The 57671-nt window shown below is 46.6% G+C and carries 52 protein-coding genes and 1 pseudogene (1 of these 53 cut by a window edge); 15 read left to right on the top strand and 38 right to left on the bottom strand.

Going from position 1 to position 57671, the window contains the following annotated elements; translation table 11 throughout:
* Window positions 1–640 carry the 5' portion of a DegT/DnrJ/EryC1/StrS family aminotransferase gene (locus tag NSQ39_RS04595; RefSeq protein WP_175076911.1) on the bottom strand. The gene continues 470 nt to the left of window position 1, outside the view, so the window shows 640 of its 1110 coding nt (coding positions 1–640); the start codon lies at window positions 638–640; the stop codon falls past the left edge of the window.
* A 152-nt stretch (window positions 641–792) separates the two neighbouring features.
* Here NSQ39_RS04595 and NSQ39_RS04590 point away from each other — a divergent pair, with 152 nt between their 5' ends.
* Window positions 793–1980: a glycosyltransferase family 2 protein gene (locus tag NSQ39_RS04590; protein WP_175076912.1), complete on the top strand. Its 1188-nt coding sequence runs from the start codon at window positions 793–795 to the stop codon at window positions 1978–1980.
* Between the two features lie 35 nt (window positions 1981–2015).
* On the opposite strand, the gene NSQ39_RS04585 is transcribed toward NSQ39_RS04590, so the two are convergent.
* Entirely contained in the window at window positions 2016–3737 is a 1722-nt protein-coding gene (locus tag NSQ39_RS04585; protein ID WP_175076913.1) for a glycosyltransferase, read from the bottom strand.
* Between the two features lie 113 nt (window positions 3738–3850).
* On the bottom strand, window positions 3851–4933 hold the full coding sequence (locus NSQ39_RS04580) for a glycosyltransferase (protein ID WP_175076917.1): 1083 nt from the start codon (window positions 4931–4933) through the stop codon (window positions 3851–3853).
* Between the two features lie 163 nt (window positions 4934–5096).
* Here NSQ39_RS04580 and NSQ39_RS04575 point away from each other — a divergent pair, with 163 nt between their 5' ends.
* Window positions 5097–7373, top strand: a complete 2277-nt coding sequence (locus tag NSQ39_RS04575; RefSeq protein WP_175076914.1) for a glycosyltransferase — start codon at window positions 5097–5099, stop codon at window positions 7371–7373.
* Between the two features lie 194 nt (window positions 7374–7567).
* On the opposite strand, the gene NSQ39_RS04570 is transcribed toward NSQ39_RS04575, so the two are convergent.
* From NSQ39_RS04570 to NSQ39_RS04545, 6 genes are all read right to left on the bottom strand, one after another.
* Window positions 7568–9820 carry an NTTRR-F1 domain gene (locus NSQ39_RS04570; RefSeq protein ID WP_341014309.1) on the bottom strand — a complete coding sequence of 751 codons (2253 nt, stop codon included), beginning with the start codon at window positions 9818–9820 and terminating at the stop codon, window positions 7568–7570.
* A 693-nt stretch (window positions 9821–10513) separates the two neighbouring features.
* Window positions 10514–11206 carry an N-acetyltransferase gene (locus tag NSQ39_RS04565; protein WP_046130362.1) on the bottom strand — a complete coding sequence of 231 codons (693 nt, stop codon included), beginning with the start codon at window positions 11204–11206 and terminating at the stop codon, window positions 10514–10516.
* 108 nt (window positions 11207–11314) lie between these two features.
* On the bottom strand, window positions 11315–12031 hold the full coding sequence (gene treR / locus NSQ39_RS04560; protein ID WP_046130363.1) for a trehalose operon repressor: 717 nt from the start codon (window positions 12029–12031) through the stop codon (window positions 11315–11317).
* 20 nt (window positions 12032–12051) lie between these two features.
* Window positions 12052–13740, bottom strand: a complete 1689-nt coding sequence (gene treC, locus NSQ39_RS04555) for an alpha,alpha-phosphotrehalase (protein WP_046130364.1) — start codon at window positions 13738–13740, stop codon at window positions 12052–12054.
* A 66-nt stretch (window positions 13741–13806) separates the two neighbouring features.
* Window positions 13807–15222 (bottom strand): PTS system trehalose-specific EIIBC component, encoded by a 1416-nt coding sequence (gene treP, locus NSQ39_RS04550; RefSeq protein ID WP_175075906.1) that lies wholly within the window; start codon window positions 15220–15222, stop codon window positions 13807–13809.
* Window positions 15223–15360: 138 nt separating this feature from the next.
* A complete protein-coding gene (locus NSQ39_RS04545; protein WP_046130366.1) occupies window positions 15361–15735 on the bottom strand; it encodes a DnaJ family domain-containing protein in 375 nt (124 codons plus the stop codon).
* A 256-nt stretch (window positions 15736–15991) separates the two neighbouring features.
* Here NSQ39_RS04545 and NSQ39_RS04540 point away from each other — a divergent pair, with 256 nt between their 5' ends.
* From NSQ39_RS04540 to NSQ39_RS04525, 4 genes are all read left to right on the top strand, one after another.
* Window positions 15992–17953, top strand: a complete 1962-nt coding sequence (locus NSQ39_RS04540; RefSeq protein WP_046130368.1) for an LTA synthase family protein — start codon at window positions 15992–15994, stop codon at window positions 17951–17953.
* A gap of 127 nt (window positions 17954–18080) precedes the next feature.
* Window positions 18081–18833, top strand: coding sequence for a type I methionyl aminopeptidase (gene map / locus NSQ39_RS04535; protein WP_341014306.1), 753 nt, complete (start codon window positions 18081–18083; stop codon window positions 18831–18833).
* Between the two features lie 89 nt (window positions 18834–18922).
* Window positions 18923–19078, top strand: coding sequence for a hypothetical protein (locus tag NSQ39_RS04530; RefSeq protein ID WP_099047022.1), 156 nt, complete (start codon window positions 18923–18925; stop codon window positions 19076–19078).
* 129 nt (window positions 19079–19207) lie between these two features.
* The gene (locus NSQ39_RS04525; protein ID WP_065894194.1) at window positions 19208–19339 is read left to right on the top strand and encodes a YflJ family protein; all 132 of its coding nucleotides are present in this window, start codon (window positions 19208–19210) and stop codon (window positions 19337–19339) included.
* A 36-nt stretch (window positions 19340–19375) separates the two neighbouring features.
* Here NSQ39_RS04525 and NSQ39_RS04520 read toward each other — a convergent pair whose 3' ends face one another.
* On the bottom strand, window positions 19376–20026 hold the full coding sequence (locus NSQ39_RS04520) for an MOSC domain-containing protein (RefSeq protein ID WP_175075905.1): 651 nt from the start codon (window positions 20024–20026) through the stop codon (window positions 19376–19378).
* A gap of 112 nt (window positions 20027–20138) precedes the next feature.
* Between NSQ39_RS04520 and NSQ39_RS04515 the strand changes: the two genes are divergently transcribed.
* From NSQ39_RS04515 to NSQ39_RS04505, 3 genes are read left to right on the top strand one after another with little or no spacing between them, the layout of a single operon-like run.
* A complete protein-coding gene (locus NSQ39_RS04515) occupies window positions 20139–20450 on the top strand; it encodes an acylphosphatase (protein WP_046130371.1) in 312 nt (103 codons plus the stop codon).
* 45 nt (window positions 20451–20495) lie between these two features.
* The gene (locus NSQ39_RS04510; protein WP_046130372.1) at window positions 20496–20780 is read left to right on the top strand and encodes an autorepressor SdpR family transcription factor; all 285 of its coding nucleotides are present in this window, start codon (window positions 20496–20498) and stop codon (window positions 20778–20780) included.
* Window positions 20777–21415, top strand: coding sequence for an SdpI family protein (locus NSQ39_RS04505; protein ID WP_046130373.1), 639 nt, complete (start codon window positions 20777–20779; stop codon window positions 21413–21415). Before NSQ39_RS04510 ends, NSQ39_RS04505 begins: the two co-directional genes overlap by 4 nt.
* Window positions 21416–21433: 18 nt before the next feature.
* Here the strand turns inward: NSQ39_RS04505 and NSQ39_RS04495 are convergent.
* The 5 genes and pseudogenes from NSQ39_RS04495 to NSQ39_RS04475 form a co-directional block, all read right to left on the bottom strand.
* A pseudogene (locus tag NSQ39_RS04495) lies at window positions 21434–21969 on the bottom strand (DUF3885 domain-containing protein).
* Between the two features lie 107 nt (window positions 21970–22076).
* Complete coding sequence (locus NSQ39_RS04490) at window positions 22077–23111, bottom strand: glycosyl hydrolase family 18 protein (protein ID WP_175075904.1); 1035 nt, start codon at window positions 23109–23111, stop codon at window positions 22077–22079.
* Window positions 23112–23126: 15 nt separating this feature from the next.
* Window positions 23127–24224 (bottom strand): nitric oxide synthase oxygenase, encoded by a 1098-nt coding sequence (locus tag NSQ39_RS04485; RefSeq protein WP_046130375.1) that lies wholly within the window; start codon window positions 24222–24224, stop codon window positions 23127–23129.
* A gap of 122 nt (window positions 24225–24346) precedes the next feature.
* On the bottom strand, window positions 24347–25990 hold the full coding sequence (locus tag NSQ39_RS04480) for a M14 family metallopeptidase (RefSeq protein WP_175075903.1): 1644 nt from the start codon (window positions 25988–25990) through the stop codon (window positions 24347–24349).
* Between the two features lie 123 nt (window positions 25991–26113).
* Window positions 26114–26899 carry an MBL fold metallo-hydrolase gene (locus NSQ39_RS04475; protein ID WP_175075902.1) on the bottom strand — a complete coding sequence of 262 codons (786 nt, stop codon included), beginning with the start codon at window positions 26897–26899 and terminating at the stop codon, window positions 26114–26116.
* A 149-nt stretch (window positions 26900–27048) separates the two neighbouring features.
* Here NSQ39_RS04475 and NSQ39_RS04470 point away from each other — a divergent pair, with 149 nt between their 5' ends.
* Window positions 27049–27828: an MBL fold metallo-hydrolase gene (locus tag NSQ39_RS04470; protein WP_202049272.1), complete on the top strand. Its 780-nt coding sequence runs from the start codon at window positions 27049–27051 to the stop codon at window positions 27826–27828.
* Between the two features lie 45 nt (window positions 27829–27873).
* Here NSQ39_RS04470 and NSQ39_RS04465 read toward each other — a convergent pair whose 3' ends face one another.
* From NSQ39_RS04465 to NSQ39_RS04435, 7 genes are all read right to left on the bottom strand, one after another.
* Entirely contained in the window at window positions 27874–28452 is a 579-nt protein-coding gene (locus NSQ39_RS04465; protein WP_046130378.1) for a VanZ family protein, read from the bottom strand.
* Between the two features lie 83 nt (window positions 28453–28535).
* Window positions 28536–29294, bottom strand: coding sequence for an FtsX-like permease family protein (locus tag NSQ39_RS04460; RefSeq protein ID WP_216899055.1), 759 nt, complete (start codon window positions 29292–29294; stop codon window positions 28536–28538).
* A gap of 11 nt (window positions 29295–29305) precedes the next feature.
* Window positions 29306–30997 carry an FtsX-like permease family protein gene (locus tag NSQ39_RS04455; RefSeq protein WP_175075899.1) on the bottom strand — a complete coding sequence of 564 codons (1692 nt, stop codon included), beginning with the start codon at window positions 30995–30997 and terminating at the stop codon, window positions 29306–29308.
* A gap of 110 nt (window positions 30998–31107) precedes the next feature.
* Window positions 31108–31821: an ABC transporter ATP-binding protein gene (locus NSQ39_RS04450; RefSeq protein ID WP_231947425.1), complete on the bottom strand. Its 714-nt coding sequence runs from the start codon at window positions 31819–31821 to the stop codon at window positions 31108–31110.
* Window positions 31799–32218 (bottom strand): hypothetical protein, encoded by a 420-nt coding sequence (locus tag NSQ39_RS04445; RefSeq protein WP_046130381.1) that lies wholly within the window; start codon window positions 32216–32218, stop codon window positions 31799–31801. Before NSQ39_RS04445 ends, NSQ39_RS04450 begins: the two co-directional genes overlap by 23 nt.
* Before the next feature lie 292 nt (window positions 32219–32510).
* A complete protein-coding gene (locus NSQ39_RS04440; protein ID WP_175075898.1) occupies window positions 32511–33947 on the bottom strand; it encodes an anion permease in 1437 nt (478 codons plus the stop codon).
* A 99-nt stretch (window positions 33948–34046) separates the two neighbouring features.
* Complete coding sequence (locus tag NSQ39_RS04435; RefSeq protein ID WP_046130383.1) at window positions 34047–34394, bottom strand: general stress protein; 348 nt, start codon at window positions 34392–34394, stop codon at window positions 34047–34049.
* 191 nt (window positions 34395–34585) lie between these two features.
* Here NSQ39_RS04435 and NSQ39_RS04430 point away from each other — a divergent pair, with 191 nt between their 5' ends.
* Window positions 34586–34951, top strand: coding sequence for a DUF3212 family protein (locus tag NSQ39_RS04430; protein WP_175075897.1), 366 nt, complete (start codon window positions 34586–34588; stop codon window positions 34949–34951).
* Window positions 34952–35007: 56 nt separating this feature from the next.
* Here the strand turns inward: NSQ39_RS04430 and NSQ39_RS04425 are convergent, their stop codons facing one another.
* Window positions 35008–36138, bottom strand: coding sequence for a DEAD/DEAH box helicase (locus tag NSQ39_RS04425; RefSeq protein WP_175075896.1), 1131 nt, complete (start codon window positions 36136–36138; stop codon window positions 35008–35010).
* A 142-nt stretch (window positions 36139–36280) separates the two neighbouring features.
* Between NSQ39_RS04425 and NSQ39_RS04420 the strand changes: the two genes are divergently transcribed.
* Window positions 36281–37837 (top strand): ABC-F family ATP-binding cassette domain-containing protein, encoded by a 1557-nt coding sequence (locus NSQ39_RS04420; RefSeq protein WP_046130386.1) that lies wholly within the window; start codon window positions 36281–36283, stop codon window positions 37835–37837.
* Window positions 37838–37881: 44 nt separating this feature from the next.
* On the opposite strand, the gene NSQ39_RS04415 is transcribed toward NSQ39_RS04420, so the two are convergent.
* From NSQ39_RS04415 to NSQ39_RS04375, 9 genes are all read right to left on the bottom strand, one after another.
* Window positions 37882–39060, bottom strand: coding sequence for an MFS transporter (locus tag NSQ39_RS04415; RefSeq protein ID WP_046130387.1), 1179 nt, complete (start codon window positions 39058–39060; stop codon window positions 37882–37884).
* Window positions 39061–39123: 63 nt separating this feature from the next.
* Complete coding sequence (locus tag NSQ39_RS04410) at window positions 39124–39546, bottom strand: MerR family transcriptional regulator (RefSeq protein ID WP_046130388.1); 423 nt, start codon at window positions 39544–39546, stop codon at window positions 39124–39126.
* Between the two features lie 103 nt (window positions 39547–39649).
* Complete coding sequence (locus tag NSQ39_RS04405; protein WP_046130389.1) at window positions 39650–40837, bottom strand: cytochrome P450; 1188 nt, start codon at window positions 40835–40837, stop codon at window positions 39650–39652.
* 1 nt (window position 40838) lies between these two features.
* On the bottom strand, window positions 40839–41858 hold the full coding sequence (bioB, locus tag NSQ39_RS04400; RefSeq protein WP_046130390.1) for a biotin synthase BioB: 1020 nt from the start codon (window positions 41856–41858) through the stop codon (window positions 40839–40841).
* On the bottom strand, window positions 41855–42562 hold the full coding sequence (gene bioD / locus NSQ39_RS04395; RefSeq protein WP_046130391.1) for a dethiobiotin synthase: 708 nt from the start codon (window positions 42560–42562) through the stop codon (window positions 41855–41857). Before bioD ends, bioB begins: the two co-directional genes overlap by 4 nt.
* Entirely contained in the window at window positions 42559–43695 is a 1137-nt protein-coding gene (gene bioF / locus NSQ39_RS04390; protein ID WP_099047021.1) for an 8-amino-7-oxononanoate synthase, read from the bottom strand. Before bioF ends, bioD begins: the two co-directional genes overlap by 4 nt.
* Window positions 43685–45031, bottom strand: a complete 1347-nt coding sequence (gene bioA, locus NSQ39_RS04385) for an adenosylmethionine--8-amino-7-oxononanoate transaminase (RefSeq protein WP_046130393.1) — start codon at window positions 45029–45031, stop codon at window positions 43685–43687. The genes bioF and bioA overlap by 11 nt, the downstream gene beginning before the upstream one ends.
* Window positions 45016–45798, bottom strand: coding sequence for a 6-carboxyhexanoate--CoA ligase (gene bioW / locus NSQ39_RS04380; protein ID WP_046130394.1), 783 nt, complete (start codon window positions 45796–45798; stop codon window positions 45016–45018). Before bioW ends, bioA begins: the two co-directional genes overlap by 16 nt.
* Before the next feature lie 148 nt (window positions 45799–45946).
* A complete protein-coding gene (locus NSQ39_RS04375) occupies window positions 45947–47146 on the bottom strand; it encodes a GTP-binding protein (protein ID WP_065894192.1) in 1200 nt (399 codons plus the stop codon).
* 125 nt (window positions 47147–47271) lie between these two features.
* On the opposite strand from NSQ39_RS04375, the gene folE2 reads away from it, so the two are divergent.
* Complete coding sequence (gene folE2, locus NSQ39_RS04370) at window positions 47272–48174, top strand: GTP cyclohydrolase FolE2 (protein WP_046130396.1); 903 nt, start codon at window positions 47272–47274, stop codon at window positions 48172–48174.
* A gap of 40 nt (window positions 48175–48214) precedes the next feature.
* Here the strand turns inward: folE2 and NSQ39_RS04365 are convergent, their stop codons facing one another.
* Window positions 48215–49372 (bottom strand): MFS transporter, encoded by a 1158-nt coding sequence (locus NSQ39_RS04365; RefSeq protein ID WP_046130397.1) that lies wholly within the window; start codon window positions 49370–49372, stop codon window positions 48215–48217.
* A gap of 114 nt (window positions 49373–49486) precedes the next feature.
* On the opposite strand from NSQ39_RS04365, the gene NSQ39_RS04360 reads away from it, so the two are divergent.
* Window positions 49487–49795: an ArsR/SmtB family transcription factor gene (locus NSQ39_RS04360; RefSeq protein WP_046130398.1), complete on the top strand. Its 309-nt coding sequence runs from the start codon at window positions 49487–49489 to the stop codon at window positions 49793–49795.
* A gap of 31 nt (window positions 49796–49826) precedes the next feature.
* On the opposite strand, the gene NSQ39_RS04355 is transcribed toward NSQ39_RS04360, so the two are convergent.
* The 3 genes from NSQ39_RS04355 to NSQ39_RS04345 form a co-directional block, all read right to left on the bottom strand.
* Window positions 49827–51716, bottom strand: a complete 1890-nt coding sequence (locus NSQ39_RS04355) for an ABC-F family ATP-binding cassette domain-containing protein (RefSeq protein WP_046130399.1) — start codon at window positions 51714–51716, stop codon at window positions 49827–49829.
* 83 nt (window positions 51717–51799) lie between these two features.
* On the bottom strand, window positions 51800–53224 hold the full coding sequence (locus NSQ39_RS04350; protein ID WP_175075895.1) for an SLC13 family permease: 1425 nt from the start codon (window positions 53222–53224) through the stop codon (window positions 51800–51802).
* 171 nt (window positions 53225–53395) lie between these two features.
* Window positions 53396–54034, bottom strand: a complete 639-nt coding sequence (locus NSQ39_RS04345) for a TetR/AcrR family transcriptional regulator (RefSeq protein WP_046130401.1) — start codon at window positions 54032–54034, stop codon at window positions 53396–53398.
* A gap of 148 nt (window positions 54035–54182) precedes the next feature.
* On the opposite strand from NSQ39_RS04345, the gene cyoE reads away from it, so the two are divergent.
* Window positions 54183–55100 (top strand): heme o synthase, encoded by a 918-nt coding sequence (cyoE, locus tag NSQ39_RS04340; protein ID WP_175075894.1) that lies wholly within the window; start codon window positions 54183–54185, stop codon window positions 55098–55100.
* Between the two features lie 201 nt (window positions 55101–55301).
* On the opposite strand, the gene NSQ39_RS23040 is transcribed toward cyoE, so the two are convergent.
* Together NSQ39_RS23040 and NSQ39_RS04330 are read right to left on the bottom strand one after the other, a co-directional pair.
* Window positions 55302–55703, bottom strand: a complete 402-nt coding sequence (locus tag NSQ39_RS23040) for a methyl-accepting chemotaxis protein (RefSeq protein WP_373688018.1) — start codon at window positions 55701–55703, stop codon at window positions 55302–55304.
* 465 nt (window positions 55704–56168) lie between these two features.
* On the bottom strand, window positions 56169–57626 hold the full coding sequence (locus NSQ39_RS04330) for an aldehyde dehydrogenase family protein (protein ID WP_046130404.1): 1458 nt from the start codon (window positions 57624–57626) through the stop codon (window positions 56169–56171).
* Window positions 57627–57671 lie beyond the last annotated feature (45 nt).

Below are 57671 nucleotides of genomic sequence, written 5' to 3'. Positions count from 1 at the left end.
CATGCGTTCTGAGCGTCCTTACACGTTCGGCCGCTTCAGGATCAGACATCGTTACCATTCCCCCGTCGCCCAGCGTGCCTAAATTTTTCGTCGGAAAAAATGAGAAGCAGGCCGCATCCCCGAGGCTGCCTGCGGGACGGCCTTTGTATTCCGCGCCGAATGCCTGGCAGGCGTCTTCAATCACAATCAGCCTGTGCTTTTTGGCGATCGCATTGATCTCGTCCATATCAGCCGGCTGGCCGAAAATATGAACGGGAATGATCGCTTTTGTAGCCGGTGTGATGTTTTCTTCTATTTTTGCCGGATCAAGATTGTATGTGCCGCGGTCGACGTCTGCAAACACGGGGGTCGCCCCGACCCTTGAGACGGCTTCTGCGGTAGCGAAAAAGGTGAACGGCGTTGTGATCACTTCATCCCCTTTTCCGATGCCAAACGCTTTCAGCGTCAGCACTAAAGCATCCGTTCCGTTGGCCACCGCCACGGCATCCCGCACGCTGAGCTTTTCGGCCGTTTTATTCTCCAGCTCTTTGACTTTCGGCCCCAATATATACTGCCCGCTGTCCAATACCTGCTCAAACTCTTTTAACATATCTTGTTTTACCGTTTGAAACTGCCGTTTCAAATTGATTAACGGGATCATCCCGATTCCTCCTTCAAGAGAAAGTTCCCAATAATTTATGTGTGACGTTCCGAACTTGTCACGGCTGTAGCGGCGAAAAACCTATATCAGCAACATGAAGAAAAACATAATCTATCAAGAAGGTGAAAATTTGAAGTTAAAGAGGGATGCAAATGAGGGATGTCGGAATTGTCATGCCCGTGTATAAACAGAATCATGACTATTTGAAACTTGCGCTGAAATCGGTGCTTGAGCAAAGCTTTACAAACTATTATTTTGCCGTCGTATCTGACGGAGCACCGAGTGATCATATCGAGATCATCAAACGCGAAACCGAAGGAGACGAGAGGGTTCATCTGATTGAAAAAGAGAAAAATGAAGGGATCGCAAAAGCTTTAAATACGGGTTTCAACTATTTGCAGAAGTTTGAATCGATTCGTTACTTAACATGGGTGTCCAGCGATAATGTGTATGATCCCGAATTTATCGAAAAGCATCGGAACGCGCCGGAAAACGTCGGCTTATCCTACAGCAATTTTCACCATATCGACCACAAAGGCACCGTCCTAAGAGAGCAATTTTCCAATTATCAGGGGCAGCCGAAGGAAACGCTTCTCGATATTTGCTTTATCGGCGCCTCTTTTATGTATAAGTCAAAAGCGGCGGCAAAGACGGGCGGATATCAGCTGTGGCCTGTCGAAGATTATGAGTATTGGCTGCGGCTGACCGAACATTGCGATATTGTGTACATTCCGGAGGTGTTAGCGGCGTACCGGGTCGATTCCCCATTGAGCGTATCGGCGCAGCTGAGGCACTCAAAGGAGCAGCATCGCAGATTTCGCCATGCGCTAAACCTCGCAAAGCTTGAAGCCAGAAAGCGGCGGAACATTCCGTGTGAGCTGACGGTCATCTATCCGGTTTCTGACGGATCTCTGCAAACGGTCGATCAACTGGAGCGGCTCCTTGAACAGACGTTCAGCAATTATCAGATTACGGCGCTTGACACAACGCCTGATCAATCGGCGTCCGAAGCGCTCAAAGCAATTGAAGATCCGCGGCTGACCTTTCTCCATCTGCCGGGTGCCTCTGAAGACACCGCTATTTTAACCGGAATCCAAAATGCCGATGCACCCCTCTCCATGCTTTACGGAAAAGGCGCTTTTCCTTCGAATCACGTGATGCTGAATCGTTTGTTTCATTATTATCTCCAATACAAAGCAAAGGGCGCCGAAGCAAAGCATATCGTCTTTTTTGTCAATGACAACGGGCACATCAGCCATCGCGCCGTCATCCCGGAAAACGAACCGGCATTCGGCCAGATATACCATACGGAAACGCTTGCCGACATTTTAAAGAAATGACAAATATCCCTCTGGATTCAGAGGGATATTGACTTTCACCCTTTTTTGAGTTTTTTTATCATGCGTAAGAATTCTTCTGCGTACTTGTCCGGAGAAAAATTCGTTTCAATGTGTTTGACGGCATTTTGTCTGATTACTTCTCTTAAAGCTAGATTATCCATCAATTCTTTCCCTTCTTTGACTGCTTCTTCAATGCTGCCTGACCGATAGAATTTCCCCGTCACGTTGTGGTCGATGAAATTGCGCACGCCGTCCGAGTCCGAAGAAAGGACGGGGCACCTGCAAACCATAGCTTCAAGAACCGCATACCGGAACCCTTCCACTTTTGATGTAGAGCACAAAAAGCCGCCGGAATCGCCGATGATGGAGAGGTATTCCGCCATTTTACGATGGGGCTGATTGGCGAAAATCTCCACATTCCGGCTGATTTTCAGTTCTTTGAGTTTTTGTTCAAAGGCGTTTCTCTCCGTTGCTCTCGACAAGGTACTGTCTTCGAACATCCATAGCTTGACTTCAGGATTTTCCTTGATAAATTCCGCTCCGATCAACAAAAACTCCCGCCAGTTTTTATTATCTTCAAGCCTCCCAACCCAGCCGATCACCGGATTTTTTTCTAAAGGATGGACTTGATAGTGAAATTCTTTCGTATGAAAACAATTTTGCAAACAGAACTTTTTCTTAGCAGGAAAATACGTGTTGACCGCTTTGACGAGGTGCGGCGTCGGCGGGTGCAGCATGGCGTCACAATCCTTCTGAACCACAGAATAAGCGAAATGTTTAATATATTGGTCAATGTATTCCTTGTTGATTCCCGCCCCTTGAATTTCATAAATCAGAATCCCTTGATATCCGAGATTGCGCAGCCTTTTCGCCAGCCGAACATCCGAGCTGACGACGATCGCGTCATATTTACCCTCATAAATGATCTGTTTGATTTCTTCGTCACTGTCCGTGACAAAGATTGACGTATCGAGCTCATTTTGCAGACCGATCCCGTCTGCTGTGTATAAAAAATGGCAGTTAACCTTATGCTTAGCCAGTCCGTAGCAGCGCTGCCTGTTTAGCGTTTCAATCCCTCCGCTCGGTACGATGTACGCAAATAAGATGTTGATCGGCGTCTCTGACATCTGCCATTTCGCTTTCGCAATCGTTCCGTGAAGATGATTGACCGAATCTCTGACCGTGTCCCCAGCTCCTTCGTCTAATTTCCAATACCTGAAAAGGCCTGATTCATCTCCGCGAAGTTCCTGATTGATGTGCCGTTTAAGCTCCGCTTGTGTTTTTGCTGCCTTCCACACTCTTATTTCTTTCAGGCCTCCCTCATAAAAGCCGCCCGTCTTCATTCCCCCGAACACGCCGGACGGAACCGCCGCATCGCTTCTGCTGACCGTACCCTTTGCGGCAAACGCCCCATTGATGTAAATGGACGGGACTTTATTATCATATACAACGGCGATGTGCGTCCAATCATAGAGCGACGCGGCACAATGCAAAACAGCGGCCAGATCGTCCGCTGTATGCTCATATATGACAACGCCGTCCGTTCCAACGGCCACACCCACACCGGCCCGCGAATCATCGCCGTCCCCATAGGCTCCGGAAATCGGCGTAACTGCGAACCGGAAGTTGTGTAAAGCCGCTGCCGCAGGCTTTGCCCAAAACTCGATCGTGAACGTATTTTCCAATGCCGTCAATAACGGTTCATCCGTTATCATCCTGGTGCAGCCGTCAAATGAAAGGTAAGTTTCGCGCAGCATAGATCCCTCCTTCGTTACTCAGCTTGATTTGGAATAATTTATGACCTCGCACTGCAAATTGCCACCCGCCTCAAAAAAGAAAGCCTACTTTTCAAAAGTAAGCTTTTCCCTGATTATTTTTTTATGCCTAATTTTCCTTCAAGCAACTGCTTATTATGAAGGACGGACTTATCCTCCGGACGATATTTTCTGGCCTCTTCATTGTGTTCATACGATTTCTCAAAATCTCCCAAATTGTAATAACACACACACATTTGCAGATGCGGATACCATGTGTAATACGCCGGATAGCTGAAGCTCCATTTATTTGAGTCTGGAACCTGCTTTGTCGCCTGATCATACCAATAAATCGCCGCCTGATATTCCCGCCTGCGCTGAAAGTTGTAGCCGATTCTGCTGCATGTCTCCGCGCGCGGCGTTTTCGAAAATTCAAACGACTGGAACAGCGATCGGAGCTCATTTTCCATATCCCCGAGATAGCGGTAGCAGTCCGCTTTATTGATGCAGGCGTATACTTTGTCCTCAATCCATCCTTCTTTCATTTCAATATTTTTATTATAGCTTTCGATCGCCTTCTCATAATGCCCGTTCTCTCTCAATTCGTTTCCGTAGTAAAAATGGTCTCTCGGAGAAAACGCATCGCCGCGGTCAATTTTCTTTTGATAAATATTGAGATTCCGCCCGACGGAATGGCGGATTTTTTTATGCGTCACCGAAATATCGGCATTGATGATATTGCCGTAAACCTCCAGGTACTGGTGGCAGTCGCCTCTCCATTGAAAATTTTTCTCGCGTTTGACCAGGCGGTTGCGCCGGTATCGTAACGTGACGTTTCCGAATTCGTCCGTTCCGGCGTCATAATACATCGAGACCGAATCAACGGACGGATCGAGCGTCTCTTTTAATTCTTTTAATTTCTTGCGGTCTTTCTCAAGCAGGACATCATCTGCATCAAGATATAGAATGTAGTCTTTCGTGGCATGCTTAAACGATTCATTCCTTGCGGCTGCAAAATCGCCGATCCACTCAAAGAAAAAGACGCGGTCTGTGTATTGTTTCGCAATCTCCACCGTTTTATCGGTCGATCCCGTATCGACGATATTGATTTCGTCTACGATGTCTTTTACGGTATCAAGACATCTTGCCAATACTTCTTCTTCATTTTTAACAATCATACAAAGGCTGATTGTGATCAAACCGTTCACTTCCTTCATCTTTATTTTCACTTCAATAGATTATGAGAGCATTATGCTTCTTGTTTGTGTCCTTATCATGAATCAATGGATCACCCGGAAACTTCTTTCTATTTGTGAATATAGATATTACTAGTGAAATTCAACGTCTAACAGGAGGATTTTGATGACCCAAAACAATGAATTGGAACTGCTGCTGTGTTCACTCGATCTCGCTGCTACGGACAACGGCATCATTAAAATGATAGATGAAAACAGATGGGTCGAAGCTGAACGGCTGATTGAGGAGAAAATGAAAACCGATCCATTCGAGATTTCCTCGCTGGTCAGTTTAGGTTTTATCAATGAGAAAAAGCGCCGCCTTCAAGAAGCCTGTGAATGGTATGATGATGCCGCTCTTTTTATGGATAAAGCACAGAAAGAAAAACTGTTTCGCGAGAAAATCGAACTTTTTCGAAGCGTCGAAAGCCTTCGGCCGAAAATCGTCTTTTTTGTCAAACCCGGTTTAGATACGTTTATACACGCTGTAGCCGAACATCTCCCAAAATCATACAGAGCACTGAAACTGATCATCACAGATCTCAGACAAATCGACAACGGGATGAAGTGGGCGGACATTTGCTGGTTTGAATGGTGCGACAACCTAACCATTTACGGAAGCAAACTGCCTCTCGCTCACGAAAAAACCTTAATTTGCAGGCTTCACAGCTATGAGGCTTTTACATCGTATCCTTATCAGGTTCGCTGGGATGTTATTGACCAGGTCATTTTTGATGGTAAGCATATGGAGGAGTACATCGTCAAGCATGTGAAAAGCCTGGATAAAACGAAGACCGTGACGATTCCAAACGGAGTTGATTTAGAGCGGTATACGTTTAGAGAGCGCGAAAAAGGATTTCATATCGCTTATGTCGGATATATCAATTACAAGAAAGGCCCGATGCTTTTATTGCACGCGTTTAAGGCCATCCACGACAAAGACCCGAGATATAAGCTATTTATCGCAGGCCAGTACCAGGACATCCGCTATCAATTATACTTTCAGCAAATGATTGAAGAACTTGGTCTAGCAGGCAGTGTTCAAATCGACGGCTGGCAAAGTGATGTTAATCAATACTTGGAGGATAAGCACTACCTGATTTCGACAAGCCTTTTAGAAAGCCAGCAAATGTCGGTAATGGAAGCGATGGCAAAAGGGCTGAAGCCGCTCGTTCACAATTTTTACGGCGCCAAAACGATCTATGATGAACCTTATGTATGGAATACGATTGATGAACTCGTCGAAATGATCACTGAAGACGACTATTCATCAAACCAATACCGCGCCTTTATCGAAGAACACTATTCATTAGAAAAACAAATGAAAACAATCGAGGAAACCGTCTCCCGATTTGCAAAACCCGCAAAAACAAAAACCCGGACCGTCTTTTTTGATCCTCCCAAAATCACGGTCGGCATCGTGAATTATAACTACGCCCGCTTTTTGGACCAATGCCTTCAATCCGTGATCAATCAATCGTACCCGAACATCGAGATCATCATCGTAGATGACTGTTCTACAGACGATTCCCTTGACATTATCAGTGCATATCAAGACAAATACCCCCATATCAAAGCGATATGCCATCGCGAAAATTCCGGCATGGCGGATACGGCATTTGCAGAAATTTTTGAAGAAGCTTCTGGAGAATATGTTATGCCTATCAGCGCGGATGACTATTTGGCGCATGAAGAGGTGCTCGCTGATTTTATCACATATTTTCTTGAACAAGAGGATTTGGATTATGTGTACGGCGACTTTTTGCTGGTCGATAAAAACGGAAATCGAATCGGGAGCTGGATCTATCAACCTTATACAGATGATGAAGCCGTCCGCAGGACTTTTGAAAGAAGCGGGTCCGGCGTGTATCCAATGGTGGGGCTATACAAACTGTCTTTTTACCGGGATCATAACCATTCCTGGGTGGTCGATTCCAAAAACCCATATGCCGGCGACGCGCTCAACAGCATTGTAAACATCAAACGCGGCTGGAAACGCCGATACGTTCACAAACCTGCCTATTGCTACCGCAGGCACCAGGATAATTTCACCTACAATGTCGCTAAAAGAATTCCGTCTATTATTTATGTAATGGAATATATCATCAACCATTTCAGCAAAGAAATCTATTTGCCGAACATCAAATGGAATGAGCTTGAGCCGACCGAGCGAGCCGCGATGAAGTACTATACGCTTGGAAAAGTCTACGCGGACACTGCAATTGATTACCAAAGCAATAGTTTTACACAGCATCTTGATCAGGAAGAGAGGAAAAGGTGCGTCAAACCGCTGATTGAAAAAATGGAGCACTACTTTGATTTGAGTTTAAGCTCCAGAGGTGAAACATATAAACAAAACATTGATGAACTAAAAATGGAGATTAAACATTTACTGACAATTTGATTGATTAATATAAAAAAAGAAAGGACTGCCTTAGCTTATCGGCAGTCCTTTTTTACGTGAAAGTATTTCTTCCTTTCAGTATATAAAAAGAGGCGCATGAAAACCGAAGCTTTCATGCACCCCTTAAACCTTCCGCGATTCCAAATATACAAATTGGTTAGAAATAAGCTATACAACAGTTAAATTGCTGTTTGTTATGCGCCGGTTGGACCGGTTGGACCCGTCGGGCCGGTTGGGCCTGTTGGGCCTGTCGGACCGGTTGGACCGGTTGGGCCGGTTGCTCCTGTCGCTCCTGTTGCTCCCGTTGCTCCTGTTGCTCCCGTTGGGCCGGTTGCTCCTGTCGGGCCGGTTGCTCCTGTCGGGCCGGTTGCTCCTGTCGCTCCTGTTGCTCCTGTTGGACCTGTCGCTCCTGTTGCGCCGGTTGCTCCTGTCGGGCCGGTTGCTCCCGTTGGACCGGTTGCTCCTGTTGGGCCTGTCGCTCCTGTTGCTCCCGTCGAACCTGTCGGGCCTGTCGGGCCTGTCGCTCCTGTTGGGCCTGTCGCTCCTGTTGCTCCGGTTGCTCCTGTTGGGCCTGTCGCTCCTGTTGCTCCGGTTGGACCTGTCGGGCCTGTCGGGCCTGTCGCTCCTGTTGCTCCTGTCGGGCCTGTCGCTCCTGTTGCTCCCGTCGAACCTGTCGGGCCTGTCGCTCCTGTTGCTCCCGTCGGACCTGTTGCTCCCGTTGGGCCGGTTGCTCCTGTCGCACCTGTCGCTCCTGTTGGACCTGTCGCTCCCGTCGGACCTGTCGCTCCTGTTGCTCCCGTCGAACCTGTCGGGCCGGTTGCTCCTGTCGGACCGGTTGCTCCAGTTGGGCCTGTCGCTCCTGTTGCTCCCGTCGAACCTGTCGGGCCTGTCGCTCCTGTTGCGCCGGTTGCTCCCGTCGGACCTGTCGCTCCTGTTGCGCCGGTTGCTCCTGTTGGACCTGTCGCTCCCGTCGGACCTGTCGGGCCGGTTGCTCCCGTTGAGCCTGTCGGACCGGTTGCTCCCGTCGGACCTGTCGGGCCGGTTGCTCCTGTCGGGCCTGTCGCTCCTGTTGGACCTGTCGGACCTGTCGCTCCCGTCGGACCGGTTGCTCCTGTTGGACCTGTCGCTCCCGTCGGACCTGTCGCTCCTGTTGGACCTGTCGCTCCTGTCGGGCCTGTCGCTCCTGTTGCTCCCGTTGGGCCTGTCGGGCCTGTCGCTCCTGTTGCTCCCGTTGGGCCGGTTGCTCCTGTCGCACCTGTCGCTCCTGTTGGACCTGTCGTTCCCGTCGGACCTGTCGGGCCGGTTGCTCCCGTCGGACCTGTCGCTCCTGTTGGACCTGTCGCTCCCGTCGGACCTGTCGGGCCGGTTGCTCCCGTTGGGCCTGTCGCTCCTGTTGCTCCGGTTGCTCCTGTCGGACCTGTTGCTCCCGTTGGACCGGTTGCTCCTGTCGGACCTGTCGCTCCCGTCGGACCTGTCGGGCCGGTTGCTCCCGTCGGACCTGTCGGGCCTGTCGCTCCTGTTGCTCCCGTTGGGCCGGTTGCTCCCGTTGGGCCTGTCGCTCCTGTTGCGCCGGTTGCTCCTGTCGGACCGGTTGCCCCCGTTGGACCGGTTGCTCCCGTTGGACCTGTTGCTCCTGTCGGACCTGTTGCTCCCGTTGGGCCGGTTGCTCCAGTTGCTCCTGTTGGACCTGTCGGGCCTGTCACTCCAGTTGCTCCTGTCGGGCCGGTTGCTCCTGTCGGGCCTGTCGCTCCTGTTGCTCCTGTCGGACCTGTCGGGCCGGTTGCTCCTGTTGGACCTGTCGCTCCCGTCGGACCTGTTGCTCCTGTTGGACCTGTCGCTCCCGTCGGACCTGTTGCTCCTGTTGGACCTGTCGCTCCCGTCGGACCTGTCGGGCCGGTTGCTCCCGTCGGACCTGTCGGGCCGGTTGCTCCCGTCGGACCTGTTGCTCCTGTTGGACCTGTCGGACCTGCCGCTCCATCAGTCTGTAAAAGTGCTACATCGTCTACTATGACATTAGCAGTTCCAAATTGCGGAAGAGTATTAATCAAAATAAACGCCATAGTAGAACCCACAGGAGCAGGATCTGTCGTTTGATAGATTTCAATCCATGTGTTATTTTCTACAACCGGTAATCTATTAAATGGAATATTAACAAATAGCCCCTGTCCAAGGAAGTTAAATGAACTATCAAAAAACGAAACCTGTATCTGCACTTGAGGAGACGGTAAAAATCCCGATTTGGCCAAAGACACTAGAAATTCTAAACCCTCTCCAGGGTTAACTGGGGCAAATTGAGCTATAAATGATACTACATTTCCACCCAGCAATGTTGTCGACCAAAAACCCGAATGAGAAAACTGAGTAGTGACCGTTGCATTTTGGCCAACCCAAGGTGGGAGTGTCCCTGTCTCGAAACCCCCATTAACAACTACATTTTGAATCGACATATAGGATTTTACCTCCTTTTCTTAGATTTGCTTCAATAGTTAATTTAAAGATTGAAGCTAGCATATACTATGAATTCATATATCACTCGGTCACGTTGTTTTCCATACGATTAAAACACATTTATAGCTAAAGTTTGAGCGTCTACTATATTGTTAAAAAATGAATTCTCTTAAAACTTATTTAAAAATAAAGAGAGATGCTCTAAAAGAACATCTCCCTCTTCTCTAAGGGAATCGAATTATATTTAAATCTCTATTGAAAGCTGCTGCAGAAGCTACGTTTGCAGCTGTTGTTACGGCTTTTCTAACTGTATAGGTAACAGTTTGCAGCGTCAGGTACAGTATCAACAAAAGTGCTAGCTAACGGGAATTTTTGTGTTCCAGCTGCCGTAAGATTTCTATTAAATATTCTAGTTTGAAGCAGAGTTCCGTCTCAGTGTGATTCAATACTAATTTTGCTGTATTTACATCCTCTACTGCCAGAGCATAATCGATTTTAACATTTTAACCGCTGCATACAGTTACTTCAGTATTTAACGGAACAGTCGGCGGATTATAGGCTGAAATAGAACCTGAGATATTTGTAAAGAAAAGCGCTGTTTGAGAGCTGGCTGGTCCCGTTGGGCCTGTCGCTCCTTCGTTATTTAACATTTATTCCTTCAAAACCAAAAACCGTCTTTCTATAGAAGACGGTTATTTCATCACCCTGCCCGGGTTGCCGTAAGCGGTTTTTCCGGCGGGAATATCTCTTGTGATGACGGCTCCGGCGCCGATTACGGCGTGTTCTCCGATAACGACAGATGGCAGCAATGTCGCATTGTTGCCGATTTTTGCTCCCCTTTTAATCGTTGGACCTTTATATTGATAATTTCCCGTTCCCATATATTTATCATTTGATGTTGAACAGCACGGACCGATGAATACTTGATCTTCGATTTCCATATCGGCGGTGATATAGCATCCCGTTTGGACGGTAACCCTGCACCCGATCTTTGTATTGTTCTCAACCATGGCGCTTCGGCCGATGATGCTTTCTTCTCCGACTGTTACATTTTCGCGGATGCTTGCCATATCGCCCACAAACACGCCCTTTCCCAAGCGGACGTCTCTGTAGATGACAACGTTTGAACCGATGACGGATCCATCTTCAATCACCAAAGGTCCGCCTGCTTTTTTCGGCTGGCGCGCCATTTTTTTATTTGAAGAAGTCTCTTTGCCGAGTACGGCCAAATCGCCGATCATCACTCCGCTTCCGAGCTGTGTATCCTTCTTGATGATCGCATGGTGGCCGATCGTCACGTCATCCCCGATCGCCACGTTTTCTTCAATGACGGCACCTTCTCCCAATACCACGTTCTTTCCAACCTTAACGGTCTCATGAATCATTCGCATAGCCTCCATTTCTCATGCCTTGCCTTTGGCATCATATTCAGATTGGACGCGATGAGAAACGGCTCCACACAAAAAAACACGGCCGCCGTCAGGCGAACCGTGCTACTTTTCCCGTCTTGCAAAATCGACAAACCGGAATTTATCAAGCCGGTGTCTGCTTTCCGTATATTGAAACAGTGTCGTGTCATCGAGGAACACATAGTTTTTCACGACGACGATGTGCTCATATCCGTTTAAATCCAAATATGTTTGATCCGTTTCCGTACACGGCTCAACGACGATTTCCTTGTGGGCATAGCTGATCGCGAGTCCAAGCTCCTCCTCAATATATTGATAAATGGAATCCTCGCATATCTCTTTCGTTAAAAGCGGGACGCTTTTACGGATAAAATAATCCTTATCAAGGATGACGCGCTCTCCGTTGATTGTCCGGGACCTGACGACTCGCCATACCTCTTCGTCTTCTTTGATCCGAAGCTGTTTTTGGATATATACACCCGGATGGGTCAAGCCGAATTCATGTACGGTCGTGCTCGTCTCTCTTCCAAGCGTTTCGGAAAGCTCTTTAAAACTGACCAGTCCGGAAACCGGGAACTGCATTTTTTCCCTGTTGAGGACGACTGATCCTTTTCCCCTGATTTTTTGAATGTAGCCGTTTTGAGCAAGCATATTCAGCGCTTTTCGAACGGTTTCCCTCGACGTGTCGTGCCGGTCTGTCAGATCGTGTTCCGACGGCAGGATATCGCCGGCGTTCAGGATGCCCTGATCGATTTGTTCGGCGATTTCTTTATAAATCATGACATATTTGTTGACTTTCATTTTTTACCACCCAGCTTAGTTTAGCATGGTTTGGCAAGATGATAAACTATCGATTGATAAGGCTTTACCGTAAAACGGCCGAATTGTTCCGGAATCTCCGGATCGTTTGTGATCAGAACCTCGGCAGAATACCCTTCGCAATCGATAGTTTCAGGCAGGCGGAACTCGGTTTCCTTGCCGTAGAAATTATTGATGACGAGGAGCTTTTCGTTTTTTCCGTTTCTTATATATGCGAAAAGCTGCGGATCGCCTTCAAGAATGAGCTGAAAATCGCCTGTTGTGATAATCTCGTATTCTTTCCGCAGCTCATTCAGCTTTTTATAATGGTAAAAAACCGAATCGGGATCTTGCAGCGCTTCCTCGGCATTGATGTCTTTGTAGTTTGCGGGAATCGGAATCCAAGGCGTTCCCGTCGTAAACCCTGCGTTTTCCCCGCCGTTCCATTGCATCGGTGTCCGCGAATTATCGCGCGATTTCGCTTTTAAGATGCCGATGATCTCTTGTTCGGGCTTTCCTTCTTCTTTCATTAAGCAATACATATTTATAGATTCCACATCCCGATACTGCGAAATATCATCAAATTTCGGATTGGTCATTCCGATTTCTTCACCTTGATAAATGTAAGGGGTGCCTTGCAGCATATGGATCGCCGTCGCCAGCATTTTCGCCGATTTTTTGCGGTGCTTCCCGTCGTCCCCGTAGCGCGAGACGATCCGCGGCTGATCGTGGTTGCACCAGAACAGCGCATTCCAGCCGCCTCCTTTATTCATCTCCGTCTGCCATTCAGAAAGAATCTTCTTTAATTTCAAGAAATCAAATTCGCTTAAGCTCCACTTTTCCCCGTTTGGATAGTCGACCTTTAAATGATGGAAGTTAAACACCATATTCAGCTCTTGACTGTCAGGGTTCGTGTATTTGATGCAATCGGCAATTGATGTCGATGACATTTCTCCGACTGTCATGCTGTCATATTGTGAAAAGACTTCCCTGTTCATTTCATGCAAAAATTCGTGAACGCGCGGACCGTCTGTATAAAACCTCCGTCCGTCTCCTTGGTCGTCATCCGGAAAGCGCTGGTCTTTGGAAATGACATTGATGACGTCGAGCCTGAAGCCGTCAATCCCTTTTTCGAACCAGAAATGCATCATCTCATATACTTTTTTTCTGACCTCTTCATTCTCCCAATTCAAATCAGCCTGCGTCACATCGTAAAGATGGAGATAATATTGACCCGTCTTTTCATCAAATGCCCATGCGGAGCCGCCGAATTTCGACTCCCAGTTCGTCGGCTCTGATCCGTCCGGCTTCCCATCCTTCCAAATATAAAAATTCCGGTAAGGATTGTCTTTCGCCGATGATGCTTCTTTAAACCATCTGTGCTCTGTCGACGTATGGTTGACGACAAGATCCATGATCACCTTTAAGCCGCGTTTGTGGGCTTCCTCCAACAACCGCTCAAAGTCCTCCATTGTTCCGTAATCTTCATGAATCCGGTAATAGTCGCTGATGTCATAGCCGTTGTCACGTTGAGGAGATTCGTAGATCGGCGTCAGCCAAATGACATCACAGGAAAGCTCTTTTATGTAATCAAGCTTTTCGATGATGCCCTGAATATCGCCGACACCGCTTCCTGTCGTGTCGTTGAAGCTTTTCGGATAGATTTGATAGACCACGGCTGTTTTCCACCATGGCTGTTGTTTCGTTTCCATTATCAGCACCACCACTTTCTTTCTATTGAAAAGGGAAAAGAGACCGCAACATGCGTCTCTTCCCGTTTAGGATTTTTGTTTCATTCTTGCATAGACGTATGTTCCGGCAAACGGCGCCACCAGCACAATAGCCATTCCGATCGCAAACGCGCCCCAATACTGGCTCATGATTGAGAAAATGCCCGGGACGCCGCCGACTCCGACAGAGCTCGCCAAAACGCCTTGTGAGGAAATATACATTCCGGCAAGCCCGGAGCTGATCATCGCGATGATAAACGGAAACCTGTACCGCAGGTTCACCCCGAATATCGCCGGTTCTGTAATGCCGAGATAAGCGGAAATACCTGATGTTAAAGAAAGCCCTTTTTGTTTTTCATCTTTTACAATGAACATCATCGCAAGCGCCGCCGACCCTTGAGCGATATTGGAGAGCGCGAGCATCGGCCATAAAAATGTCCCGCCGAGCTTAGAGCCGATGAGCTGCAGGTCAACCGCAAGGAACGTGTGATGCATTCCGGTTATGACGAGGGCCGAGTACAACCCGCCGTACAAGAGGCCCCCAAGAGCTGCGAATGTGCCGAATACCGCAATAAACCCGGAAGTTAAAGCGTTTCCAATTGCAAATGTAACCGGCCCGATGATGATAAACGACGCAAAGCCTGTCACAAGCAGCGTGATCGGAGCAACGACGAGCAGCTGAATGCTTTCGGGAGTCCGCTTCGTTAAAAACAGCTCAATTTTCGCAAGCAAATAGGAAGCGATCAATATCGGCAGCACCTGCCCCTGGTACCCGACCTTCTGCACCTCAAGGCCGAAAAGGTTCCAAACGGGGATTTTTCCGCTTTGCTCCGCAGCACCGTATCCCCAGGCGTTTAAGAGATCCGGATGCACCAGCATGACGCCGAGCACGATCCCAAGAAGCGGATTGCCGCCGAAACGCTTCACGGCCGACCAGCCGATTAAGGCAGGCAGAAAGGCGAATGCCGTTCCCGCAATCAAATTGATCATATTGGCCAGATCAGCCCACTGCGGATAAACTTGAACGATCGACTTCCCGCTGAAGAAAATGTCCTGTGCCGTTAAAATATTGTTGATCCCCATCAGCAATCCAGCTGTAACAATTGCCGGCAAAATCGGAATAAAAATATCTGCAAGCGTTTTCACGGCACGCTGCAAAGGATTCATCTTTTTCTCAGCAGCTTTCTTCACATCATCCTTCGTGGCTTCGCCGATTCCTGTTTCCTTCACGAACTCGGCGTATACGCTGTTGACCGTCCCCTGGCCGATCACCACCTGAAACTGGCCGTTCGCCGAAAACGATCCCTTCACGACGTCAATTTGATCAAGCGCCTCTTGATCAACCTTGCTTTCATCTATTAATGCAAATCGCAAACGAGTCACACAGTGAGTGGCCGCTGCTATATTTTCCGCACCGCCGATAGCATCGGCAATTTGCCGTGCAGATCTGTTCAGTTCCCCCATGCCAACCCCTCCGTTCTATACTTGTATATACATGTTATGCTTTTATTGTATATCTGTATATACAAGTAGTCAACAGATTTTTTACAGCGCTTTCAAAAAAATAAAAAAACAGACCTTTAAGGTCTGCCTCTATTTCTGCTAACGGCCGAACCGGCGATACACCTTATCTTTATAAAAAGCGGACGCAGGTTTGTCGAACAGGCCTTTTTTGTCTGCAAGCCTGTCAAGCTTGAGCCTGTTTTCCGTTTTTCTTTCCATCAACCGCTCGCGTTCGCTTTCGTCCGTACATTTGGCGATCAATTCTTCAATGGTCATCAGCTCTTTTTTCAAAGCCCCTTCATCACCGGCCATTCCGGCGTTTTTCAGCACCCTGTAAGCCATCCGGAGATCTTCTGGAACATGGGCTGCTTCATCTTTTTTAAGCGGCTTGCCCATTCCCGGCAGCCTGTCAAACTCCCCGTCCTCAATCGCCCGCTTAATTCTGTCCTCAGAGATTAGATATGAGAAATCCATGTTCTCACCAGCCTTTTTCATTCATATTATAAATCAGTCTGCCATAAAACAATAACAGAGCCAATACTAGTCTGCGCAAAATATTTCCAGATCGCTGAAAAATCCTCAAAAAACCGTTTTCCGCCGGGGGTTTTGCCGTTTCTTCGGCCGGCTCAGTTAACGCTTTTCTAAATCGGCATTTCATGGTATATTTTATACATTCGTTTTTTCTTTCGTTCCGATGGTTTTATGCTGATCCGGAAAAAGGAGTGTAACAATGAAAAGATTTATAAAGGAAAGAGGGCTTGCCTTTTTTCTGATAGCCGTTGTATTGCTATGGCTAAAAACGTATGCTGCTTATGTAATTGAATTTAATTTAGGAATAACCAACATAGTACAAAAGATTTTGCTTTTTGTGAATCCGATTAGCTCAAGCTTGTTCTTTCTTGGATTTGGACTTCTGTTCAAGAAAAAATTACAGCAGACAGCCATAATAGTGATTCATTTTTTAATGTCTTTTTTGCTTTACGCAAACATCGTATACTACAGATTTTTCAGTGACTTTATCACGCTGCCTACGATCATGCAGGCAAGAACAAACGGCGGACAGCTCGGGGACAGTATTTTCTCATTAATGCATCCTCTCGATGTCTTTTATTTTATCGATACGATCATATTGATCGCATTGGCCGTTTTTTATAACAGACCGTCTGAAAAAACGACAAAGCGTCCGTTTAAAATCGTAATGGGTGCAAGCATCCTGGTCTTTCTCGCCAATCTTGCAGTTGCGGAGATGGACCGTCCGGAGCTTCTCACCCGCTCATTTGACCGGAACTACCTTGTGAAGTATTTGGGCACATACAACTTCACAATCTACGACGCGGTTCAAAACATCAGGTCAAACAGCCAGCGCGCCTTTGCAAAATCAAGCGATGTTACAGACGTCGAAAACTATATCAAAGCCAATTATGATAAGCCGGATCCTAAGTATTTCGGAAAAGCGAAAGGCATGAACGTCGTCTATATTTCGATGGAATCGCTGCAGAATTTTATCATCGACTATAAGGTTGACGGCAAAGAAGTTACGCCGTTTTTAAACTCGCTGGCACACGACAATGAAACGTTCTATTTCGATAACTTTTTCCACCAAACTGGACAAGGTAAAACATCAGACGCCGAATTTATGATGGACAACTCGCTGTATCCTTTATCACAAGGTTCGGTATTCATCAATAAAGCGCAAAACACGCTTCAGTCGGCACCGGCGATTTTGAAATCCCAAGGCTATACATCCGCGGTTTTCCACGGCAACTACAAAACGTTCTGGAACCGCAATGAAATGTACAAAGCCATCGGATATGACAAATTTTTCGACGCGACGTACTACGATATGAGCGAAGAGAATACGAAAAACTACGGCATGAAGGATATACCGTTCTTCAAAGAATCCATGCCGCTGTTAAATAGCCTGAAGCAGCCGTTCTATACGAAGTTCATCACGCTGTCAAACCATTTCCCGTTTGAAATGGATGAAGGCGATACAGACTTCCCGGCCGGAAACACGGGCGACAGCGTCGTTGACCAGTATTTCCAATCGGCTCATTACATGGATCAGGCGCTCGAACAGTTTTTCAACGATCTGAAAAAATCAGGATTGTATGATAATACGATTGTGGTCATGTACGGCGACCACTACGGCATTTCTGAAAACCATAATAAAGCGATGTCCAAAGTATTGGGCAAAGATATTACACCGTATGAGAATGCTCAATTACAGCGGGTTCCGCTGTTCATCCACGCACCGGGTGTCAAAGGGGTAAAATCCCACAAATACGGCGGCGAAGTCGATGTGGAACCTACCCTGCTTCACTTGATGGGCGTGGATACGAAAGATTACTTGATGAGCGGTTCCGACCTTCTGTCTCCTGAACACCGCGAAGTGATTCCGTTCAGAAACGGCGACTTCATTTCGCCGAAGTACACGAAAACGAACGGAAACTACTACGATACGAAGACAGGCAAGCTCCTCAGCGAAAAAGACGTCGATCCGAACATCGATGAATCGGTGAAAAAAGAGCTTGAAATGTCGGATAAAATCGTCGACGGAGATTTGCTGCGGTTCTATAAACCGAAAGGATTCAAGGCAATCGATCCGAACGACTACGACTACACCAATCATAATCCGAAAAGCTCCGAATCCGACGCATCTAAAGCAACGACATCGGAGTCCGGACAATGATCAAAAACACCTGCTTTCTTAGACGGAAGGCAGGTGTTTTTTCGCCGCCAGGCCGCGCTGTTCCTTTTTCGGGAACAGATATGGTAAGCTTGATGTAGAATATAAAAAAAGAAAGCGGGAATGAACTGTGATTGTAACGAATGACCAAGAGCTTGAAGGGCTCAAAAAAATCGGCAGAATCGTCGCTTTGGCGAGGGAAGAAATGAAGGCAAAAGCCGAGCCCGGCATGAGTACAAAAGAGCTCGATCTGATCGGAAAGCAGGTGCTTGAAGCCCACGGAGCCGCATCAGCTCCGGAGAAAGAATACGATTTCCCGGGAACGACGTGCATCAGCGTCAATGATGAAGTGGCCCACGGCATTCCGAGCACTTCTACGATTTTAAAAGAAGGAGATTTGATCAATATCGACATTTCGGCTGAATTCGGCGGCTACTATTCAGACACCGGAATTTCATTCGTATTGGGCAATGGCGATGAAACGCTGCACAAGCTGTGCCAATGCGCAGAAAGCGCTTTTCAAAAAGGGCTCGAGCAGGCGCGGGCCGGAAAAAAACAAAACCAAATCGGCAGAGCCGTATACAACGAAGCGAAGGCAAACGGATTTACCGTCATTAAAAACCTGACCGGCCACGGGATCGGAAAAAAGCTTCACGAAGCGCCGAATCACATTCTAAACTACTATGATCCGTTTGACAGCGTGCTCTTCAAAAACGGAACCGTCATCGCACTGGAGCCGTTTGTTTCGACCAAAGCCGAACATGTTGTAGAAACAGGAGACGGCTGGACGTTCAAAACGCCTGACGGAAGCCTGGTGGCGCAGATCGAGCATACGATCGTGATCACGAAAGGCGAACCGGTCATTTTAACGAAGCTGGATTAATCGATAAGCGCAAACCCGGACTGCCGTCAAAGTCCGGGTTTTTTATGTTACAATAAAAAACAGCATGGCTGAAAGGAGCTCTTTTATTTATGTTGTTTGCCATCATCGGACTGATTTTTTTCATCGAAAGCGTGATATTAACCGTATATGCCCATAAAAAAAAGAACGGTTTTTTGAAATACATCGGAATCGTTCTCAGCATGTTGATTCTTGCGATGGTCATCACCAGTCTGATCTATCGTTAACCTTTCGATTCATACCTTTAGACTGATTCGAAAGAATCAGTTTTTGAAAATTTCGTTATGCCCCTTTTCAACGCTTTTGGATGGATGTTAGAATGCCAATTAATCCATGATGGAAAGGAGTTTTCTGACATGCATTACGGAAGCAAAGGCTGGTATGTTCAAGAATTGAAAAAACTGGGGATGACGACGTATGAAGGAAGAAAGCTTCAAAGCTACAAAACGCACTTTTTAGCGAATCTGCTTGACACTGTAAAAAAATAATCATGACGCCGCACCGTTTTTCCGGTGCGGCTTTTTTTATGCGCCCAGCTGCTTTATAAATGCCGCCCTCCAGCTTTCTGACAAAGCCTCGACCTCAAGGATCTTCCGAATGGCTGGCTGATTATTCCGGTCATGGTACATCAAACGGTTTGCATATGCGACAGTGATTTCGTGCGCGTCACGGGAGACGAAGCGCAGCCGCGAATCAGGTGCAACGATCCCTTCTTCCAGCACCCTGAAATAAAAGCCGCTGTAGCCGGTGTCCCTTACTTTCAGCACCATATCTTTGACATTCAGCTTTTTGGCGAGCTTAAAACAAGGCTGCCGCGGCTGGCTCACCTGCACCAGCGCTTCACCGAGCTTGAAAATGTCACCAATGCATACATCTTGTTCGGTTAATCCTTTGACAGACAGATTTTCGCCGAATGCAGCCTGAGGAAGCTTTTCGCCAAGCGCGTTCTCCCAATACGGATAATGGTCAGCCGGATAGACGCACACGGCCTTATCCGCGCCCCCGTGATGGACGAGATCGGCCTGCTTGTCGCCGTCAAAATTCGTCCTGCTCAAAAATACGGGAGAGCCGGCGGGACGTTTAAAAATCGCCGTCTCCACTTTCTTCCCTTCAAATTCGCATACCTCCGGCGATCCTACATAAATTGACGAAATCTCATACTCTTTTTGATCCAAATCATCACGCCCTTCCTATATTTTCATATTGTAGCGATTCGCATTCTTCATGTCCATCCCGTGATCGAAAAACGGGAAATATGATAGCATAGAAGAAAAGGGGTGTTCTAGGGTGCTTCAATATCGGATCATTGTTGACGGACGCGTCCAAGGCGTCGGCTTCCGCTACTTCGTACAAATGGAGGCGGATAAACAGAAACTGACCGGTTGGGTCAAAAACCGCGATAACGGCACTGTGGAGATCCGTGCCGAAGGGCCTGAAGAAAGCCTGAAACAGTTTCTGAAAGCCGTCCAAAAAGGAAGCCCGTTTTCACGCGTCACAGACGTCACAGTCGAGGAAACGAAACAGCTTGACGGATACCAGAAGTTTAACATCTCATATTATTTTTTCGTGTCTCTTGACTTCTTCAGGGAAATACTTTAGCATTTAGTTAAATAACTAAATACCTAAATATCAAGGATGTTAAACATGAATCAAACCTTTAAAGCATTGGCCGATCCGACTAGGAGAAAAATATTGAATCTGCTGAAAGAACGGGACATGACTGCCGGTGAAATCGCCGGCCATTTTCAAATGTCAAAGCCGAGTATCTCCCAGCATCTAAAAATCTTAAAACAGGCCGAATTAATTCAGGATGAAAAAAAAGGGCAATTCATCATTTACTCGCTGAATACGACGATGTTTCAAGATATTATCAGCTGGGCTTTCAGCTTTACTGAACAAAATGGAAAAGACGAAGGAGATGCAAAATGAAGAAGCACATATTTCCGCTATCTATAATGATCATCAATCTGTTGGTTTGGGTATTCGCGTACCCGCACATGGCCGACCAGGTCCCGATCCATTGGTCGTCCTCAGGCGAAGTCGACCGCTATGCCCCAAAAATGGAAGCGATGCTGACTGCGATGGGACTGCTTGTCGTTGTGTACGGCTTGATGGCCGTCACGCCAAAAATCGACCCCCGCAAGAAAAACTACCGCCTGTTTTCAAAAACGTATGATATTCTCGTCAATGCGATGATGGTGATCTTTTCTTTGATCAATCTATTGATGGTGCTGTCCGGACTCGGATACGATCTGCCGACCCGGAGCATCGCCCCGGTCCTTGTTGGGGCTCTTCTGATCGTAATCGGCAATTACCTTCCGCGGGTCCGTCCCAATTTCTTTATGGGCATTAAAAACCCTTGGACATTGAGCAGTGATGAGATTTGGAAAAAAACCCACAGATTCGGGGCGAAGGTGTTTACCGTCGCAGGCATCTTCATCATAGCTGACGGCTTGTTTGCCATCGGTCCAGGTGTGATTCTGCCGATTATTTTGATTACCGTTTTTGCGCCGTATATCTACTCGTACATGCTATTCCGAAAAGAAAACGGCATGAACAGATAAGGCCGGTTTTAACCGGTCTTATTTATTTGCAAATAATCGATCAATCCGGTCCCTGTCAACGTCTAAAATCCATTCGTTCAACCGGCTGTACAGCGGCTCAAGGTCTTCTTTCCGAGCGGCGATCACATCGCAACCCCGGTCATCATACAAATGGAAAACCATCTTCCGCGAGGCATTCAAAAAATAGATGTCAAAATCGTATCCCGGATTCGAAAAATCTTTGGCGCATATGACGGACAGCAGTTGCCGAAGCGGATATCGCCCTTCGTGCAGCGAAGATAAAAACGGCTGTCCCCCCGATGCTGCAGCCTCTTTAAAATCGTTTTTTGCTTCACGCATTTTTTAAAAAGGTTCATCCGCTTTTTTTGCCCAAAGGTGATATCCGCGGCAATCAGCATGTTATCGGCGGCTGAAAACACCCGGTTGAATATCGCAAGGCTTCTTTCTTTCATCTGCCGAAGGTTGTCCGGTTCTTCATGATCTGCCCAAGGCTTTGCGATTTCAAAACGAATCCCGTACGGCCATCTGTAGAATAACGGCGGTTTTAAGTGCATTCCCATAAAATTCCGTTCCATAAATAAGTCAATATCGTGTTTCATAAAACAGCTCCTTCGGGCATAAATCAGGCTGCCCGTTTTTTTCGGACAGCCGTTTTCAACGTTTATTTCATTCCTTTTTGAACCGCCTTCCAGAACGACGCTGATTCGTGTCCTAAAGAATAAACGGATACACCTGCGATTTTATACTGCCTGGCCAGGCGGCTCTTCGCTGCAATCGTTTTTTCGTCTTCATACCAGACGACATGCTTATGTTTGTTTGCGTCCTTATAAGAAAACATCATGGAGCCCGATTTTTTGTTGTAAACAGGCTTTGCCTTCAGCTTTTTTTTGAGCGCCGCAAGCTCATTCCACTGTTTTAATTTGCTGTTCGAATGATCCTTCAGATCCCAGTCGTTCCCGTAAGACGGAATGCCCATGATCACTTTATTCGCTTTGATCGTCTTTACCGCATATTGTAACGTTCCCTTGATCCAGTTCGTTCCGGCGACTGATCCCAGACTGCCCCAAACGCCGTGTTCGTCGTATGTCATGACTTGCACATAGTCGGCATATTTGCCGATTTTTGCGTAGTCGTACGGCCAGCTCCAGTCATCATTTCGATTATCCGCGCTTTTGGCAGGAACCGATACCATCGTTTTGATCTTGTTCTTTTTCAGTACGCCTGCCACGTATTGAATGAGGCTCGAATACTTGGCCCTGTCGCCCGGTTTTACCGCTTCAAAGTCGATGTTGATTCCGGTAAACGATTCTTTTTTGGCAAGCTTGACGAGCCGGGCGGCAAAATGTTTGCGCACAGTTTTGTTTGTCATGACGCGCGACGCCAGGTTCCCGTCAAAGTCTTGAATCGATTCATTATAATTGGAGATGACCGCCCACGTTTTTATTTTTTTCTTTTTTGCATACGACAGCTGGTTTTTCGGCGTCTCTCCGATGATGTTTCCTTTTTGGTCAAACGCATACGTATCAGGCGCTATCGCGTTCAGATAGCTGTGATAACTCGTCAGCGAACGGTATGATGCCGTCTCCCCCGTCGTATAACCAAGTACGATTTTTGCCCCTTTTGCTTCCGCTCCCGTATAAGTCAAAACGGACAACATAACAGCCAGAGCGGCGCCAAGCCAAAGGTGTTTTTTCATTGCTGCAGTCTCCTTTTACTGTTCGATATAAGGCTTATCCTGATAAAAATAATTCGGTTTTACGGTTTTATTCTCATAATGGCTGTGGAAAATATGGGTCGATGCCGGCGACAGCGGCGGGATCAGCCACGTCCAGCTTGCCGTCAGCTCGCGCCCCTCTTCTGCCTCCTGCTCCTCAAAGCGTTTAAACTGGCTTGCCGCCGTGTGGTGATCGACGATGCTGACGCCTGCCTGTTTGTATGAATGAAGCACGGCCGTGTTCAATTCAACGAGCGCCCGGTCTTTCCACAATGAAGCATTTCGCTCAGTATCAAGGCCCATGATGTTCGCCACTTTCCCGAGCATATTGTAGCGGTCTTCATCGGCTAAATTGCGCGCGCCGATCTCCGTGCCCATGTACCAGCCGTTAAACGGAGCCGCGTTATAATGAATTCCCCCGATTTCAAGCTTCATATCCGCAATGATCGGCACAGCATACCATTTCAGTCCCAGGTCTTTAAACGCTTCAATGTCAGGGTGTGTAAGCGGCACCTCTTTGACGATCGACCGGGGCAGCTCATACCAGACGGGAGGCTTGCCATCGATTTGAAAAATAAGCGGAAGCACGTCAAAATGCGTTCTTTCGCCTCTCCAGCCAAGCTCCTCGCATGCCCTAGTCAAATCGATTGAAGCCGGATCCCCGATGATGCCGTTTTCCGTCTCATATCCCGCATACCTGATCAGCTGGTGATTCCAAATCGTCACCTTTTTTTTGCCGTTTTCCTCAGGAGGAAAAATCGTGATGAACGGTTTGATTTTCCCGTCGTTCGTCGCCGATTTGATATGATGATAAAGCGCGTCCCGAACCTCCTCTTCCGTTTCCGCATCGCGCCTGTCAATGACGGAAAGAGAGTTCCAGAACAGCCTTCCGATGCAGCGGCTGCTGTTTCTCCAGGCCATCCTTGCTCCGTGTTCCAGCTCTTCTGCCTGATGCGAATAGCTCCCCGTTCTGATGATGTCCTCCCGGATTGTATGTAAACGTTCCTTCATTTCTTCGGCTGATTTAGACAATTCTTTATAGCATTGTTCAATGAAGTTCTTTGCTTCCATCCAAAGCGCTTCACGATTTTCCAAATGACTCCTCCCCTTCCTGCTCCCAATTGATTCTTATTTTATCGGTTTTCGTTGAGGTTTAAAACCTTTCTTTCTGAAATAAATGTTAAAAAGCATCCGCCGTCAAGACGGATGCTTTTCGTTTATTTTTGTAAATGAAGCGCTTTTTGATCAAGCATAAAGCGATAGACAGGCAGCTCTTTTCCTTTTTCAGAGGAGATGTAGCCTGTGCTTACAAAGCTGTCAACCGATTCAGGCTCAAGCGCGATCGACAGCAGATTCGTTTGCGGCTGTGCCGTAACATACACTTTTGTGCCTTTCGGAAATTCTTTTTTCACGTGTTTGAGCGCCGTTTCAACTTGAACCACAGGACGGCCTTCTGATTCTCCGGCCGTTTCTTTTGAGGTGACCTGATAGGCTTCTGCTGAAAGTTTCTGCTTAAACCGCAATGCCGCGCTTTTTAAACCTTGGTCTTTCAGTTTTCTATCGATGTCCTCGTGTCCGGGGAGGACGAGATAGGCGACCGGCCGCGTTCGCGAAAGGACGGGAACAGCTTGGCTTGAGTTGTAATATTGAACAGGGACGTCAATCGCCTGCCCTGAAGCGATGTCAGCCATTTTCAGCGTGTCTTTAAACGGTCCGGCAAAATCGCTTTTGATGACCACCTGGTCCTTGTCATCGGCTTTCGCTCCTTTTTGGTTCAGCTTCCATTTTTCAGAGGCGACAAGATGTTTGATTTCCGCCGCATGCTTGACTGTCGTATCTATGATCGTTTTATGCGTCGTCACTTGGGCGGCCACCCTACGTTTAAAGTTTTCGCGGCCGATGTCGATTCCCCTGCTCTCGACAAGAAATGAAAGAGCCGGCTGAAGAGCAAAGGCGTTGCGTCCGATTCTCGCTTCCGGTCCTCCTTCATAGATCTCTATTTTTCCGTCTTCCGTTTTCCCTGTCGTATAGTAGAAATCGTTTGAAAACCCTTTTTCACTGAGCTTTTCTCTGACGCCGTTTACAAAAAGGCTGTCAGATGCGCTTCTGATTCCTTCCGGTATATTTAAATTTTTCCCTGATAAAATTAAAAGATCGTGGTATTTTAAAGCGCCTTTTTCTCCGATATTCTGAAATTCATTTTGGCCGACGCCGTATTCGTGTGCGTCGATGACGACCTCCGGAGAATATTTATTGAATTCTCTATGAAGCGCACGCAGCTCGGGCGACTCAAGCTTCACATGATCCCGGTTTGCGTCAATGCCGCTCGCAAGCTTTCTAGTGAACTGATACGATCCGTCAGGATTGATTCTCGGAACGATGATCACATTGACTTTTTGAAGCACCTTGTCGCCGTAAGGTCCGGCCAGCTTTTCAGCGATGGCCAGAGCCGATTCGCCTGAGGCCGGTTCATTGCCGTGAATCTGCGCCTCCAGCCATATCGTCGGTTTATTGGATACGGAGAGGATGCGGTCGTCTTTTGTAAAGTACAGAACCGGAATCGCTCTTTTCTCAATTGAAAAACCGATATTTTTCATTTTGACATTCGGACTCTTTTTTGTCAGTCTTGTGATAAACCTCATCATTTCTTCCTGTGTCGTGAATGCCTCATCATCCTTTACGAATGCCGGAGTTTGAAACGCTGCCCGAGGCTCCGGATATAATGAAGACAGTTGTTCTGGCTGAGTATATAACTTTCCATAATAAGGGGTGTCAGCAGCATGGACCACACCGGACAGCATCAGTCCGCCCAACAAAAGAGAAATTCCAAACAAAGCCTGTACCCTTTTTTGAATGTTCATCTTTCCTCAGCTCCTTTCACAGCATATCTGCATTATAAATGAAACAACCGCTCCTTTTGTCAAAAAAGTCAGAAAATTAATCATTTGATGCATAAAAACACGTGTTGTTATGGTAATTTTTTCTTACCATCCCTGTGAAGCGGGAAGGCTGTCCGCCAGGCTCGAAAGCTCTTGCGAAAAGTCCGTTCCCTTCATCGGCACGCCGTGTCCGGTCAATAATGAGGCGGGCTTCAGCTCAGCCAGCTTTCGAATCGACTCCCCCACTTTTAACCAGTCCATCGTGAAATACGCCGGCGGCCCGTTCAGCTCTTGTTTTTGAATCGCAACTTCAAAAAGGGATTCCTGTTCAACCGTCGTGACGGCGTCACCCGCAACCAGCGTTTTGTCCGATTCGCGAAAAAGCGAGATATGGCCCGGGGTAGCAATCCATCTCCAGTCTTCTAAAAACGGAACTGAGCCGTCTTCCTTAAGCGGATTTGCCCTTGACGAAACATCGATCGAATGCCGCGGAAAGAGAGGGGACAGCTTTGCGACCAGCCCGCTTTTCGCCTCAGGCTTTGCCGGCGGGTAATCGGCCTTTCCCGTTACATACGGCATTTCTTCCGGATGGACATAAACGGGAACTTGCCATCTATCCAACAGCTCCTCCAGCGCCCCGACATGATCGAAATGCCCATGCGTCAAAATGATCGCCTTCAGCTGACGATCGTTTTCAAGCAGCTTCTCCGCCTCTTTGATAATGAAAGATGCCGATTTCGGCATTCCGCAGTCGATCAGCACCGCATCACCTGAAGGCGCGAGGATAAAAAACACATTGACAATCTGAACCGTTAATCCGTAAATTCCTTTTGCATATTCCTTGCAGACCCCGCTATTCACGGAGGTCAGGGGCATATAAGAATCGCTCACTTGTATCACCGTCGCTTTACAAAATTTTTCAGCGTTAGTGTGTGCTTACTCCGGTGTGTTTATGAGTATTTTTGCATCGAAGGGGCGGCTTCCCGGCCGGCGGGTGGCATGGTACAGTTTTTTTAAAAGAGCTGGGAGGCGGGAAAGTGATGGAGGATCGCTGGTTTACCGTGACAAAGCTTGATGAGAAGACATTTGCGATCAGTGAATACGGACATTGGGAAAATGTTCACTCCTATTTGCTGCTCGGAACAAAAGAAGCCGCTTTGATTGACACAGGACTCGGGATTGACAATATCAAAAGAATAACCGACAAGCTGACGAGCATGCCGGTTACCGTCATTACCACCCATGTGCATTGGGATCATATCGGATGCCACGGGAAATATGAGCGCATTTATGTACACGAAGCTGAGAAAGATTGGCTCGCCGGCGGAATAAAAGGTCTTCCAATCGAACAAATACGAAAAGACGTGTCACGCGATATTACAAAACCCGTCCCTGACACGTTCGATCCTGAAAGCTATACGCCGTACACAGGTGAACCGACGGGTGTTATGGCAGACGGCGACATCATCGAGATCGGTTCAAGGCCGCTCGTCATTTACCATACACCAGGACATTCCCCGGGCCATATCTGCATCTTTGACGCCGCAAACGGTTATCTGTTCACCGGAGACCTTCTGTATACCGGAGCTCCCATCTACGCTTTTTACCCGACGACAGATCCGGCCAGCTTGGTTGAGTTGCTTGAAAAAATTTCGGCCATCAGGCGTGTGGGGAAGGTTTTCGGCGGGCACCATCAGCTGGGGCTTGATCCCGTCATTTTACAGGAAGCCTGGTATGCGGCATGGCACTTGAAGAAACACGGGCTGGTCAAGCATGGCACCGGCATTCATCGATTTAAAAACCTGAGTTTTCGGTTTTAAGTAACAAAGATGATTGCCTTGCGAGAATCATCTTTCGCGCTTTATTCAAAAATGCAGACCTTTCCTGCGGGAACCTGATCCTTTTGCTCCAAACATTAAAGATGTCAGACAAAAACCAATTACGCCGCCGGCCGTATTTAGAATTAAATCGTCGACATTAAAAGTTCTCGCCATTATTAATCCTGTCACAGATAGCACAAGTTGGAGACTCTCAATCAAAAAGCTTGTCAAAAAAACAAACACTGCCGCTTTTTTAAGCGAAGTTTTTCTCCATAGAACGGAAAGATACACACCTAAAGGAATGAGCAATAAAATATTAAAAAATGTAAGCTTGACGGAATTCCAAAAAAACCAGTCAAATCCGCTCTGCTGATACATTTGCATCCATTCAGCGACAAAATAAAATGGAATGAGCTGAATGTTCATTTGAGCGTATGCCGGCTGCGGCGGAATGTTGATCCCGCCTAACGTATAGTGATAAACAAAGCTCAAATAAACAATAAAACTGGCAAACGCCATTTTCCTAAAAAAACTTGTCTTTTTTCGGTTTTTGACAATGTCATACAAAAAGTAGACGATTGCAAACATGAAACCGAGCAGCATTAAATCAACTGACCAGAACATTAAAATCCACACCCTTATTTTTTGTCACTATACTATCAAGTTTTGTTGATTTTCACCATAGCTCATAAACACTACTTACCAAACTATTCTTCTTTAGCTTTTAAAGCGTCAGAAATACTTATTTTTTTCAATACGAAAAATAAAATAGATAGTGAAATCAAGGATAAAGTGCCTGTAAAAGCAACTGAGTAAAAATAATATTTAAGATAATTATAAATATTATGGTTTTCAGGCATTGAAAATGTAAGAAAAAGAATTATTGTTCCGCTTAAAAGAAACGCTAAAATTAAATAGGTAGTCATTTCAATTATTAGTTCTTTAAAAACTGCTGTGACACTTTTTCCAAAGGCTCGATTAATTGCAATTTCAGCTTGTCTTTGAATGATTCTAGAATAGATTGTTGCAGCTAATGTTAAAACAGAATAAAATGCAGTAACCGTAAATAATATAGTTCCTAATATTGAAAGATAATTTGAAATTGATTCAATCCTCTTATTATCTTCTGTTTCCGAATAATAAAGACTTCCAGGAATTGAGGCCACCATTTGTTTCGTTTTATTAATAATCCCCTTCTTTTTTTGATTAGAAATAGAATGATCAGTATATATTTTCAATTCTTTATAGCCATCAAAAACCCAAAATTTTTTAGCTACTTCTTCATAAATTAAAACTGTAATTCCTTCACGCTCTTGAGAAATTTGATTTTTTTGCATCATGTAAGGAGACAAGATGATTTGTTCTATCTTAAAATCCCAATTTTCAAAAGCTAGTTTTTTTTCATTAGAGGTAAAAGCAATCCTACCAATTTTCACTTCGTCTCCATTTATAATTTTATTATTCATTCCTTTTTGATTTATTTCAGAAAGAAAATAAAGGCTGACCTGGATTTTTTTAATTTCCCAATGGAACTTTCTTCGAAATTATACATGTATTTAAGTTGTTTAAGTTCACTGTCATTCACTAATACAATATCCACATTAGGAATTGGTATAAGATTATTTGGTATTAAATTATCAATTGTATCCTCAGATATCTCAACATTTATATTTTCCAGTTTATAGTTACTCATCCAAGATTTAATGTATGGTGAAAGCTGTTGTTTAGTTAAAAGTAAGGTACTCCCTAGTGAGTTTGGAACTTTATCAATATAAATAATTCCTGGCATGCGTTGAAGATCTTCCACACTTTTATAATCAAAAGAAACAGATTGATTGGTTTCTATTGCATAGCCATTTACATGTTCTTCAGCAGTCAATTGCTTAGATGAAAGTATAAAATCCGGTGTTGTTTCTTCGGGTTTATCAATTATTTCTTCGGAAATTAACTGGGTAAAGAAAAAAATCATGATCGAGAAAGACAGTATCACAATAAATAATATGGAAGATTTCCATCGAAACGCAAGTTGAATCACTAAAGACTTCAATTTAAAAGGAAATTTTTCGATAAATTGATAAACACGGTATCCCTTTACTATAAGAGGATTCCCTTTTAAATTCGTTTGAATTGTTTCTTTGCTTATTTTTTCCGTTAAAATTAATGCTGTTATGCATAATGAAAAAAATAATACGATGAGCCAAATCGTGACGAACAGAGTAGATTCCAGCAGAGGTGAAGAACTATAGCTATCAGTAACATATGTTTGATGATTTAATATCTTTTTCAAGTATGTCCCAACTGGAAAAGATATTAAGAAACTCACTAAAACAATGATGGTAATCTGAAAAAAAACAAGAAGCCTTATATGATGTTTTTTTGCTCCATAAGATCTCAGTATCGCAATTTTTTTTCGGTAATTCTTATAGAAAACCTCAAATATTCGAAAACAGCAGCATAACGAACCGAATATTAGAATAATTGAAAAAAACAAACAGATGTGAAAAATGGTATTATAGTTTTTATATCCTTCATTAAAAAGATTCTCGTTTTCATATAATTGTTCAACACTTGACAAATGCTTTTCGAAATTTTCATTTATTTCTTGTTCGATCCTATCTACATCTTCATTTTGAAGAGAAAAAATAAGACTATTTTGTATATCAATGTGCTTTTTTGCATTAAGTATTGTCGGACTTACAAAGATATTCGGATATGTATTCTTTCCTTTTTCTATATTTATTGGAGTAGACCAATTAGATGAATAGTTATTCACAACACCTACTACTTGGTAATCTTCCTCAATAGCACCTATTTTTAGTTTAACATTCTCTCCAATAACGTCATCTGTTTTAAAAGATTCAGTTAAAAATGATTCAATAGCAATCTCATTTTTGTGTACAGGCATCCTCCCATGTAAAATATGGATATGCCCTAATTCTAAAGCATTTTTGTCAAACCATCCAATAGATGCTCCGATTGCAGAATCATTAAAATCTTCCGTATAACCAACTAAAAAAATTCCTCCTCCTTTTTTTATACTATGTATTCCTTTTAATTCTTTGAACTCCTTTTCATTAAGATTGTTAATTATAGCATGATGTTCACCATATTTTTCATAGGCCTTTTCTTTTGTGTATTTCAGAATTTCTTCTGTCGCACTGTTCACCATAATAAGAAAGACCATAGATATAAAGATAACAAAAACCATTAAATAAGATATTTTTTTCTATGGAACAATGACTTGAAAGCTAATTTAACCCAAAACATATTTCAACACCTTTATAAAGTTTTAACTCGTCCATCTTCAATAAAAAAAAGCTGATCTGGCCTTTCTATCAAGTTTTCTTCGTGTGTAACAATCACTAATGTTTTATCAAATTGTTCACATAGAGAAACTAAAAGTTCAATAACTTTTTTCGCATTTTTTCGATCTAAATTACCAGTAGGCTCGTCCGCAAAAATGATTTCTGGATCATTGGCCATTGCTCTTGCAATAGCGACTCTTTGTTGCTGACCACCTGATAGTTGGAAAGGAAAGGATTTTAACTTGTTTCCAATTCCCAAAATATTTGTCAGTTTTTTAATATCCGAAATGTCTTTTTTCTTTTTATTAATCATTAGAGGGAGAATAATATTATCAAACACTGAAATCTCAGGTATTAAATGATAATTTTGAAAAATGAAACCAAAATTATTGCCTCTAATATTAGCTTGTTCAGCATCATTTAATTTATAAAAATTTTGCTGTTTAAACCATACATGGCCGTTGGTAGGATCCTCCATGCCACCAAGGAGACTCAGCAAAGTTGTTTTCCCTGATCCGCTTTTTCCCAATATTACATTGATTGAACCCTTGCTTATAGAAAGAGTAGTAGGGTGCAACGCATAAAATAATGAAGCACCCTCCCCATATGATTTTGTTACTTGATTTGTCGATATTATAATTCTATTATCTTGTCTCATAATCTTTCTATTGTTTAATCCTTCCTCCACCTTTTATATTAATTCCATAATCTGAATATGTATGCTTCGTAACATTAACTCTGTACGTTCCCGAAGCTACTTTCCCTACATTTTTGCTATAACTTTTTCCTGTGGTTAATCTGCCGGTATTGTAACTAGTAAATATCCCCTTGCTAATTGTTACAGTATATTTATGGGTTTGTGGTAGAGTTTCACCAGTCTCAGCCTTGATAGTTTTTGCATTAGCAGTTATGGTGGTAGATTTATTGCTTAGCTTATGCTTATAGGCTCCAGTTACTGCAGTTCGGATATTGAAAGAATACGGTTCATTATAAGCTAAACTCGCCGTACTAAAGCCGAAAATAAAGACCAAAGCAATAATAGAGAAAGTGACTAATATTTTCTTTCTCCTTAAAAATTTTTTCATAATAATCCCCTCTTCCCATTTTTTAATTTTCTTCTTTTATTGGCCAACTTAAAAAAAAACAGATCTGTCATATATTAGGTTAATATGTAAATCAATATAAGTAAATACAAAAATTGGATTTTTATTATCCTTCATTTGTTTCAAAGAAAAACTCATAAAAAACGGGTTTTATGATAGAGGCCCTAATTCCAAAGCTTTTAATTTAAATGCGTCTCTAGACCATAAATTGTGTATTTCAAATCAACTGTGTCAATATGAACATAAAAAGAAGGACAAGCTCCTGCCCTTCTTTTCACCACATCCCCAGCACCTTCCACCACAGGCCGCCGACAACGAGCCATACCACAAGATGAACTAGCGACAGGATGAAACCGATAAACCACCATTTTCCTTCCGGGATATAGCCGGCACCGAAAAAGACGGGTGCCGCTCCTGCGCCATAGTGTGTCGTACAGCCGAACAGGTTGCTGAAAAACGCGAGGGCGAAGGCCGATAAAAGCGGCGGCGCGCCGGCGGCTACGGTAACGGCGAAAAACGCCGAATACATCGCGCTGATATGGGCGGTTGCGCTGGCAAAGAAATAGTGCGAATAAAAGTAGACGAGAATTAACACGAGGAAGGCTGTCATCCATGGGAAACCTGAAACAAAAGACTTCATCATATCGCTGAACCAGCCGACCATTCCGAGCGTATTCAAAAAGGACGCAAGCATGAGGAGAGTCGCAAACCATATAAGCGTATCCCATGCACCCTGCTCCTTTTTAATATCGTCCCATGTCAGCACCTGTGTCAAAAATAAGACTGACAAACCGATCAAAGCCGTCGTCGTGGCGTCTATATTGGCGCGGCTTCCGAATATCCACAGAAAAAGGACGAGGAAGAAGACGATGACCATGAACAATTCTGATCGTTTAAAAGGTCCCATTTCCTTCAGCTTGTTTGTCGCAATGCCCGCAGCGTCCGGTGTTTCTTTAATTTCGGGCGGGTACAATTTATAAATGACAAGCGGCGTAACGATCAGGCTCACGATTCCGGGAACGATCGAAGCAAGCGCCCAGCTTGTCCAGGTCATATTCACTCCCGCCACATCATGTGCGAGTTTTGCGACTAATGGATTCGCCGCCATCGCCGTCAAGAACATCGCAGACGTAATCAGATTTCCTTGAAAGCCGACTTTCAGCAAAAAGGCCCCAATTTTCCGCTCTGTGCCGTTGTCCGGCGTTGAACCGAACGTTTCCGACAAAGAATGGATAATCGGAAAAATGATGCCTCCCGCTCTAGCAGTATTGCTGGGGATGGCGGGTGCGAGAATCAAATCGCTGAAAAGCAGCGAATACGAGAGCCCGAGTGTTTTTTTGCCGAACACCCTGACAAACATATAGGCGATTCTCGCTCCAAGGCCTGTTTTAATAAAACCGCGGGAAATGAAAAACGCAATGACGATCAGCCAAATCGTTTTATTTCCAAATCCGCTCAGCGTCTCTTCAATTGACAGCGTTCCGGTGAGAGCCGTGACCGCCAGGGCGAATATAGCGATCGATCCCATCGGCAAAGGCTTGGATATGAAGCCGATAATCGTCGCCACAAATATCGCGAATAAATGCCACGCTTTCGGGTGCAGTCCGGCGGGCACCGGTATGAACCAGATGATGATTCCGGCTGCAATCGTGATGATCAACGGAATGAAGCGAACTTCCGGTTTCTTTTCCGGATCTTTTTCTTTTGTCACGACATATTTCCTCCTATAGATCTGTATTTCTTTTTACTTTGCCCTTTTCTCACCGGTTCATGAAAAAAAATAAGCTGCCGACACAGTCGGCAGCCTGTCTTAAACCCAGGATTTCACTTTATCATGATCGGTTACAAACAGGAGCACTTTTCCTTCATCAAGGTGCTTTTCGAACTGTTCCGCTTCCTGTTTTGAAAAGCCGATTTCATGAATTTTATTGCGAAGTTCATCTCCCTTTTTATTGAAGAAATTCCCCACCGCATGTTTGATGCCTGTCTCCTCTGCACCGATCGTATTGGCGTCCGCGTTTTCCGCAATTCTTTCCGTCCTGTCGTCATCATGTGAAAGAACGTATATGTCCTCTCTGGCGACGCCGATCTCCTTGAGTTCGTTGATATCCTTCATCAGCTTTTCATCATTTGTATATTCCCTTACAACTGGTTTCATCTAAAATCTCCTCCTTTGTTGCATGTTGTAGTTATGACTTACCCCATCGGCACCCGGTTAAACAACGAAATGCGCTGCGTGACATTCTTGTATCAATATTACATTTGTTATAGATTTTCAGAAAATATGTTTGTTATCGGATTCGTTTAGGTACAGTAAAAGAAGATCAATCGAAAATGGGGTGATTCCGCTTGAATTATTTTTCGCCGGAACAGCAATACAACGCATGGATCATCAGCGATTTGCTCAAACAAATTTTCCTATTGGAAGGTCATGAAGACTCGGATACCCACCTTTTTGAAACCTTTGCGGCCCAACGGTTCGGCATCAATGTTGATTTTATCTTTTCGATCATCATGAACATCGGCGATCCCGAAGAGCGAACGGCCGGCAGCACGGAAGACATCCTGGCTTCATATCTGTTCACCCTGCTTCCTTTTGTCACAAAGGACATGCTTAACGACTCCAAGGAAAACGCCAATCAATACCTCTTAAATACAAGGGATGCAGACGTATATCACCTTTTCCTCCCTGAATCGGTCCTCCTCAGACGCTGAATCCGTAAAAAGCGGCCATGCCTGAAAACATAAAAAAGAGGGGCTTTTTAGGCCCCCTATTTTTCGATGATTTGTCCTCTCTCATATACAATTTTCTGAAGGCGGATTCCGAGCTTTTTCGCTAGCTTTTTCAGCCGCTCTGCTTCGCCGCGGGTCACAAGGCTGATGACCGTTCCTTCGCTTCCGGCTCTACCCGTTCTTCCCGAGCGGTGGATATAGCCTTCTTCATTCGGCAAATCGGCATGAATGACATATGGCAGCTGCTGAATGTCGATGCCGCGCGCCGCGATGTCGGTTGCCAAAAGCAGGTTAAACTCGCCTGCTTCAAACGCCTTGAGAATGTTCGCCCGTTCGAGCTTTTTCGCTTCACTGTGCAGGACTCCGACATCGACATGGTGATAAGCCAATTTTTCGGCGTACACGCTTAAATTGCCGATGTCTTTCACGAACACGAGAGCCTGCATTCCCTTGAGCCTTGAAAACTTTTGCAGAATTTTGATTTTATCGCGCTGGTCGCAGACGAGAAATTGGTGCTTGATTTTTGCCGCTTCTTCACTCTTTCTTTTCACCCTGATCAGTTCAGCGTCTTTCGTCATCCCGCGGAGCTCGCGTTCGGCATCCTCTTTTAACGTCGCTGAAAAGCAGACAAGCTGCCTGTCGCGCAGCGTCGATTTGATGATGCTTTGAATCGTGCCGCGGTGCTCAAGTGTAAGAAGATGGTCCGTCTCATCAAGGACGATCGTTTTTACTTCATGCATCTTCAGCTTTTTCATCTTGATCAGCTCGAGCACCCGCCCCGGCGTGCCGGCAATAATGTGCGGATGTTTTTTCAGCTTTTCCTGCTGCTTCTTTATATTGGCTCCTCCGATGAATGAAGCGGCTCTGATGTCAGACCCCTTTTTCCACTCAACGATGACGTCAAAAATCTGCATGACGAGCTCGCGGGAAGGGGCAAGGATTACAGCCTGGACGTTTTTTTGACCGGCGTCCAGTTTTTCCAATACAGGCAGTATGTAAGCGAGCGTTTTTCCCGTTCCGGTCGGCGATTCGGCGATCACGTCGCGCCCGTCCAAAATAAGCCCGGCCGTGCTTTTTTGAACATCGGTCGGTTCACGGAAGCCCGACGCCTCCCAATTTTCCTTAATAAACGGTTTTGCTTTATTTAAAAATGGCCATTTTTCTGTCATGTTTTTCTCCTTTATTCTCAGGTTGATCCTGTTCCTAGTATCTCAAAACGGAAGCGGCTTCGCAATTTTTCTTTTACCTTGCCCCCGGCAGTCCGGTATAATCGTAAAGAACGGTTTTATCATATATTCCGAGGTGCAAAACATGAGTTTATTATCGGTAACAAAGCTAAGCCACGGTTTTGGCGACCGGGCGATCTTTCAAGATATATCCTTTCGCCTGCTGAAAGGCGAACACGTCGGCCTCATCGGCGCTAACGGCGAGGGCAAATCGACGTTTATGAACATCATCACGGGCAAGCTCGAACCTGATGAAGGTAAAGTGGAATGGTCAAAAAAAGTCCGCGTCGGCTACCTTGACCAGCATACCGTTCTCGAGCGCGGACAGACGATCCGCGATGTGCTGAGAAACGCTTTTCATTATTTATTTGCAATGGAAGAAGAAATGAACGCCATTTACGGCAAAATGGGAGAGGCTGATCCCGACGAGCTTGAGAAGCTGCTTGAAGAAGTCGGGACGATCCAGGACGCCCTGACGAACAACGATTTTTACGCAATTGATGCAAAGGTCGAAGAGATTGCCCGCGGCCTCGGGCTCCATGACCTTGGGCTTGACCGGGATGTCACCGATTTAAGCGGAGGCCAGCGGACGAAAGTGCTGCTTGCCAAGCTGCTGCTTGAAAAACCCGACATTCTCCTATTGGACGAGCCGACGAACTACCTGGATGAACAGCATATCGAGTGGCTGAAACGCTATTTGCAGGATTACGAAAACGCGTTTATTTTGATTTCGCACGATATTCCGTTTCTCAACAGCGTCATCAATCTTATCTATCATGTCGAAAACCAGCAGCTGACCCGCTATGTCGGCGACTACAACCAATTCCGCGAAGTGTATGAAGCGAAAAAACAGCAGCTTGAAGCGGCCTATAAAAAGCAGCAGCAGGAAATTTCAGAGCTTAAAGATTTCGTCGCCCGCAACAAAGCGCGGGTCAGCACGCGCAATATGGCGATGTCACGGCAGAAAAAACTCGATAAGATGGACATGATCGAACTGCCGTCGGAAAAACCGAAGCCTGAGTTCCGCTTTAAACAGGCTAGAACGTCCGGCAAGTTGATCTTTGAAACGAAAGACCTCGTCATCGGCTATGATGAGCCGCTGTCCCGCCCGCTCAATCTGAAAATGGAGCGCGGCCAAAAAATCGCCCTGTACGGTGCGAACGGCATCGGAAAAACGACTTTGCTGAAAAGCCTGCTCGGCGAAATCCGCCCTTTGTCAGGAGAAGTCGAACGGGGCGAATACCTTCATATCGGCTATTTTGAACAGGAAGTAAAAGATGAAGGCCACAACACCTGCATCGATGAGGTGTGGAACGAATTCCCTTCCTTTACGCAATACGAAGTCAGGGCTGCTCTGGCAAAATGCGGCTTGACGACAAAGCATATCGAAAGCCGGGTCTCCGTTTTAAGCGGAGGAGAAAAAGCGAAGGTCAGACTGTGCAAACTCATCAATGCGGAAACAAACCTTCTCGTTCTCGACGAACCGACGAATCACCTGGATGTTGAAGCGAAGGAAGAATTAAAAAGAGCTCTCAAGGAATACAAAGGCTCGATCCTTCTTATCTCCCACGAACCCGAATTTTATACGGAGATTGCGACAGATACGTGGAACTGTGAATCATGGACGACGAAAGTGCTGTAAAGCAAAAAAAGCTTGTCTCCTTTTAAAGGAAACAAGCTTTTTCCTTAATGTCCGGCTTTGATGTTTGCCAAATGGCGGCGGCCGCCGATTAAGACCGCCATGCCGATCAGCACCGCGATACAGCCGGCAACATAAGGCGCATGTGCATTATAATGGTCGGCCAGCACACCTGCAAGCCACGGCGCGATCGCCCCGCCGATAAAACGGATTGAACTGTACGCAGATGAAGCGACTGACCGTTCGACAGGCGCTGCTCCCATCACAGCGGTCGTCAGGATCGTATTGACCATTCCTAAAATACCGCCGCCGATCACGATGAACGCGATGACTAGAGCCATGTAATCCGTCCAGATGGCAAGCGCCAGCAGATCTGCCGCAAACAAGACGAACAGCAGGATGAGGGAGCGGACGGTTCCCAAAGCACGCTCTACCGCCGGTGCGGTAAACACGGACGTGATCGCGAGAAACAGTCCCCAGCCGAAAAAGACGTATCCGAGGCCCCTCTCATTTAAATCAAGAACAAACGGAGAATACGCAAGCAGCGTAAAAAAGCCGAAGTTATATAAAAAGGCGGCGCTCGAAAGCGTAAATAGCCCCTTGTAACGCAGCGCCCGTATCGGAGCGCCGATGGAAATTTTCTTTTGCGGCTTCGGGATGGCCGGCAGTAGAATAAGAATCGCAAGCAATGCGACTGTCATTAAAATGGATACTCCGAAAAACGGCGCCCTCCATGAAATCGTTCCAAGCTCTCCGCCGGCAAGGGGACCTACAGAAATCCCCAAGCCGAGAGCCGCTTCATACAGGATGATCGCTTTTGCGCTTCCCCCTGTCGCCACACTGACGATAACGGCAAGAGCGGTTGAAATGAACAAGGCGTTGCCGAGGCCCCATCCGCCCCGGAAGCCGACAAGCTGAGCAATCGAATGGGAAAATCCGCCCAACGCGGCAAAAATAATAATCAAAATGAGACCTGATATCAATGTCTGCTTTGCACCGATCCGGCTCGAAATCGCTCCGGACAAAATCATCGCAAAGCCTGTCACAAGCAGATAGCTTGTAAATAAAAGCGAAACCTGGCTGGGAGACGCGTGCAGCTGCGCTGCAATCGCCGGAAGAATCGGATCGACCAGCCCGATGCCCATAAACGAAATAACGCAGGCAAACGCTACGGCCCAAACCGCTTTCGGCTGTTTAAAAAAACCTGAATTCTGTTGTTTCTCCATCAATGAATCATACCTTTCTTTCCATAAAAACAAACGCTATGTATATAGCGTTTTCCGTTTGGTTTAATCAATGTGTTCCAGCGCATGACGGGCTTTTTTTCGCATGCCCTCCAAGCGCTCCTTGAACGATTGAAATTTTTCGATCTTTTCGTCAATCATTCGCATTTGTTCGTCCAGCATATGCTGGATGTCTTCGAGCTTTTCTTTCCTTTCCTTCTTATCCAATGACAAAAGATAGCCTTCTTTATGCATTTCCAGGTGCTTGCTCGTTTCCATGAACTGCTGCAGCTCTTGCAGGGAAAATCCCAATACTTCCTTGGCGCTGATTACCCGTTCGAGCTCTTCCAGGTCGTCTTCGGAATAAAGGCGGACACCGCCTTCCGTCCGCTTCGGCGAAGAGAGAAGGCCGATTTCTTCGTAAAAACGGATCGTTCTTTTCGTCAAACCGCTGCGCTTTGCCATTTGGTCGATTTTCATCCAATTCACGTCAATATCCCCCCGTTGCCTCTTTTCCTTTCTTATTATACACCTTTCAGACTTTTACGTAAACGTTAAGTTTTATATGTAAAAAAAGGGGGCTATGCCCCTTCTAATTCAGGATAACCGGCAAACTGGCGAGCGCTCTAAATCCCAATAGCCTGCGGTATTGAACGGCGGAGCCTGCTAGCCGAAGCCCGGGTGCCCGCTCTAAAAGCGCTTGAATCGCAATTTGCGCTTCAAGCCGCGCCAATGAAGAGCCCGGACAAACATGAGCTCCGTACCCAAAGGCAAGATGCGGATTCGGATGTCTTTCAATATCGAGTACATGGGGATGATCGAAGACGTTCGGGTCGCGGTTTGCCGCGCCTAATAGAATATAGACCTGCTCTCCTTTTCTGATGACGTGTCCATTGATGCCGCAGTCTTCTGAAGCGGTTCGGGCCGTCAGCTGGGTCGGGCTTTCATAGCGCAAAAACTCCTCGACTGCAGATGTGATCAGCTCCGGATTTTCCTTCAGTGCACCGAGCTGTGCGGGATGCTTCATTAATGAAAGCAGTCCATTGCTGATGAGGTTTACCGTTGTCTCGTGTCCGGCGATGACGAGCAATACACACGTCGCAAGCACTTCCTCCTCAGTCAGCTTCCCGGCGCTGATGAATGTTGTGATCAAGTCATCCTGCGGAACGGCTTTTCGTTTGCTGATCAAGTCCCTGACATATGCCGTCAGCCTGGATGCGGTATCGCTTCCTTTGACAAGCGTCTGTCGGGAGCGTGTAAAATCAATGGTCTCAATTAAATTCGCCGTCCATTGTCTAAATTGATGCCTCTCCTCTTTCGGCACTCCGAGGATGCGGGCGATGACGAGGCTTGCCAACGGAAACGCGAATTGTGAGACGATATCCGCGGTTGTCCCGGTTTGCAGCTGATCAAGCAGCTCATCAGCGGCTTCTTTTATAAAAGGGCGCAAAACATCTGCCGCCTTCGGCGTAAACTCTTTGCCGACAAGCGTTCGCATCCGCTTATGGTCTGAGTCGTTTTTGAATAGGAGCATATTTTGCTGTACATTTTTTAGAGCTTCGTATTTTGTTGACGTTTCCGGAAGGGGGATGCGGTTTTTAAATCTGGCGTCTTTAAAAATCGTCATCGCTTCATTGTGTCCTGTAACATACCAGCCCGGCTGCTTCAATACCGTTCCTTTATAAACGGGATCAATGGACCGCAGCTTATCGTAAAAAGGATAGGGCTCTCTCCAAAAATCCCGATCAATACCTAAGACGGAATCCAGCTCTGTTGTCATGTCATGCCTCCTTGCCTGACGCCGTCTGCAAACCGGCTTTCATTTCTTCCACCGATTCGATTTCAAATCCTGCATCCCTCAGCATCTTTTGATCTTCTGTTTCCTCCTGACCCGCCGTCGTTAAATAATCGCCGACGAAAATCGAATTGGCGGCATACAGCCCCAATGGCTGAAGCGAACGGAGGTTGACTTCCCTGCCTCCGGAAATGCGGATTTCCTTTGTCGGATTGATGAAACGGAACAATGCCAAAACTTTCAAACAATAAAGCGGATGAAGTTCGTTCACACCTTCCAGCGGGGTACCGTCAATGGCGTGCAAAAAATTGACCGGGATCGAATCGGCATCGAGCGCTTTTAAGCTTTTCGCCATGTCGACCACATCCTGCTTCGTCTCCTTCATGCCGACAATGACACCCGAACACGGAGACATGCCCGACTGTTTGGCCGTCTCTACCGTACTGACCCGATCATCGTATGTATGCGAGGTCGTGATGTTTGAATGATTGCGTTTCGACGTGTTGATATTGTGGTTGTACCTGTCAACGCCGGCTTCTTTGAGGCGCTGTGCCTGCTCCGGCTTTAAGATGCCAAGACATGCGCACACTTTTAAACCGTATGTTTCTTTAATGTCTTTGACGGCTGCAGCGACTTGATCGATTTCCCGGTTTGACGGGCCTCTGCCGCTGGCGACGATACAGTACGTTCCTATATTTAAATCGTGAGCCCGCTTTGCGCCTTCAAGCAATGTGCTTTTGTCGACCATCCGGTAAGACTCGATCGACGCTTTTGAGATCGCAGACTGTGAACAGTAGCCGCAGTTTTCCGGACAAAGGCCGGATTTTGCATTCATGATCATATTGAGCTTCACTTTTTTTCCGTAATAACGTTTTCGAATGTGAAAAGCGGCATGCATCAATAACAGAATGTCTTCATCAGGACATTCCAAGATCTGAAGTGCCTCATTGTCTGTCAATTCCTCTCCGTCCAACACTCTTTCAGCAAGATCCATCCACTGATTCATCTTTTCGCCCCCGTTTGTATTTGATTCATCATAAAAGGAATATCAATATGGCCCTCTGCCATTTTTTCAATGTTCTCTGCCGCTGCATCTGCAAGCCTTGGTGTTACGCCTAAAATCGGCACGCCGCATAATGCTTCGATCATCTCCGGATTGGTTTGTTCATCAAGACCCGGTCGGCTGCTGATTCCGTTGATGACGATGCCGATTACGTGAAGCCCCGTGCTTTTCGCATATTGAACGGTTAAGAACGTATGGTTTATCGTCCCAAGATCAGGCCTTGCCACAATGACAACCGGCAGATTCAGCGCTTTGATCGCATCGCTGACCAAAAAATCCTTTCCGAGCGGCACCGCGATGCCGCCTGCTCCTTCGACGATGAAATAGTCGTGATGATCTTTTATCGCTTTCCAATGATTGATGAGCTCTTCGATGCCGGCGGTCTTTCCTTCCAGCTTTGCGGCGGCGTACGGAGCAAGCGGCTCTTTATATTCAAAAGGCGTGATGTCTTCGTATGTGAGAGATGTTTGCGACGCCCGCTTCAACATGGCTGTATCGCTTTCCGGATGGGTGCGCGATATCCCGCTCAAAAACGGCTTAAACACCCCGACATCGAACTTTTGCTTTTTTAATGCGGCGGCAATTCCGCAAGATATGATCGTTTTCCCTACACCCGTGTCAGTTCCCGTTACAAAAAAACCCTTCATTTTACGATTTTCATCCCTTTTCCGATAAAATAAAACCATTTCAGCAAATCGGCTATTTCGCTTTGGCTGCGGTTTGCAGTGACCGTCAGCCTGATCCGGCTTTCGCCTTCCGGAACCGTCGGCGGGCGGATCGCCGGCGCAAAAATCCCCTTTTCCTCAAGGAGTTTCGCAAATAAAACGGCTTTTTGGGCATCTCCGATGATGACGGGGATAATCGGCGTATCCGCTCCTTTTACCGTAAACCCCATATTCTCCAGACCCGTTCTTATTGTTTTTGCAGACGACCTTAACCTCCGCCGTTTATCGCGGCTGTCTTCGATGAGCTCCAACGCCGTATACGCAGCTGCACAGCTCGACGGCGGGACGGCTGTCTGAAAGATAAACGTCCTGGCATGATTGAGCAAAAAATCAACAAGTACGTTCGAACCAGCGGCAAACCCGCCTTCTGCACCGGCGGCTTTACTTAGCGTGCCGATCTCGACATCAGGGCTCGCGCCGAAATATTCGCACGTTCCCCTTCCGTTTTCCCCAAGCACGCCCGTTGCGTGTGCATCATCGACAATAACGAAAGCCTGATAGCGCTTTGCGAGCGGGATGATCCGGTCGAGAGGCGCGATCGTTCCGTCCATGCTGAATACGCCGTCTGTTACGATAAAACGCCTGTTGTACCTCTGCGCCGCTGCCAGCTTTTTTTCAAGATCGCTTATATCGATGTGCTGATAAACGACCGTGTCGGCTTTTGAGAGGCGGCACCCGTCGATGATGCTCGCATGGTTGTGCCGGTCGCTCAATATGACGTCCCCTTTTTCAGGCAATGAAGAAAGCACGCCGATGTTCGCCAAATATCCGCTTGAAAACAAGAGGGCCGCTTCCGTCTGTTTAAAGCCGGCAATTTTCCGCTCCAGTTTTTCGTGCCAAGTCGTGTTGCCTGCCGTTAACCGCGATCCGCCGCTGCCTGTTCCCTGATGAAGCGCCGTCTTTGCGGCCGATATCAGCCGGCTGTCATTGGCCAGACCTAAGTAATCATTGGATGCCCAATTCTTCTCGCCGCAACCCTCCGGCCGCAGCGTGCGGTAAAGCCCTGCTGATTTTGTTTTGTCCAGCCGCCGGGTTAACCACTCATCAAAGTTCACCGCTTGTAACCTCATCGATCGCTTCTTTCATGATGGACACCATCGCTTCAAGCTGCTCGGTTGTGCTCGCAAGCGGCGGCAGAAATGCGACAACATCCCCGAGCGGCCGTGTCAGCATGCCAAGCTCCCTCATTTTCAACGAAACCTGATACCCGACCCGCTTTTCGGGAGGGTAAGGCCGCTTTGTTTCCTTTGACTGGACAAGCTCTATCCCGCACATAAAGCCGAGCTGCCGGATATCGCCGACATGGGGGAGCGCCTCCAAGGTACGGAGGAATCCGCGAAGGGCTTCCGATTTTTCGGCGACTTGTTCAACGATTTGTTCAGATTCAAACAAGCGCAAATTTTCGATCGCAACCGCGCAGCCAAGCTGATTCCCCGTATAGGAGTGGCCGTGGAAAAACGTTTTTAGCGTTTCATAGTCGTCGTAGAATGCTCTATAAATTTCTTCTGTTGCGAATGTAACGGCTATCGGCAAGTAGCCTCCGGTAATCCCTTTCCCTGCTGCCATGAGGTCAGGCTGAACGCCTTCATGCTCACAGGCAAACATTTTTCCGGTGCGGCCAAACCCCGTTGCCACTTCATCGACAATCATTAACACGTCATACGCCGTGCAGAGCTCGCGAACGCCGGCCAAAAACCCTTCAGGCATCACGATCATGCCAGACGCTCCTTGAACCATCGATTCGATCGACAGTGCCGCTATCTCCTCGTGATGCTCTTTCAGCAGCTCTTTGAGTTCGTTCAGGCATTCATCGCGGCACTCGTCAGGGCCTGGGCTTTCGGAACGGTATACATAAGGAACCCGCGCCTTGAAGCTTTCAAACATGAGCGGTCCGTAGACATGATGAAAAAGCTCGATCGAACCGACGCTGACGGCGCCGATCGTATCTCCGTGATACCCGTTTCGCATCGAGATGAACTTTTGCTTTTCGGGTTTTCCTATATTTTTCCAATATTGAAACGCCATTTTCAAGGCGATTTCCATCGCTTCAGCGCCGCTGTCGGAATAAAAAACGCGAGTAAGCTTTTCAGGGCTTATCTTGATTAAAGTTTCGGCAAGCTCTGTCGCCGGAACATTCGTCATCCCAAGCAATGTAGAATGGGCGATTTTGTCGAGCTGTTTTTTAACCGCCTCATCCAATTCCTTTTTGCGGTGTCCGTGTACATTGAGCCAGACTGAAGAAAATCCGTCATAGTATTCCTTGCCGTTTATATCTTTTAGCATGATGCCGTTTCCGCTTTCGATGATGAGCGGGTTTTCATCATAGTCTTTCATCTGTGTAAAAGGCAGCCAAAGATACATTTTGCTTTTTTCGATTAATGACAGTTCCATGCTTCCCCTCCTGCTTGAATAAACAAAGGCTTTTTTTCCAAATAGCTGATGCAATCGTTCAAATCGGCCGATCCATCGACGAAAAAAACGCGGCAGCCGCTTTCGTCTCCATACTCTTTCATCTTTGTAATCCGCTGGTAGCCGAGCTTTTCGCCGGCGACGTAGCCGGCTATGTAATCAGGGTCATCCGACCAGCACAATTCGGCGATGACGGCCGGGTGCCCGCATACCTTTGTCGCCAGTGCGAGCGCTTCTTTTATTCGTGAATTCAGCGGGACTCTGCAACAGGCCGCCCATTCTCTAAAATCGGCGTCAGGCCAATCCATCCGCGAAACACGTACGCCTTTTTCCTTTCTTTCGTCAACCCGCTTTCCGGAGCGGACGTCAAGCAATACAGCGCCTCTTACTTCTGAGAATTCGTCGATGCGCTGAAACGCTTTTTCAATGACATTTACCGGAATGCCTGCTTGCTGCAGAAGCTCCGCGGCAAGCGCTTTTCCGTTTTCTGCTGAATTCGCTTCGTTTGTTTCAATTTTCAAAGGATGAATCGCTCTTATCGGTTCGTTAACACATTCAAACTGAATTTGCATAAAGTCCGGTTTTCCTCTTGAATGAGACAAGCCTTTATCCAATAAAGCATTGACCGCATCCTTCAAACCGCTGAAAGTCGAGAGCCTCTCTCCTCCTGATATGTGCTTGCCCCCTACTTCATGGGAGCCGTTTTGGGAAGCCCTCATTCTCACGCTGTAATACGTTTCCCCTTGCATTCTTTCACCCCTTATATGTTAACTTTATTCGAATTTAAGTTAACATTATAGATAGAATATTAGTATTCCTTTCCTCATATGTCAATGCAAGCAGAAAAAAAGGCAAAAGAGGACGGGATGTTCCTCTTTTGCCTTTTGGCTTCTTTGTTTATGCTTTTTGAATCACCCAATCAAACGGATCAGGCAGTAATGACCAATCATCCGCCATCTCGGAATCTGTCAGCAGGCATCGGTCCGCTTCGGCTGAAATCTCTTCAGGCGAAAGGTCGATTCCGATAAAGACGAGCTTTGTGTGGCGGTCGCCGAATTCGGCATCCCAATCTTGTAAAACCTCTGGCTCTTCCTTTAAGATTCGTTCCCGCTCCTGCTTCGGCAATGCTGCCACCCAGTACGAGACCGGCTCAAGACTGGCGGACGGACCGGCCTGAGACATTAATAGGGCAAGGTCGTTCCTCGTCGCGCACCAGGCAATTCCTTTCGCTCTGACAACGTTTTCCGAAAGCGTTTGGATCCAGTTATAAAACCGCTCTGTGTGAAAAGGACGGCGCGCTTCATACACGAAGGAAGAAATCCCGTATTCCTCAGTCTCAGGCGTATGCTGCTCATGCCCCTGATTTAATTCCCTTAACCACCCCGCCGAACTGCTTGCCTTCTCAAAATCAAACAATCGTGTATTCAAAATCTCTCCCGGATCCACTTCCCCCTTGACCGCCCGGATGATTTTCGCACCAGGCTGCAACGTTCTCAGCACTTTCTCCAGCTTTGCCAGCTCTTCTTGAGAAACAAGATCGCATTTATTCAAAATCAGTACATCGCAAAATTCGATCTGGTCAATGAGGAGATCGGCAATATCACGCTCATCCTCTTCGCCGACGGCTTCTTTCCTGTCCAGCAGGCTGTCCCCTGACTGAAAGTCGTGCCAAAAACGATTGGCGTCGACAACCGTGACCATCGTATCCAACCGGCAAAACCGGGTTAAATCGATGCCCAGTTCTTCATCGATGTAGGAAAAGGTTTGCGCGACCGGAATCGGCTCGCTGATTCCGGTCGACTCGATCACGATATAATCGATATTCCCCTGTTTAGCGAGCTTTTCGACCTCCACCAACAAATCTTCTCTCAGCGTGCAGCAGATGCAGCCGTTCGACATTTCGACCAGCTTTTCATCCGTCCTTGAAAGGCCTCCGCCCTGCTTGACCAGTCCGGCGTCGATGTTCACTTCACTCATGTCATTGACGATGACGGCAACCTTCAGGCCCCGGCGGTTTTGCAGTATGTAATTCAGCAAAGTCGTTTTGCCCGCCCCGAGGTATCCGCTTAAAACCGTTACAGGAATTTTATTGTTCATGCTGATTCTCCTTTTCAAATCGTAATTATTACGTTTTATTAATCAGACTACTTGATTTTATCACAGCGTTCCTTCAAAATAAATAGGAATTATTACGATTTATTTCAATGAAAGGAGCTTTTTCAATGGAACATCCCCTTCAATTACCGGCAAAACCGGAACGTCACCGCCTCTTCGGATCTGTCGAGGCGGTAAAAGGAACGAAGCCAACCGTTAAAGAACAAATGAAAGATATACAAAATACGCCGAACGATTATTTATTTGACATTGATCAGGTCGGCGTTACAAACATTTCCCACCCGATCCGCATCACATCGGCAGTCAAGCCGTTTTCCCAGACGACGATCGGTTCATTTTCGTTAACGACTCATCTTGCGCGCAGCAGGAAAGGCATCAACATGAGCCGGCTGACTGAACAATTACAGCGATACCATGCAGAAAACTGGATCGTCGGGCTTGATTCACTGAAAGACTTTACGAAGGAACTGGCGGTCAACATGGAGCAGCAAGGGGCAGCAGTGTCTCTCTCATTTCCATGGTATTTTGAGCGGCTCAGCCCAGAACTCAAAGTTCCCGGGCTGATGCACGCCGATATACATATGAATGTTTCGTATCATGAAAAAGAGGGCTGGACTGGGACAGTTGGCATCACGGCCAAAGCTGCGACACTTTGCCCCTGCTCAAAAGAAATCAGCGAGTACGGCGCCCACAATCAGCGCGGCGTCATCAAGATCACAGCGCACATCAATGACAGGGCCGCCATGCCGGAAGATTTCAAAACGGAGCTTCTCGCCGCAGCCGAAACCAATGCAAGCGCGAAGCTTTACCCCGTCTTAAAAAGACCCGACGAAAAGAAAGTAACAGAACAGGCTTACGAGAATCCGAGATTTGTAGAAGACGTCATCCGCTTAACAGCTGCTGACTTATACGAAATGGACTGGATCTCCGCTTTTGAAATCGAAAGCCGCAATGAGGAATCGATTCACCTGCACGATGCCGCCGCGCGGCTGTCGTACTCGAAAATATAAATTGAGAGGCTGCCGTCACAAACGGCAGCCTCTCGGATGATTACAAAGTCTGTTTCAGTATTTTGCTGTTTTTAAACAATAAGATTGAGAGAATGTATAATACCGCTGTGAACATGGCAACCGCAAAAAATCCGCCGAATCGGGAATATAACAGTCCGGCAGCCGATGCTCCCGCCGTTTGCCCTATGTACATACAGGAATTCGCCAATGAAGCGATCGTCCCTCTCGAATGAGGCGACAAGCTTTGTAAAAGGCTCATCATCAATGTAAATACGATCCCCGTAATAAAGAACATAATAAAAAAGTTAATCTCGGCAAATGAAAACTGCTTCGTTTGCGCAAGAACGACATACAGTACGGTCAAAATCGCAATCCCGGCATACAAAGAAAAAGCCCTGCCCAGCTTTGCGACCAAATGAACGCCCAATGTGCTTCCAAATACGTTCCCCAATCCTAAAATGAGCATTGCCGTTCCCACTTGACCGACATTGAACCGAAAATCATCCGCCAGCCATGTGCCCAGAAAAGAAAAAGCGGCAAAATTTCCCATTTGAAAGATAAAATAAGCGAAAAATGTTTTCAACACCTTCGCTTCAGACAACAGCGTCCTGTAGCGGGCCGCAAGCGGAACCTTTTCTGCTGCCTGCTGATGCGGCTTTAAATCGGGCAAAACGAAATGAATGAGCCCTGCGAAGATAAACGAGCATGCTACAAGGATCAAAAACGGAGCAGACCAATGAATGGATGCCAAATAACCGCCGAGCGGCAAGCCGAGCATCTGCGAAAAAGATAAACCGGCAGCAGCGATCCCCATGCTTTTTACCATCCGCTCTTTCGGAACAAGCGTTGGAATCGAAGCCCACACTTGCGGCGTCACAAACGCAGCGCTCAATCCGGCTGCAAACCGCAGCAAAATCATCGTCCAGAAATTCGGGGCAAAACCGCATAACAAGGTGCTCGCACCGAAGGCGGCCATCCCCCAGGTCATCACCGTTTTTCGATTCAGCCCGTCAGACACCGGACCGGCGATTAAAGCGAATAAAGCGTAGCCGAGCGCATATGCACTCACGATCCAGCCGGACATTTCTACAGGGACGTTGTACAGCTCCCTTAAAGTCGGCAATAAGGGAGACGCTAAAAACGTATCTGTCCCAATCATAAACATGATCCAAAAGAAAAGCGGAAGCACCTTTTTCAAATATTGTCACCCTTTCGGTTTATTCTATTGTTCGAATATATTCGAACAATAGAATAATAGCACCACTTATGCTACAATTCAAATCATAAGTATATGTAAGGCAGGTGAATCACATTGAGGACGCTTTACCACCCAAACCGGGATGACATCACATTATCCGCTGTCCTTTACGCACTAAGTGATCAATACAGGCTGCAAATCATTAAAAATCTCGCTGAAGCCGGAGAACAGTCGTGCAGCGCAGTCAATATTCCCATCCCTAAATCAACCCTTTCCCACCATTTTAAAGTGCTCAGGGAATCGGGAGTGATTCATACAAGAATAGACGGGACACAGCGTTTTATTTCGATTCGCGAAGAAGACTTAAACAGCCGCTTCCCCGGGTTGCTTCAAGCCGTTTTGAACGCATCTGAACCGTTGTAGCATGAAAAAACTGCCGGGGTTCTCCCGGCAGTTATGATTGTTCAAGCTCCTCGATCATCAGCGAAAGCTCGGTCCAGCGCTCCATTGCCGCCTCAAGCTCTTCAGCCGTTTTCTTTTGGTCTTCCATCAAGGTCTGGATTTTTGCAAAATCGCTGCCCGCTGCGGCGATTTCCTCGTCCAATTGTTTATGCTTTTCTTCCAAAAGCGCGATTTTATCTTCAATGCCTTCCCATTCGAGCTGATCTTTATAAGATAGCTTTTTCCTTTTCTTTTTCTCAGGTTTTGCAGGCGCGCTTTCTTCAGCAGCCGGTTTCTGGCGGCTTTGTTCCTTCTGCTTGTCCATATAATCGCTGTACGATCCCTGAAAGCGCGAAATGATGCCGTTTCCTTCAAACACGAGCAGACGGTCGACGACCCGGTCAAGGAAATAGCGGTCATGGGATACCGTAATGACGACGCCCGGGAACTGATCCAAATAGTCTTCGAGCACGCCGAGCGTCTCAGTATCCAGATCATTTGTCGGCTCATCGAGAAACAGGACATTCGGCTCCTCCATCAGCACTTTCAGCAGATAGAGGCGCCGCTTCTCGCCGCCTGACAGCTTGCGGATGTAGGTGCGCTGCACACGTCGCGGAAAGAGGAACCTTTCCAGCATCTGTTCGGCGGTGATCACCTCACCGTCGGCCGTTTTGACGACCTCGGCCGTCTCTTTAATATATTCGATCACTTGCAGCGAATCGTCCATCTCGCTGTGATCCTGCGTATAATAGCCGATTCTGACGGTTTGGCCGATCGTGATGGAGCCCGCTTCAGGCTCGAGGCGTCCGGCCAGGGCGTTTAACAGCGTCGTCTTGCCGATGCCGTTCGGCCCGATGATGCCGACGCGGTCGCCGGGGGCGATGAGCTCTTGAAATGCGGTGACAAGCTTTCTTCCGCCGCGGCTGATCTCCACTCCTTCAGCTTCGATCACCTGTTTCCCGAGACGGTGGGAGCCGATCGCAAAATCAAGGGATGAAGCGGCTTCAGGCGCTTCCTGCTCCTTCAGTTCCTCGACGCGCTGAATTCTCGCTTTCTGCTTTGTCGAACGGGCCTTTGCCCCCCTCCTCAGCCAGGCGAGCTCCCTTCTGAGCAGGTTTTGCCGCTTCGTCTCGTTTTGTTCGGCGAGCGCCTCCCGTTCAGCCCGCTTCTCTAAAAACACTTCGTAGTTTCCTTTATACGTATAAAGGCTGCCTCGATCAAGTTCGTAGATCCGGTTCGTCACCCGGTTAAGGAAGTAGCGGTCATGGGTTACGAGGACGACCGAGCCTGGATAGCCGCTCAAATAACCTTCAAGCCATTCGATCGTTTCATTGTCGAGATGGTTTGTCGGCTCATCCAAAATGAGAAGATCTGCAGGCTGTATCAACGTTTTGGCGATCGCCACCCGCTTTTTTTGGCCTCCGGAAAGGGCTCTGACTTCTTTCGTCACGTCCGTAACGCCGAGCTTCGTCAGGATCGTTTTCGCCGCCGTGTTCGCGTCCCAGGCGCCGTGCTCATCCATTTTCCCTTGAGCGGCCAGCAGGTTTTCCTGTTTCTTCGGGTCTTCGGGAGAGGCGTTCAGCTCCTGCAGCGCTTTTTCATACGCCCTCATCGTCCGCATCATCACGGAATCGCCCGAATAAATATGTTCAAGCACCGTATGGCTGCCGTCCAAGTCCGGATCTTGATGCAAATACTCGGTATGGAGGCTGCCGGCTCTCGTAATCTCTCCTTTTTCCGTCGATTCATCGCCGGCAATCACCTTGAGCAGTGTGCTTTTCCCTGTTCCGTTCGGTCCGATCAAGCCGATCCGCTCGTTTTCTTCGATATGAAACGATATATGGTCAAACAGTGTTTTATCTCCGTACGTTTTATATAAACCTTCCGCTTTTAAAATGCTCATGTGTCTACCAATCCTCACCTAATGTCATAGCTATATTTTAAATCAGTTAATGAAAGAAAACTAGTGAGAGGTTTATGGGCATTTTACTGCAAAACGGCGGGGAGCAGAAAATATACGCCTGTAACGATGATCAAAATGCCCGCGACATTCAGCCAAAACCCCGCTTTGATCATATCCTTCATACTCAGCACATTTGCGCTGAAAACGGCAGCATTCGGCGGAGTCGAAATCGGCAGCATAAATGCGCACGAGGATGCGAGCGCGGCCGCCGCCATCAGCCCGTACGGCTCAACATGAATCGCAGCGCCGAGTCCCACCGTCATCGGAATCACCATATTGGCGACAGCCGTATTCGACATAATCTCCGTCATGAATAAAATCGCTCCCGTTAACACGATTAAAACGAATAAATAAGGATGCCCTTCCAAAAGCTTCAGCTTTCCGGCGATCCATCCCGTTACATCCGTCTCGGAAAAACCGGCAGCCAGCGACAACCCGCCTCCGAACAAAAGGAGCATCCCCCAAGGCAGCGACTGCATATCCTTCCATTCCAAAATCCGTTCGTCCTTTGTGCTCGGGATTAAAAAAAGCAGAAGCGCCCCGAGGATCGCAATCGATGTATCGGATATGTCAAACGGAAGCACGAATTTAAACATCCATAACAGAGCCGTCATCAAAAACACGGCGAACACCGTCTTCTCCTCCCGCGTCATCGGTCCGAGCGCATGCAGGTCATGATCGATGAAATCAGGCTTTTCCCCTTCAAAGCGGCCGACTTTAAACTGCACCTTCGTCAAATAAAAATATAAAATAACTAAAAAAAGAACGGTAACCGGAAAACCGAATAAGAACCATTCAAAAAACATAATCTCCCGATTCAGCATCTGTTTGGACATTGCCGCAAACACCGCATTCGGGACAGATCCGATCAATGTGGCAAGACCGCCGATTGATGCGGCATACGCTACGGACAACAGAATGCTCTTGCTGAACTTCTGAAGCGAATCCCCTTTTAAAATCCCTTTTTCCCGCACTTCTTTAATGACGGCCAGCGCAACAGGAAGCATCATCAAAGCGGTCGCGGCATTTGAAATCCACATCGACAAAAACGCCGTCGCCACCATCACGCCCAGCACAATCCGGTAGCTTTCCGCACCGATCCGCTTCAAAATATGCAAAGCCATCCGCTGATGAAGATTCCACTTCTCAATGGCGATCGCAATGATAAATCCGCCCATATACATGAAAACGATCGGATCGCCGTATGCTTTAGCCGCCGTGTCAATATCTAAACCGCCTAACGTCGGCAGCAGAATGACAGGCAATAAAGACGCCGCCGGAATCGGCACGGCCTCCGTGATCCACCAGACGGCCGTCCAAGCCGTCACAGCCAGGACCACCCGCGGCGCATGGGCCAGCTCCGCCTCGGGAATCAGGCCGAAAATCAGCAAAAAACCGATCGGCCCCAACCATAATCCGGTCAGCTTTGTTTTCGTGTATACCTTCATACCCTTCCCCCTTGTGAAAGCGATTTCCTATACCACTTTCGATTTTGGAAGGGAAATTCCTTTTGAGAATTTAAAATAAAATTTTAATGATTGTGCTCCAGAAAATAAATAAGCCGCCGATCTTGTGGGCGGGCTCCTTCCTTTAAACAGCCTCGGCCTTTTGCAGTAAATTTAAACTGAATCATTTCTATGGCCGTCAGTAGGATTTTCAGGGGTTAGGAGCATATCTTTTAGTGCTTTTCCATATAAATTAGCCGGGACCTTTTCTTCATTAATAAAATTAAATATAGCAAGACCATTTTCTAATGAAAAAATGGTCCATGCGATTTCTTCCGGAGATAGAGCACTATTATGATTCTCTTTCGACATTAATTTTGCAACAGACTTAGAGATCTGATCCACGGACTCCATAATCATGCAAGACCATTTAGAGCGAACCGGCTCATTACGCATTGCATGAAGAAGAAACTCCGTATTTAAAATAATCCACTTTTGATTTTCATTCGTCACTGAAATAAAATGCTCATTCATTGCTTCAATAAAATGTGCAAGTGAATCCTGCTGGTCTATTATTTTATCGATGTTATTCACATGTAAATTCATTTGCTGTTCCAATAATGCAAGAAAGAGTTCTTCCTTGGATTTAAAATTAGAATAAACTGCACCCTTACTAAATCCGGCATGTTCAGCAATTTTTTCAACGGAAGCTCCATGAAAGCCAAGCTCTGAAAAGATCTCAACAGCCGAATGTAAAAGCATTTGCCTCGTTTCCTCTTTCCGCTCTTTTTGGTTTAACCTTCTCCTAAGCATTCTTCTTCCTCCTTCTCTTGACAATCATACCATAAAGAATTAACATACCAATTAGTATCTAAATACTAATTGGTATCTAAATTTATCCCATTCATCACAACACTTCTCTAGCCGGATTTTAAGATAATCAAATAAAGGAGAAGAACAAATGCAAATTGAAAACAAAATAATAACGGATAAAGAGACTGCCTCAACAAAATTGGCACAAACCATTAAAACAGGAATTATTAAATCTAACCTTATTCCGATGTTTGCCGGATTAACATTAGCTTTATATACTTATAAAATCAGCCTTTTTGAAAAATTGCCAGAAATAATTTTCGCTTTGGTTGGTTCAATTTTGGTAATGGGGGCGGCAGGAGCTTTTAATAACTTATTTGACCGAGATATAGATTCCATCATGGAGAGAACCAAAAACAGACCGACTGTAACAGGAGAAATTAAGACTAAAACAGTTTTATGGCTTGGTACCTTTATGGCGCTTTTCGGAATCGCCATTCTTGCGTTGACAACTTCTCTGGCAGCACTCCTAGGATTTCTAGGATTGTTTTTTTATATTGTCCCGTATACCATGTGGAGTAAAAGAAGAACAGTTTACAATACAGAGGTTGGAAGCATCGCTGGAGCTATGCCGCCTCTCATTGGATGGGCAGCTATTTATCCGGATGTTACGCATCCTGCTATTCTCGGTCTTTTTGTTATCTCTGTTATATGGCAAATGCCTCATTTTTATGCTATAGCTATTCGAAAGAATGATGAGTATAAGGCTGCGAAAGTCCCAATGCTCCCAGTTGTCAAAGGAGTTAAAAGAACATATATACAAACCAATATTTATTTAATCATCCTCATTGGAACAAGTGTCCTTTTTTATTCTTTAAGCCTTGGACTTATGCTCGTTGCCCTTCTTTTAAGTTTGATATGGTTTGGTCTTAGTGTATACGGTTACAAAAGAATGGATCCGGAAAAATGGGCAACATATATGTTTATTTACTCTTTGTTTCATATGACAATTCTTTTTTCATCTGTCATTATCTATTCTCTTATAGGCATTATTTTCAAATTATAGTATAAAGCTATCATTTGAGGTTTATGTCATCGCTTCCTATTCGCTTGTTGAGAGAAACTGTCCTGACGGGCATACAAGTTTGCTCAGCAGGTACCAAAACACGTCACATTGTGCTTCATAGAAGTAACATCATGCATCCTCCAGCCACCCGCTAAAAAAGCCGCCGGCTCATCCGGCAGCTTCCGCTGTTCAATCTATTTTTTAGTCTCCCACATGATATTCCGCCATCTTTGCGAGGTTTTGCGCGTTGCTGCTGATTTCCTGCATGGTTGCCGAAATTTGTTCAACACCGGCAGCCTGTCCGCTTGTATGCTCGTTGATGACTTCGATCGACTGTTCGAGCCCTTTCAATAATGCATGAATCTTTTTCGTGATTTCGTCGATCTGTCCGACGTTTTCTTTCGAATGCGTTGCAAGCTTTCTGATTTCGTCGGCCACAACCGAGAATCCTTTGCCCGATTCGCCCGCTCTTGCAGCCTCGATCGCCGCGTTCAGCCCGAGGAGATTGCTTTGGTCTGATATGCCTTTTACGGTGACGGAAATTTTCTCGATTTCTCCGGCGCTTTCGCTGACTTGCTTTGCCTGCTTGGAGATGTCGGACATTTGCTCGGAAAATCCGCTGACAGATTCGGCGATGTCCTGAATGGCTGTAGCGGTCTGCTCAACAATGACCGACAGGTTTTCGGCAACGCGGTGAAGCTGATCCGATTTTTCAAGGCTCGTGCCGAGTCCGACGCCGCCGATGACCCGGCCTCTTTCGTCATGGAGCGGAATCGCCCTTGCCATAAGCGGAAAACCGAACAGCTCCTTCGGCACAAGGCTCGATTTCATTTGATTCTGACGGATCGCGTCTGTAATAATGTCCCCTTCCTGCAAGGGATCACCGGGCTTCACATTCAGGGAAAAAGTTTTCCCGGGAATGTTGATGATCAGTTTTTCCGTATCATAAATCCCGATTGTCACATCATCCTGAATGAGCGCATTCAGGAAAGGGGCGACCTTTACAAATGCGTCCAAAAGAGGATGGATTTCTGTCTGTACTGCTTCGTTCATGTTGTAAACCTCCTTTTAATATGGAAAAACCCTTTTTTGATGCTGGACAGAGATCCACTTCAATGTCGTAAACTCATCAAGGCTCCATTCTCCGTTCAGCCTTCCGAGGCCTGACTGTTTTTCTCCGCCGAAAGCGATGTGCGGCTCGTCGTTGATCGTGGTGTCATTGACATGGATCATTCCCGTTTCGATCTGTTTGGCGAGCTCCACGCCGCGTTCCACATTCCCCGTATGAACGGCTCCGCTTAACCCGAACGGTGTGTCATTCGCAATTCTGATGGCTTCCTCTTCCGTTTGAAACGGCATGACACAGACGACCGGCCCGAACAGCTCTTCCCGCGCAATCGCCATGCCCGGCTTTACATCTGTTAAAATCGTCGGTTCGACGAGATTGCCTTTAATTTCGCCTTTGATCAGCGCAACCGCGCCTTCTTCGATTCCTTTTTCTACGGCCTTGCGCAGACTTTCCGCCTGGCGTTCATTAATGACAGGGCCGATAATCGTATCCGGGTCCATCGGATCTCCCGTCTTAAGAGCTGACACCTTTTGATAAAATAATTTCAAAAAGGCCGGATACACCTCTTTTTGAACGAGAATCCGGTTGGCCGACATGCAGATTTGCCCCTGATGGGTGAAGCGGCTGAATGCCGCGGCATTGACCGCATATTCCAAATCGGCATCCTCCAGAACGATCAGCGCGCTGTTGCCGCCAAGCTCAAGCAGCGGTTTTTTAAAGTGCTTGACCGCAAGCTGGCCGATGTAGCTTCCCACCTTTGTCGAACCCGTAAACGAGATGATCCTTGGGATCGGGTGTTCAACAAAGCTGTCTCCGATCTCTTCGATGTCCGTAACAACAACGTTTAAAAGCCCCTTCGGAAGCCCTGCTTCTTCAAATATTTTTGCAATCAAGGTTCCGCCGCAGATCGGCGTTTCCTCATGCGGCTTCAGCACTACGCCGTTTCCCGCGCCTAGCGCCGGAGCAACCGATTTGACAGATAAAAAGAACGGAAAATTGAAAGGGCTGATCACCCCGACGACGCCAGCCGGAATCCGGTACAGGCGATTTTCTTTTCCATCGACAGGGGAAGGCAGAATTCTTCCTTCCATCTTGAGCGGAAAACCGGCCGCTTCTTTGATCATATTGATGACAAGATCGATTTCAAAAGCCGCTTTCAGCCTTGTCCCGCCCAGCTCTTCCATAATGAGAAACACAATCGCTTCTTTATGTTCCTCAATATAGGCGGCCGCTTTTTCCAAAATCGCCCGTTTCTCATATGGGCCGACGCGGTCCCATTCTTTTTTCGCTTTCACTGCCGCCTTATAGGCCTGATCGATGTCATCCGGCGTCGCTTTGTGAAAAGAGGCGATCGTTTTTTGTGTATAGGGGTTCAGATCTGCCAAGACGCTCTCGCTTTGGCCGTCTCTCCACTCCCCTCCGATGTATTGGCGGTTGAGATCGGTAATTTGAAACATTGTTAGGCCATCTCCTATCAAACAGTTTTGGGAAAAGTTAGACTA

This window comes from Bacillus sp. FSL W8-0848, assembly GCF_038007805.1.
In the GTDB taxonomy this organism is placed as follows: Bacteria; Bacillota; Bacilli; order Bacillales; family Bacillaceae; genus Bacillus; species Bacillus glycinifermentans.
This window is presented reverse-complemented; position numbering and strand designations above follow the sequence as displayed.

Bases quoted from the DNA above. Each gene is read 5' to 3' on its own strand.
- NSQ39_RS23040 (WP_373688018.1), bottom strand. From the start codon at position 55,703: ATGTCCGACATCTCCAAGCAGGCAAAGCAAGTCAGCGAAAGCGCCGGA.
- NSQ39_RS04375 (WP_065894192.1), bottom strand. From the start codon at position 47,146: ATGAACAATAAAATTCCTGTAACGGTTTTAAGCGGATACCTCGGGGCG.
- NSQ39_RS04565 (WP_046130362.1), bottom strand. From the start codon at position 11,206: ATGATTCATGAGACCGTTAAGGTTGGAAAGAACGTGGTATTGGGAGAA.
- NSQ39_RS04445 (WP_046130381.1), bottom strand. From the start codon at position 32,218: ATGAAAAAATTTTTAAGGAGAAAGAAAATATTAGTCACTTTCTCTATT.
- NSQ39_RS04530 (WP_099047022.1), top strand. From the start codon at position 18,923: ATGTTGTTTGCCATCATCGGACTGATTTTTTTCATCGAAAGCGTGATA.
- NSQ39_RS04455 (WP_175075899.1), bottom strand. From the start codon at position 30,997: ATGGTGAACAGTGCGACAGAAGAAATTCTGAAATACACAAAAGAAAAG.
- bioW (WP_046130394.1), bottom strand. From the start codon at position 45,798: ATGCAAGGGGAAACGTATTACAGCGTGAGAATGAGGGCTTCCCAAAAC.
- bioA (WP_046130393.1), bottom strand. From the start codon at position 45,031: ATGGAACTGTCATTAATCGAAAAAAGCAAAATGTATCTTTGGCTGCCT.
- NSQ39_RS04575 (WP_175076914.1), top strand. From the start codon at position 5,097: ATGACCCAAAACAATGAATTGGAACTGCTGCTGTGTTCACTCGATCTC.
- NSQ39_RS04415 (WP_046130387.1), bottom strand. From the start codon at position 39,060: ATGGAGAAACAACAGAATTCAGGTTTTTTTAAACAGCCGAAAGCGGTT.
- treC (WP_046130364.1), bottom strand. From the start codon at position 13,740: ATGGAAACGAAACAACAGCCATGGTGGAAAACAGCCGTGGTCTATCAA.
- NSQ39_RS04425 (WP_175075896.1), bottom strand. From the start codon at position 36,138: ATGACAGAAAAATGGCCATTTTTAAATAAAGCAAAACCGTTTATTAAG.
- bioD (WP_046130391.1), bottom strand. From the start codon at position 42,562: ATGAAGGGTTTTTTTGTAACGGGAACTGACACGGGTGTAGGGAAAACG.
- NSQ39_RS04345 (WP_046130401.1), bottom strand. From the start codon at position 54,034: ATGCTTAGGAGAAGGTTAAACCAAAAAGAGCGGAAAGAGGAAACGAGG.
- NSQ39_RS04330 (WP_046130404.1), bottom strand. From the start codon at position 57,626: ATGTTTCAAATTACCGATCTCAACCGCCAATACATCGGAGGGGAGTGG.
- NSQ39_RS04525 (WP_065894194.1), top strand. From the start codon at position 19,208: ATGCATTACGGAAGCAAAGGCTGGTATGTTCAAGAATTGAAAAAACTG.
- NSQ39_RS04435 (WP_046130383.1), bottom strand. From the start codon at position 34,394: ATGAAACCAGTTGTAAGGGAATATACAAATGATGAAAAGCTGATGAAG.
- NSQ39_RS04490 (WP_175075904.1), bottom strand. From the start codon at position 23,111: ATGAAAAAACACCTTTGGCTTGGCGCCGCTCTGGCTGTTATGTTGTCC.
- NSQ39_RS04505 (WP_046130373.1), top strand. From the start codon at position 20,777: ATGAAGAAGCACATATTTCCGCTATCTATAATGATCATCAATCTGTTG.
- NSQ39_RS04405 (WP_046130389.1), bottom strand. From the start codon at position 40,837: ATGACAACAGAGCTGGATTCCGTCTTAGGTATTGATCGGGATTTTTGG.
- folE2 (WP_046130396.1), top strand. From the start codon at position 47,272: ATGGAACATCCCCTTCAATTACCGGCAAAACCGGAACGTCACCGCCTC.
- NSQ39_RS04570 (WP_341014309.1), bottom strand. From the start codon at position 9,820: ATGTCGATTCAAAATGTAGTTGTTAATGGGGGTTTCGAGACAGGGACA.
- NSQ39_RS04350 (WP_175075895.1), bottom strand. From the start codon at position 53,224: ATGAAGGTATACACGAAAACAAAGCTGACCGGATTATGGTTGGGGCCG.
- NSQ39_RS04510 (WP_046130372.1), top strand. From the start codon at position 20,496: ATGAATCAAACCTTTAAAGCATTGGCCGATCCGACTAGGAGAAAAATA.
- NSQ39_RS04470 (WP_202049272.1), top strand. From the start codon at position 27,049: ATGGAGGATCGCTGGTTTACCGTGACAAAGCTTGATGAGAAGACATTT.
- NSQ39_RS04590 (WP_175076912.1), top strand. From the start codon at position 793: ATGAGGGATGTCGGAATTGTCATGCCCGTGTATAAACAGAATCATGAC.
- treR (WP_046130363.1), bottom strand. From the start codon at position 12,031: ATGAAAGTCAACAAATATGTCATGATTTATAAAGAAATCGCCGAACAA.
- treP (WP_175075906.1), bottom strand. From the start codon at position 15,222: ATGGGGGAACTGAACAGATCTGCACGGCAAATTGCCGATGCTATCGGC.
- NSQ39_RS04585 (WP_175076913.1), bottom strand. From the start codon at position 3,737: ATGCTGCGCGAAACTTACCTTTCATTTGACGGCTGCACCAGGATGATA.
- NSQ39_RS04460 (WP_216899055.1), bottom strand. From the start codon at position 29,294: ATGAATAATAAAATTATAAATGGAGACGAAGTGAAAATTGGTAGGATT.
- NSQ39_RS04420 (WP_046130386.1), top strand. From the start codon at position 36,281: ATGAGTTTATTATCGGTAACAAAGCTAAGCCACGGTTTTGGCGACCGG.
- NSQ39_RS04465 (WP_046130378.1), bottom strand. From the start codon at position 28,452: ATGTTCTGGTCAGTTGATTTAATGCTGCTCGGTTTCATGTTTGCAATC.
- bioB (WP_046130390.1), bottom strand. From the start codon at position 41,858: ATGAATCAGTGGATGGATCTTGCTGAAAGAGTGTTGGACGGAGAGGAA.
- NSQ39_RS04545 (WP_046130366.1), bottom strand. From the start codon at position 15,735: ATGGATTTCTCATATCTAATCTCTGAGGACAGAATTAAGCGGGCGATT.
- NSQ39_RS04540 (WP_046130368.1), top strand. From the start codon at position 15,992: ATGAAAAGATTTATAAAGGAAAGAGGGCTTGCCTTTTTTCTGATAGCC.
- cyoE (WP_175075894.1), top strand. From the start codon at position 54,183: ATGCAAATTGAAAACAAAATAATAACGGATAAAGAGACTGCCTCAACA.
- NSQ39_RS04355 (WP_046130399.1), bottom strand. From the start codon at position 51,716: ATGAGCATTTTAAAAGCGGAAGGTTTATATAAAACGTACGGAGATAAA.
- NSQ39_RS04480 (WP_175075903.1), bottom strand. From the start codon at position 25,990: ATGAACATTCAAAAAAGGGTACAGGCTTTGTTTGGAATTTCTCTTTTG.